Here is a 55,518-nt window from a genome sequence, read left to right as displayed (position 1 = left end):
TGCAAAGCGAAGTGGCGATGGCGTCGATCGGCGCTGGCGGCTGATGACTGCGTGACCGCTGCGTGCAGCAAAAATGAAGGGCCCGACTGCATCGGGCCCTTTTTTCATTCTTCCGCCAGCTGGTCTACGCCGCGCGGCGCTTTACAGGAACGGGTTGGGCATCGCACAGCGACGGCGGCAGTCCTTCCAGGACGGCTTGGGCATTGAGCGATTGGATCGGCACGCGGGCATCCCGGGGGATGCGGCCTTCGGCCTGCAGCAACTGATACCGCAGGCAGCATACGCGCAGGAACGAGGTGAAGTTGGCGGCCTCGCCGCGGTACTCGACCAGTTCGTCGTACAGGCGTTCGATCAGTTGCGTGACCCGCATGCCGTCGCGGCCGGCGATTTCTTCCAGCACCTGCCAGAACAGGTGCTCGAGCCGAAGGCTGGTCGCCACGCCGTGCAGGCGCAGCGATCGGGTTTCGCAGGCGTAGGAGTGCTCGGTGGCGCGGATGAAGATTTCACACATGGACGGCTCCTGGGCATCGGCGACACGCTGCCGGGAACGGCGCGCCTGCGAACGACTGTACGACGATTGCCGCGCCGGCCGCAATACGGCCCCCGACTCGGTGACGAGTTGTACCTTCCCGCGCTGATTGATGTACATCATGGTTTTAGCCGCCCAAGCGGCCGAGCATAGTGAAACTGATCAGACTTCGGAGGTAGTGATGAACAAGACCATGAAGGCAGCAGTCGCACGCGCGTTTGGCCAACCGCTGGTAATCGAGGAAGTCGCCGTGCCGCGCCCGGGTCCGGGCGAACTCCTGGTAAAGATCGAAGCCTGCGGTGTCTGTCACACGGACCTGCACGCCGTCGAAGGCGACTGGCCCGTCAAACCCAATCCCCCTTTCATTCCCGGCCACGAGGGCGTCGGCTACGTCGTCGCCGCGGGCGCCGGTGTCACGCACGTCAAGGAAGGCGACCGCGTCGGGATCCCGTGGCTGTATTCCGCCTGCGGCCATTGCGAGCACTGCCTGGGCGGCTGGGAAACCCTGTGCGAATCACAGCAGAACACGGGCTACTCCGTCAACGGCGGTTTCGCCGAGTACGCGCTGGCGGCAGCCGATTACGTGGGCCTGCTGCCCAAGAGCGTCGGCTTCGTCGATGTGGCCCCGGTGCTGTGTGCCGGCGTCACCGTGTACAAGGGTCTGAAAATGACGGACACCCGGCCTGGCAATTGGGTGGTCATTTCGGGGATTGGCGGCTTGGGCCACATGGCGGTGCAGTACGCCAAGGCAATGGGCCTGAACGTGGCCGCGGTGGACATCGACGACGCCAAGTTGGATTTCGCGCGCCGCCTGGGTGCGGAAGTCACCGTCAATGCGCTGACCACGGATCCGGCTGCTTACCTGAAGCGGGAGATCGGCGGTGCGCATGGCGCGCTGATCACCGCGGTGTCGCCCAAGGCGTTCGAGCAGGCGCTGGGCATGGTGCGCCGGGGTGGCACGATTTCGCTGAACGGACTGCCGCCGGGGGATTTCCCGCTGTCGATCTTCGACATGGTGCTTAACGGCGTGACCGTGCGCGGCTCCATCGTGGGTTCACGGCTGGATCTTCAGGAGTCGCTGCAGTTTGCCGAAGAGGGCAAGGTCCACGCCACCGTCGCCACCGAAAGCCTGGACAACATCAACAGCGTGTTCGACCGCATGAAGCAGGGCCAGATCGAAGGCCGCATCGTGCTCGACTTCGCCTGATACCTGCGCGCGCCCCAAAGCGCCCGCTGCGGCATGTGCCGCAGCGGGCGCTTTTTCGTGGCGGCGGCTCGGTACAATCCGGCCTACCCTGATCCCAGAGAGGCCGCATGTCCCCTCCTCCCACTGAGCGTCGCAGCAAGCCTGCCACCAGCCGCGCGCCTCGGCGCGGGTCTGGCCGGGTGACCATTGCGGACGTCGCGCGCGTGGCGGGCATGTCGATGCACACGGTGTCGCGGGTGCTGAACGCCCCCGAGAACGTACCTGAACGGACCGTCAAGCTCATCCACGACGCCATCGCCCAGACCGGGTACGTGCAGGACCTGGTTGCCGGCGGCCTGGCCAGCGGCCGCAGCCGTCTGGTGGCGGTGACGGTGCCCACGCTGGGCAGCCCGGTGTTTCTGGAGGCGCTGCAGACGCTCAGCCTGCACCTCAGCCGCCACGGCTATCAGATGATGCTGACCGAAAGCGGATACGACCCCGAACTGGAAGTGTCCGCCCTGCAAGCGATCCTGGGCCGGCGGCCCGACGGCGTGGTCATGATGCGCACAGTGCTGACCCCGACCGGCCGGACGCAGTTGCGTGCGGCGCGCATTCCGGTTGTGGAAGCCTGGGACTGGAATGACGATCCGGTCGACATGCTGATCGGCTTTTCGCACGAGGCGGCGGGCGCATGCGTGGCGCAGTTTCTATCTGAAACCGGAAGGCGGCGGCCCGTGGCCGTCATCGGGAATGACCCGCGTGCGGGACGCCGGTTGCAGGGCTTCACGGCGGCGGCGCGCGAGTTGCGTTTGATCGACGCGGACGCGGACACGCCGCATGTGCTGATCCCCGCCCCCGCCACGATGGGCGCGGGCCGCAGCGGGCTGGCCGAACTGCTGGCGCGCGAGCCCGATGCCGATGCCGTGGTGTGCAGCACCGACATGATTGCCATGGGCGTATTGCTGGAAGCCGCGGCCCTGGGCAGGCAGGTGCCGGGTGACCTGGCCGTCGTGGGATTCGGCGATCAGGCTTATGCGGCGGCCACCACCCCGCCGCTAACGACCGTGCGCATCGACGGCTCGCTGATCGGCGAGCAGGCCGCGCGCGCCATCATCGACCGCCTGGAGGGTCAAGCCAATGCGGGGTTGCGGGTCGATGTGGGATTCACGTTGATGCGGCGTCAGAGCGCCTGACGCTTTCCTGTCATGAACACGCTCAACCGCGCCTTGATCGGAGCGGAAACATCGCATTTCCTGGGGAATCTCCCTATCAAAAATATTAGCGCTAATAAAATATTAGCGCTAATATTTTCCGATATTCATACCAAGATCAGGAGACAACATGCTTGACCAAGCCCGTGGCGTTTACATCGTTGCGCAGACGCCCTTTCAGGAAAACGGCGCCATCGACCTGGAGAGCGTCGACTCGCTGACCGACTTCTATTTTTCACGCGGCGCCAATGGCCTGACCGTGCTGGGCGTTGCCGGCGAAGCCAACAAGCTCACGCCGGCGGAATCGCTGGCGGTGGCGTCGCGGTTCATCGCGCGCGCCAGGAACAAGCCGGTCGTGGTGGGCGTCAGCAACAGCAGCGTGGCCCAGATGGCCGAGCTGACCGGTCAGGTGATGGACGCGGGCGCGGCGGGCGTCATGATCGCGCCGCCAGGCGGGTTGCGCACCGAGCAGGAAGTGTTGTCCTACTTCGAGGCCGTGTTCGACCGGATCGGCGATGTGCCTACGGTGCTGCAGGACTTTCCGTTTTCGACAGGCACCTGGATGTCGGTGCCGGTGATCGGCCAGTTGATCGAGCGTCACCCGCAAATCCAGGCGGTCAAGGAAGAGGACCTGCCCAGCATCACCAAGATCACCAAGCTGCGCGCCCTGCCCGGCCGCCGCGTCGCCATCCTGACCGGCAACAACGCGATGTTCCTGCCACTGGAAATGGGCCGCGGCATTGATGGGCCGATGGCCGGGTTCTCGCATCCCGAGATGCTGTCGCAGGTCTATGCGCTGTACACGGCGGGCCGTGTCGACGAAGCCCACGCGGTGTTCGACCGCTACCTGCCGTTGCTGAGCTACGAGAACCAGAGCCAGTGGGGCGTCGCCGTCCGCAAGGAGATCATGAAGCGCCGCGGCGCGATCAAGCATGCGGGCATGCGCCGGCCGGGTCCGAAGCTGGACGCGACCGACCATGCCGAGATCGATCTGCTGCTTGAACGCCTGAAGCGCACGCTCGCCGAAGCGGGTTGACCGAATATCCCGAGCGCCGTGTTCCGGCGGCGATCGGGATGCACTGCAGTACCGAACATCAAAAACCATAAGCAAGGAGACAACATGTTCAAGAGCATCAAGCAGAGCATTGCGTACGCGTGCGCGGGTCTGGTCGCGCTGGCGGCGTCGGCGGGCGTGAGCGCGGCGGATAACTGGCCGACCAAACCCATCCGCATGGTCATCCCGTTTTCGGCGGGCGGAAACACCGACGTGGTGGCCCGGTTGATTGCACCGCACATCGAGAAAGCGGTGGGTCAGCCCGTCGTGGTGGAAAACCGTCCGGGCGCGGCGGGCAACATTGCCGCGGACTTCGTGGCGCGCGCCGATGCCGACGGCTACACGCTGTTGATGGGCACGGTGGGCACGCAGGCCATCAACTACGCCATCTACAAGGACATCCGGTTCAAGCCGGCGGATTTTGCGCCGATCACGCTGGTGGCGTCCGTGCCGAACGTGCTGGCCGTGACGGCCAGCCTGCCCGTGAAGTCGGTGCAGGAACTGATCGAGTACGGCAAGAAGAATCCGGGCAAGCTGAGCTTTGCGTCCAGCGGCGCGGGCAGCTCGATCCATCTGTCGGGCGAAATGTTCAAGAGCCGCACGGGTGTCGACATGGTGCACGTGCCGTACAAGGGCAGCGCCGCGGCCGTGACGGATCTGGTCGGCGGACAGGTGCATCTGATGTTCGACAACCTGCCGACCTCGCTGCCTTTCATCAAGAACGGCACGCTGCGCGCGTTGGCCGTGACCAGCGCGGAACGCAGCACCAATCTGCCCGACGTACCCACCATGGCCGAGGCCGGCGTGCCCAATTTCGAGGCGGGCTCGTGGTTTGGCGTGCTGGCCCCGGCAGGCACGCCGGCGCCCATCGTGAACCGCATCGATCAGGCCATCGAGAAGGCCATGGCCGACCCCGATATGCAGAAGCGCGTGATCGAGCTGGGCGCGGTGCCTACCGTCAAGGGTCCGGCGGAATTCAACGCCTTCATCGGCACCGAGATCGAGAAATGGAAAGCCGTGGTGCAAGCCGCCGGCGCTTCCGCCAACTGACGCGACGAACGAGCCGGCCATGCCTGACGAAGACATCAAAGCCTCTTTACGCGCCGCATTTCAGGGGCGCGTGCTGGACGACGCCGACGCCCTGGCGCCGCACCTGACCGACTACCGCAAGCGGTGGACGGGCCGCACCTTGGCGCTGGCGCAGCCCGACAGCACCGAGGACGTGGCCAAGCTGGTGAATTGGTGCCGGGAGCGCCGCGTCGCCATCTATCCGCAAGGGGGCAACACAGGCCTGGTCGGCGGCAGCGTGCCGGACGGCGGCGGTCACAGCATCGTGCTGTCGCTGGCCCGCATGAGCGCCATCCTGGACGTGGACCGCTACAACAACACGTTGACCGCGCAGGCGGGCGCCGTGCTGGCCAACGTGCAGGAGGCTGCTGCGCAGGCGGACCGGCTGTTTCCGTTGAGCCTGGGCGCGGAAGGAAGCTGCACGCTGGGCGGCAACCTGGCCACCAACGCCGGCGGGATTCAGGTGCTGCGCTATGGCAATGCGCGGGACCTGTGCCTGGGCCTGGAAGTGGTGACGCCCGACGGGCAGATCTGGAACGGACTGCGCGGGCTGCGCAAGGACAACACCGGGTACGACCTGAAGCAGCTTTTCATCGGCGCGGAGGGCACGCTGGGCATCATCACGGCCGCCACCGTCAAGCTGTATCCGCGCCCCGCCGCGCAGATGACGGCCTTTGCCGCCGTGCCGGACCCGCAGAGCGCGGTGCAACTGCTGTCGCTAGCGCAGTCGTACCTGTCGGCCAGCCTGACGGCCTTTGAACTGATCAGCGGTCCGGCCGTAGATCTGGTGCTGCAACACACGCCCGGCGCGCGCAGCCCCGTGCCCGCCAAGGCGCCGTATTACGTGTTGCTGGAATCCAGCGACGCCGAAAGCGCAGCCCATGCCACGGAGCGGTTCGAAGCGCTGATGGAAGCGGCCTTCGAGGCGGGCATCGTCACGGATGCGGCCATTGCGTCGACCCTGGCGCAGTCGGCCTCGTTCTGGCAGATCCGGCATCACCTGCCCGAAGCGCAATCCATCGACGGCGAGAACATCAAGCACGACATTTCGCTGCCGATCTCGCGCATCGGAGAATTCATCGACGCCGCGCAGACGGCGGTGCATGGCGTGTTGCCCAATGCCCGCATCTTCGTGTTCGGCCATGTGGGCGACGGCAACCTGCACTACAACGTGTCGACGCCGCCCGGCGCGGATGCGTCGGCTTACCAGGCCATGCGCAATTCGGAGAAGGCGGTTTCGGGCGCGGTGTATGACGTGGTGGCGCGCATGAACGGGTCGATCTCCGCCGAGCATGGCGTGGGACAGCTGCGGGTGGGTTCGATCGGCCGGTACAAGCCGGCCAACGAGATGGCGATGATGGCAAGCATCAAGCGCCTGTTCGATCCGCTGGGGTTGTTCAACCCGGGGCGGGTGATCGCCGCGGACTGACGTCGACGGTCACCGAAGCGCGCCCCTGTGGTGTCGCCTTCGCCTTGGCCTAGACCGATGCCGGGTCCACTTTATTCACGTCGATGGCATAACGGCTGATGACCTCACCGATCTTCTGGCGCGGGACGACGCCCTCGTCAGCCAGCGCCTTGACCGCTGCCAGCACGATGAAATGACGATCCACCTCGAAGAAGGTGCGCAGTGATTCGCGGGTGTCCGAGCGGCCGAACCCGTCCGTGCCGAGGGTGACGAACCGGCGGTCAGTGACGAAGGGACGGATCTGGTCGCCGATGATCTTCATGTAGTCGGTCGCCACGACGACGGGGCCGGCCCGGCCCTGCAAGCATTGCTGGACGTATGGAATACGCGGCTCGTCTTCGGAATGCAGCAGGTTCCAACGCTCGGCGGCCAGCCCGTCACGGCGCAATTCGGTCAGGCTGGTGGCGCTCCATACGTCACTGGAGATGCCGAAGTCCTGTTCCAGCAGCTCACTTGCGGCAATGACTTCGCGCAGGATCGAGCCGCTGCCCATCAGTTGCACATGCGGCCTGCTGACCGGCTTCGACACGGCGTCTTGTTGTTGACCGTCCCGCAGCAGGTAGAGTCCCTTGAGAATGCCGGCTTCACTGCCTTCGGGCAGCGCAGGATTCGGATAGTTCTCGTTGAGCAGGGTGATGTAGTAATAGATATCTTCCTGTTCCGCGTACATGCGCCGCAGGCCGTCCTGGATGATGACCGCCAGTTCGTACGCATAGGTCGGGTCATACGAAACGCAGTTCGGGATGACCGACGACAGCACATGGCTATGGCCGTCGTCGTGCTGCAGGCCTTCTCCCATCAGCGTCGTACGGCCCGACGTGGCGCCCAGCAGGAAGCCGCGTGTGCGCGCATCGGCGGCGGCCCAGGCCAGATCGCCGACACGCTGCAGGCCGAACATGGAATAGAAGATATAGAACGGGATGGCTGGCAGTCCATGATTGCTATAGGCCGTGCCCGCCGCGATCCAGGACGAAATCGCCCCGGACTCATTGATGCCTTCCTGCAGAATCTGACCGTCCTTGGCCTCCTTGTAGTAGCTCAACTGTCCCGCATCCTGCGGGGTATAAAGCTGCCCCAGGTATGAATGGATGCCGATCTGGCGGAACAGGCCTTCCATGCCGAAGGTGCGCGATTCGTCCGGCACGATAGGAATCACCAGCTTGCCCAGGTTGGGGTCCTTGAGCAGCGTGGTCAGGATGCGCACGAAAGACATGGTGGTCGAAACTCCACGCTCGCCGCTGTCTTTCAGTTGCGTGGCGAAGGCACTAAGCGGCGGCACCGCCAGCGGCGCAACCTTGCCGGAGCGCGACGGAACATAGCCGCCCAGCGCGGCCCGGCGTTGTGCAAACTAGCGGGCTTCTTCGCTGTCGGGCGCGGGTTTCAGGTAGGGCATGTCTTCGAGCTGGTCATCGGGCACCGGCAGCGAAAAGCGATCACGGAACGCACGCACGGCGTCCGCGCTCATCTTCTTTAACTGGTGGTTGATGTTCTGGCCTTCGCCAGCCTCGCCCATGCCGAATCCCTTGACGGTCTTGACCAGGACGACCGTGGGCCGGCCTTCCGTGCTGACGGCTTGCGCGTAGGCGGCATGCACCTTCTCCGGGTCATGGCCGCCGCGTGTCAGCGCCCAGATCTCGTCGTCCGACAAGTGCGCCACCAACGCCAGCAGCTCGGGATACTTGCCGAAGAAGTGTTCGCGCACATAGGCGCCGCTTTGCGACTTGAAGGTCTGATATTCGCCGTCCACGCATTCCATCATGCGTTGGCGCAGCAGCCCGCTCGTGTCGCGCTTGAGCAGATCGTCCCAACCGCTGCCCCACAGCACCTTGATGACGTTCCATCCTGCGGCCCTGAAGGTGCCTTCGAGTTCCTGCACGATCTTGCTGTTGCCCCGCACCGGGCCGTCCAGACGTTGCAGATTGCAGTTGACGACGAAGATCAGGTTGTCGAGGCGTTCGCGCCCTGCGACCGAGATAGCGGCCAGCGATTCCGGCTGGTCCATCTCGCCGTCACCCAGGAAAGCCCACACCTTGCGGCCCTGATGCTCCAGCAATCCGCTTTGCCGATGGTGTTGACGTAGGCGCTGGTGACGCGGCCATGCATATCACCGTGCCGGCTGGCGTCGAAGTCGGTAAGCCGGTCGATCAGGTAGTGAGCGCGCGAACGGCCTTCGACCGTCGTGACAACCTCCAGCGCTTCCAGCCACTCTCGAGTTTCCAGCGGGTCGACGTCGACCAGGGCGAGGGGGTGATTCATGGCGGTCCTCCAGGGAAAATGACGGGTTGAAGCGGGGCTGCGGCCGACCAGCCAGACGGGCGTGGCGCAGTCACCAACGTTCAATCCATGAATTGCAAATGCAATCGTATGGACCGCAATTCTAGTTCAGCTAGAATTGCAAATGCAACTAAAACTCGAAAGGAGCCTGCCATGGCGAAAGAGGGAGCGGATCTTTGGTTCTCGTTTGTGCGCGCCCATCGTTTGATGATCCGCGAGGTCGAGAGCCGTCTGGCAGCGGCCAAGCTTCCCGTCTATGCCTGGTACGACGTTCTTTGGGGACTGGAAAGCGGGCCAGGCGGCACACGGCGGATGCACGAACTGGCCGACGCGCTGGCGATCGAACGCTACAACCTCACTCGGCTGGTCGACCGCCTGGAGCAAGAGGGGCTGGTTCAGCGCGCACGCTCGGCCGAAGATGGCCGCGCCGCGTTCGCCACCATCACAAAGGAAGGCCGCGCGCTGCGCAAGAAAATGTGGAAGGTCTACGAAGGAACCGTTGCCGAAGTGTTTCTGAGCCAGTTCAGTGCCGAAGAGCAAGGCAAGTTTGCCGCGGCGCTGGACCAGGCCGCTGCCGTTGCCCGCGCGCAAGGCAACTGAAGCTGGCAGGCAAGTTGTTCAAGACATGCAGACGCCGCCCGCCGTCTTTGCGGCGTGGATGCGGGCGAGCAAAGACGCTGCGAACGCATGGCTGACCTCTGTTGATGGGCCTCTTGCACGACGCGGCATCGTGTCATACGATTGCATTTGCAACGATTGCAATTGCAATGCTATTCATCAATAAGGATAGACATGACACAGGCCGATCTCGCGTTCTACACCGCAGACACCCCCAACGGGCAGAAGGTCAGCATCTTTCTCAAAGAAGCCGGACTGACCTATGAGCAGTTCGATCTTGATCTTGAAAAGGGCGACCAGCATCAACCGGAGTTCCTCAAGATCAACCCGAACGGCAAGATTCCCGCCATCGTTGATCGAAAAGCCGGCCTGGCCGTCTTCGAGTCGGGCGCCATCCTTTCCTATCTGTCGTCGCAAACGGGGTGTCTGCAGCCCGAGACGCAGGCCGAAAGCGTTGCTGTGCAGCAGTGGCTGCATTTCCAGATTGGCGGCATAGGCCCGATGCTGGGGCAGCTGTGGTGGTTTCTGCATGCCTCGACAACGGGCAATGCCGAGGCGATACAGCGATACCGGAAGCAATCGCTTCGGCTTTATCAGGTCGTGGATACCCGCCTGAGCGAATCCGCCTTCATCGCCTCGGAAAACTACAGCATCGCCGATATCGCCGCATTCACCTGGCTGAGGACCTGGGACGAGTTGAACCTGGACATCAAGCCTTATCCGCGTGTCCAGCGCTGGCTGGATGTGATCGCTGCGCGGCCTGCGGTACAGGCGGGGCTTCTGGCGAACAAGCCGGCTTCCCGTGCTGCCCCCAACTGGTCTGCTTCCACCAAGGGCTGAGCCATGGCGTGGACTTATCTGTTCCTTGCCGCAGCCTTGGAGATAGTGATGGGTCTTTCGCTCAAACTGAATGCGGGTTGGACGAAACCGGGGCCAAGCATCATCGCCGTGATGGCGGGGTTGGGCAGCATCTACCTGCTGGCGCTGGCCTTGCGCGCACTGCCCATGGGAATGGCTTATGCCATCTGGACCGGCATTGGAACGATCGGGCTGGTGCTTGTCGGCGTGCTGGTGTTTCAGGATGAGATGAACTGGACCCGGGCCTGCTTCCTTGGCCTGGCGTTCATCGGAATCGTTGGACTGCGCTTCTCGGAGGCGGCGGCGTAAGAAATGAACGTCGACAGCTGAGCGCGGCGCCCGGGCGCCCCGCTCAGTGCGTGATCCCGGTCAGTGCGAGATCTTGGTGCCCAGCACCGCCAGGAACTGCGCCATCCAGGCCGGATGCGCGGGCCAGGCGGGCGCCGATACCAGGTTGCCATCCGTGTAGGCCTGGTCGACGGCGATCTCGGCGTAGGTGCCGCCCGCCAGCCGGACCTCGGGTGCGCAGGCGGGGTACGCCGAGCAGGTCCTGCCCTTCAGCACGTCGGCCGCAGCCAGGATCTGCGCGCCGTGGCAGACGGCGGCGATGGGCTTGTTGGCCTTGTCGAAATGCCGCACGATCTCCAGCACCTTTTCATTCAGGCGAAGGTACTCGGGCGCGCGCCCGCCGGGGATCACCAGGCCGTCGTAGGACGAGGGTTCGACGCGATCGAAGTCGTAGTTCAGCGTGAAGTTGTGGCCGCGCTTTTCGGTGTAGGTCTGCGCGCCTTCGAAATCATGGATCGACGTGGCCACCGTGTCGCCCGCCTTCTTGTCCGGGCACACCGCATGCACCGTGTGGCCGACGGTCAGCAGCGTCTGGAACGGCACCATGGTTTCGTAGTCTTCGGCGTAGTCGCCGACCAGCATCAACAGTCGTTTGCTCATGATTGTCTCCGTGGGATGAGGGTGGCGTCCGGTTGCTTGCCCGCGGATCGGGCTCCGGTTCTTGGTGTTCTTGCCCCATTGTGCCCGCCGCGCCAGCGGGCAAGGTGGTAGCGGGATACCACCGGGCTCCCTTTCTACTCCAGCGCCACCGTCACCGGCTTCGCGTCCAGCAGGTCCACCAGCACCTTCGGATCGATGCCCACCAGATAGCCGCGCCGCCCGCCGTTGATGTAGACCACGGGATACTCCAGCACGTCGGCTTCTACCCACACCGGCATCTTCTTGCGCGTGCCGAACGGCGACGTGCCGCCCACCTGATAACCGGAATGGCGCTGCGCAACCTCGGGCTTGCAGGGCTCGACCTTTTTCAGGCCGGCCTGGCGCGCCAGGTTCTTGGTGGAGACCTCGCGGTCGCCGTGCATGACCACGATCAGCGGCTTGGCCGATTCGTCCTCCATCACCAGCGTTTTCACGACGGCATGCGGGTCCAGACCGAGCTGGCGCGCGGCTTCGCCGGCGCCGCCGTGATCGACGTAGTCATACGTGTGTTCGGAATAGGCCACCTTGTGCTGCTTGAGGAATTGGGTGGCGGGCGTTTCGGAGACGTGGCGGGCTTTGCTCATTTTTGTGCCGGTGGGTAGGGAGATGGCGGCGGTCAGCCGCGTGGATGATGGGCCGCGTGCAGCGCCTTCAGGCGTTCGCGCGCCACATGGGTGTAGATCTGCGTGGTGGAAATGTCCGCGTGGCCCAGCAGCATCTGCACGACGCGCAGGTCGGCGCCATGGTTCAGCAGATGCGTGGCGAAGGCGTGGCGCAGCACATGGGGCGACAGGGGCGCATTGACACCGGCGAGCACAGCGTACTTCTTGACCAGTTGCCAGAACGCCTGCCGCGACATCGCCTCGGCGCGGCTGGTGATGAAAAGCGCATCGCTGACGCGGCCGGCGGCCAATTCGGGGCGTGCCGTGGCCAGGTACTGCGAAATCCAGTGCGCGGCTTCGGCGCCCAGCGGCACGAGGCGGTCCTTGCCGCCCTTGCCCAGGACCACGCGCACCACGCCTTCGTTCAGGCTGACGTCCAAAGCTCGCACGCCGACCAGCTCGGAAACACGCAGGCCCGTGGCGTACAGGGTCTCGAGCATGGCGCGGTCGCGCAGACCGCGCGGCTGGCTGACGTCGGGCGCGCGCAGCAGCGCGTCCACCTGTTGCTCGGACAGCGTCTTGGGCATGCGCGGCGGCTGCTTGGCGGCGACCAGCGTCAGGCAGGGATCGCGGTCCGCGCGGTGTTCTCGCAGCGCCCAGGCGTAGAAGCGGCGCAGCGCGGCCAGCCGGCGGTTGGCGGTGGTGGCGCGGGTTTCTTCGTGACGGAAGGCAAACCAGGCCTCGATATCGGCCTTCTGCGCATCGCGGATCGGCTTGGCCGGGCCGGCGGGCAGGATCTGGGCACGCGCCGGCTCGCCGTGCCGGTCGGCCAGTTCCCGGGCGTAGGCGTCGGGGTCTTCAAGCCAGCGGGCGAAACCGGTCAGGTCGCGCCGGTAGGCGGCCAGAGTGTTGGCGGACAGGCCGTCTTCGAGCCACACGGCGTCGATGAAGGCGTCGATATCGGCCTGGGAGGCAAGCGGCTGGCGGGCGGTGGACATGGCGGGATTCTACGGCGCGGCGCGGCCGGGCAGGCGCTCGCCCACGCCTGCGGCGGCGGACTTGAGCCAGGCCTCGAATACCTTCAGCGCATCGGACCGTTCGCTGCGTTGCGGATAGCCGAAGTAATACCCCTGGCTGACCGCCAGCGACTGCGGCACTGGCATGGCAAGCGCGCCCTGGTCCAGCGCGGGCTGCGCCAGAAAGCGCGGCATCAGCCCGACGCCAAGCCCGGCCTGCACTGCCGCCATCACCATGGTGAAGAGCTCGTAGCGCGGGCCGCCAGCCGCCTGCGGTCCATACAGGTATCCATTGGCCGTATACCACTGGCGCCAGGCGTCGGGCCGCGAGGCCAGATGCAGATGCGTCATCCCGGTCAGCGCGCCGCCGCCCTGCTCCGCCACGCGCGCCGCCAATTCGGGCGCGCAGACCGGCACCAGTTCGCGTTCCGGAAACAGCAGCCCACCCTGCGTGCCGGGCCAGAGTCCGTCCCCGTGATACAGCGCGCCGTCGAACGGCTGGTCCTTGAATTGAAACGGCAGGGTGCGCACGGACAAGCTGACGGTGATGTCGCCGTGCTCGCGTTGGAAGTCAGCCAGACGCGGGATCAGCCAGGTGGTGGCCAGCGTGGGCACGACGGCGATGTGGATGCTGCGCCCCATGCCGGTCCGGCTGACGAGACCAAAGGTGTCTTTTTCGATCTGATCAAGATGGTGACGGATCCGGCCGGCGTATTCGGCGCCATGATCAGTCAGCACGATGCGGCGGCGCACCCGCGTGAACAGTTGTACGCCCAGCCGCGCTTCCAGGCTGGCCACCTGTCGGTAGACGGCGCTGTGCGTCAGCGACAGTTCTTCGGCGGCGCGCGAAAAGCTGCCCAGCCGGGCCGAAGCCTCGAACGCCTGCAGGGCCGTCAGATTGGGGATGCCGTTTCTCATGGAAATACCGCCGGAAGTCCGGCCCGCCGCCGTGCGCCCGCATGCTGCGGCGCACCAGCCGCCACGTGCCGGGGGATCAACAGAATGTGCAATTTTATCAATTGCGTTGTGCGCCCAGGGAACATATGCTCGGGAGTTCTACCCTAGGCTAACCACGACACCACCATGCCCCAGCAAGATTCCCGCCTTGGCGGTCACATTCTGGTCGACCAACTGGTCGCCCATGGCGTCAAACATGTCTTTTGTGTCCCCGGCGAAAGCTATCTGGCGGTGCTGGACGGCCTGCACGACGCCGACATCAAGGTCACGGTGTGCCGTCAGGAAGGCGGCGCGGCCATGATGGCCGACGCGCACGGCAAACTGACCGGCGAGCCCGGCATCTGCATGGTGACGCGCGGTCCGGGCGCCTCCAATGCGCTGGCCGGCGTGCACATTTCCAAGCAGGACTCGTCGCCGATGATCCTGTTCGTGGGCCAGATCGAGCGCGGCATGCGCGAGCGCGAAGCCTTCCAGGAAATGGACTACCGCGCCGTATTTGGCACGCAGGCCAAGTGGGTGACCGAGATCGATCAGGTCGAACGCATTCCCGAACTGATCTCGCGCGCGTTCCACATCGCCACGTCCGGCCGCCCCGGCCCGGTGGTGATCGCGCTGCCGGAAGACATGCTGGTCGAGGCCGCCAAGGTGGCCGACGCGCCGCGATACGAAGTGATTGAATCCGCCCCCACCGCCGGCCAGCTGGCCGACCTGGAAAAACTGCTGGCCGATGCGAAGAACCCGGTCGCCATTCTGGGCGGCACGCGCTGGGACGCGCGCGCCGTGCAGGAATTTGCCGACTTCGCACAACGCCATGCGCTGCCGACCGCCGTGTCGTTCCGCCGCCAGATGCTGTTCCCGGCCGATCATCCGTGCTTCATCGGCGACGTGGGCCTGGGCATCAATCCCGCCCTGCTCAAGCGCGTGGCCGACGCCGACCTGATCCTGCTGGTGGGCGGCCGCATGTCGGAAAACCCCAGCCAGGCGTACACGCTGCTGGATATTCCGGTGCCCAAGCAAAAGCTGGTGCACGTGCATCCCGATGCCGCCGAGCTGGGCCGGGTGTACCGCCCTACCCTGGCCATCAACACATCGCCGTCCGCCTTTGCCGCGTCGCTGGCGGACCTGAAGGCGCCCGCCACTCCGGTCTGGGCCGACGGCACCAAGGCCATGCGCGAGTCGTACCTGAAATGGAGCGACCCCGAAACCGTCACCACGCCCGGCGCGCTGCAGTTGGGCCAAGTGATGGCGTACCTGGAAAAGACGTTGCCGGCCGATGCCATCATGACCAACGGCGCGGGCAACTACGCCACCTGGCTGCATCGCTTCCACCGCTTCACGCGCTTTGGCACTCAACTGGCCCCCACGTCCGGATCCATGGGCTACGGCCTGCCGGCGGCCGTGGGCGCCAAGCGCGTCTGGCCCGACAAGACCGTCGTGTGCTTTGCGGGCGACGGCTGCTTCCTGATGCATGGCCAGGAATTCGCCACGGCGGTGCAGTATGACCTGCCCATCGTCGTGATCCTGGTGGACAACGGGATGTACGGCACGATCCGTATGCACCAGGAAAAGCACTACCCGGGCCGCATTTCCGCGACCGAGCTCAAGAACCCCGATTTCGCCGACTACGCGCGCGCCTTTGGCGGCCACGGCGAACGCGTGGAAACCACCGAACAGTTCGGTCCGGCCTTTGAACGGGCATTGGCCAGCGGCAAGCCCGCGATCCTGCACTGCTTCATCGACCCGGAAACCATCAGCCCGTCCACGACCCTCGAGAAAATCCGCGAGGCGGCGCTGAAGGCCCAACACTGAACCCTGCACGGGCGGAATAGCCGGCAACCCCACCGGCGGCGCGCCGTGGCGCACCGCCGTGCAAACCCCAACTTGCCGCCCGAATTATTTTAAGTTTAAACTTTCCAGATTCCGATCACGGAAATCCATAGCGGAGACCCAGCATGTCCTCGAACCCCTCATTCCACTGGCAAGATCCTCTGTTGCTGGACCAGCAACTGACCGACGAAGAGCGTATGGTGCGCGATGCCGCCTACGCCTACTCGCAGGACAAGCTGGCTCCCCGCGTGCTCAACGCCTTCCGCAACGAGAAGACCGATCCCGAGATCTTCTCCGAAATGGGTGAACTGGGCCTCCTGGGCGCCACGATCCCCGTCGAGTACGGCGGCGCCGGCCTGAACTACGTCAGCTACGGCCTGATCGCCCGTGAAGTCGAACGCGTCGACTCCGGCTACCGCTCGATGATGAGCGTGCAGTCTTCGCTGGTAATGGTGCCGATCAACGAATTCGGCTCCGAAGAACAAAAGAAGAAGTACCTGCCCAAGCTGGCGCGCGGTGAATGGATCGGCTGCTTCGGCCTGACCGAACCCAACCACGGCTCCGACCCCAACGGCATGGAAACCCGCGCCGTCAAAACGGCCGACGGCTACAAGGTCAGCGGCAACAAGATGTGGATCACCAACTCGCCCATCGCGGACGTGTTCGTGGTGTGGGCCAAGTGCGTCGGCGGCGACTTCGACGGCAAGATCCGCGGCTTCATCCTTGAAAAGGGCATGAAGGGCCTGTCGGCCCCCACCATCCACGGCAAGGTCGGCCTGCGCGCGTCGATCACCGGCGAAATCGTCATGGACGAAGTGGAAGTGTCCGCCGACCAGATGATGCCCGGCGTGTCCGGCCTGAAGGGTCCGTTCACCTGCCTGAACTCCGCCCGCTACGGCATCGCCTGGGGCGCTGTCGGCGCCGCCGAGGCCTGCTGGCACACTGCCCGCCAGTACACCCTGGACCGCAAGCAGTTCGGCCGCCCCCTGGCCGCCAACCAGCTCATCCAGAAGAAGCTGGCTGACATGCAAACCGAAATCACGCTGGCCCTGCAAGGCTGCCTGCGCCTGGGCCGCATGAAGGACGAAGGCACCGCCGCCGTCGAGATCACCTCGATCATGAAGCGCAACTCGTGCGGCAAGGCGCTGGACATCGCCCGCCTGGCGCGCGACATGCTCGGCGGCAACGGCATCTCCGACGAGTTCGGCGTCGCCCGCCACCTGGTGAACCTGGAAGTGGTCAACACCTACGAAGGCACCCACGACGTGCACGCCCTGATCCTGGGCCGTGCGCAGACGGGCATCCAGGCGTTTTATTGATCGCCTGCCTGGTGTAGAGAACAAAGCCGCCTGCTGGGCGGGCTGACCCCCGAAAGTTGGACGAAATCCAGCTTCCGGGGGTTTTTTCATATCGAAGTACGGCCAGCGCTTCAAGCCGAGCGCAGCTAGCTCACTGAGTTGCAGGAACTCGAAGCGCGTCGGTCCGATAGGAGGCCGACCTCACGCGCTTCGCGCACTTTCCAAATTCTTCTGATTTTCGGCCGCTAGACGAAGTGTTGTTCTACGAGCACCGCCAATCTGCAAGGATGAAATATGCCAGGCCGCCCGATTGTTCGCGTAGGCGACACGACCACGCATGGGGGCACCGTGCTGGAGGGATTCTCTTTCTACAACGTCCTCGGTCGTGCCGCTGCTGGAATGGGGCATATGGTGTCCTGCCCGCGCTGCGCGGGCGTCTTTCCCATTGCCGAGGGTGTAACTACTTTCGCCATCGCCGATAGCTTTGTCGCAGTCGACGGCATGAAAACGGCCTGCGGCGCTGCGCTGATCGCGAGTCAAACTTCTGCGGTTGTGAGCGTCGGTCCGGGTGGCATTGCCAGAGCATCGATCGACGGCCGTGCATTTACGAAAAGCTCGCTGACAGATCAGGCTTTGCCTGAACAGAGACTTTCCAAAGAAGGCAAACGTGCCGACTGTGATCACCCAGACACGGCAATTGCGCTGGCCGAGTACATCGTCCGCGAGATGAAGACCAATCCATTTTCCATTCGTGGCCGGCAAATCCATGACGCCAACCATTACGACATCAGGGCGTACTACCAAGAACTGGAAAGCGCACCGTGGTATCTGAGGCTGTCAGCGCGGAAAACCTACATAGAGAGGAAAGCCGAACAGCAGCTTTCCGCGTACATGCTGTTTGCTGACATCATCGGCCCGAGTCGCCCCTGGGACCACAAGTCTACTTTGCGGCGCATGCTGGGACCCCGCCTCAATAAAGGTTGGCAGAGGTACGGCAATTTTGATTACTACTACGACTTCTGGTCCAACATCCATTATGGATATGTGGGCGTTGCACTCGGTTTTAATACTGCCGAACTCATCAATTCGGCGGGCATCGCGCAGGCGCTTTTGGATACCTATACAGCCTTGATGGAGTCGCGATGGCCGACCATGCAAAACCATCCTGAAAACGGACCCTGGCCTGCCAGTGCCGACGATGTTCCAGATCATATTTCGATCAAGCTGGGCTGCAATCTTTATGGCCAGACCAAACCCCACGAGCTAACGACTGCGACTCTCCTGCAAGTCGTTGAGGCGGTGCCGTTACCTTGGGGAAATGATGAGCATCACGCCAAAGAAATCCACAACTGCGATCGCAAAGGAACGTAATGCGTTGTTTACTCAGATTCTTCGGAAGCATCGTCGGATTTCTGGCTGTGCTTTGGAGTTGCATAGCGTTGTGGGGCACGTTCTCGCCGATCGTGCTGTTGCATTATTCCGAGCGGGCGACAGACCGGATCGGCGTTTTTTTCAACGACAACGACAACACCGCGAAATTCGGTATGAGCCCGGGCGAGACGTCAGTCCACCACACCGCAATGTTCCCGAAGCCCGATATGTGGCTGCTGCTGACATTTCCCAGCCAGAGCACTGACTCGCTGGAAATCACCAAGCCGTTCAAGCGAATCGACGTCTGCATCGGGCCGGGCGCAAGAATCGAGCGAACAGTGATTCGCCATGGTTTTCTTGATCGCTTTACCGAGCCGAGCCCCCCTTGCGAGCAGGCGGACAAGCGCTGAGTCGCGCATTGCATTCCATGAGGTCAGCGCCGCCCCTTGACTACGCCGAAGCCAGATCCAGCACACTCACAGGTTCTGACAACCCGCTTTGTCCGAATGCAATAAGCCATACGCCCGATCCCGCCTCGCCTGCGCATTGCCGTAAGCCCGACTAGGCGTACGCCTGTATACCTCTTACGCTTCACGGGTCCCTTTCCGAGGAGTCGCGCATGCAAGGCATCACCTCCCTGCGCCTGGCGGCAGTCATCGCCATGGCTTTCGTTGCCCACGGCGCTCAGGCCGCCACGACGCTCACCATGACCACCGAGTACCCGGCCACCTCCATGCCGGGTCAAGGCGTGTCCACGTTTGCCGAGCTGGTGCGCGCCAAGTCGGCGGGCAACGTCATCATCGACACGAGTTTCGACGCGGCCAAGGGCATCAAGTCCGGCGACATGATTGACGCGGTTCAAACGCGCAAGGTGGATGCGGGCGACGCCTTCGCCGGCGCGCTGGCCACGAAGTATCCGCTGTTCGGCGTGTCGTCCCTGCCCTTCCTGGCGGACTCGCTGTCCAAGGCGCGCAACCTCAACAAGGCCGCCCGTCCGGCGTACGAGAAGCTGCTGGCTGCGCATGGCCAGAAGCTGCTCTACACCACGCCGTGGCCGGCGTCGGGCATCTGGTCCAAGCAGAAGGTGGACAGCGTGGCGGCGCTGAAGCGCCTGACCATCCGCACCTATGACGCCACGTCGCAGGACGTCATGCAGCGCGCCGGCGCGCGCGCGGAGAACATCTCGTTTGCGGACGCCATGCCGCGCATCGCGTCGGGGGAGGTCAATGCGGTGCTGTCCTCCGGCGACGGTGGCGCGGGCCGCAAGTTGTGGGAGTATTTGCCCCACTTCGCCGAAATCAACTACGCCATGCCGATCTCGGTGGCGACGATGAATCTGAAGGCGTACGAGGCGCTGGATGCGCGGTCGCGCAAGGCGATTGACCAGGCGGCCGCGCAGACCGAGACCGAGCAGTGGAAACGCATCGAAGGCCGCCTGCAGCAGAACTACGCGAACATGCGCAAGAACGGCGTGGCCATCAACACCGCTGTGCCGCCCGCGGTGCGCAAGGCGTTGCAGGACGCATCCAAGGAATCGATCAACGCCTGGAAAGCGGCGGCCGGCCCGGAAGGGGCCGCCATTCTCAAGCAGGCGAGCAAACGGTAGACGAAAGCCGCGCCTAGTTGTTGCCGGACAGGTCGAACAGGCTGGTCGCGTCCATTTCCAGCACGCTTTCGTCGTGCTGGTTCACGACCGTCCACGCCCAGTTGATGATGCCCAGGTCCGGGCGCGAGGACGAGTGGCGCGCGCCTTGCACGCGCGCGTGCAGGTGCAGGGTGTCGCCAGGGCGGACCGGCGTGCGCCAGCGGACTTCGCCCAGGCCGGGCGAACCGAATGATTCGGAATCATGCAGGGCGGCGTCGACCGCCATGCGCATGGCCAGCGCGCAGGTGTGCCAGCCGCTGGCAATGAGGCCGCCCCACCGGCCTTCCGCGGCGCGCTGCGGATCAGTGTGAAACCACTGGGGATCGAATTGGCGGGCAAACGCCAGGATCTCCGCTTCCGTCACGGTGACCGGCCCGCCTTTGATCACCATGCCGTCCTTGAATTCCGCGAACTTCATGTTGTTTTTCCCCGTGCAAACGAAACGGCGCGCCCAGGCGCGCCGTTCGTCACGCAACTGTTGTTGTGGTCAGTAAGTCTCGAAGTGCAGCCGGCCTTCACGGCGCAGCGCTTCATGCAGGATAGACCAATCCTCGCCCGACTGCACCACCACTTCGCGCAACGCGTCCAGCACGCCGACCTCCATGCCCTTCAGGCCGCAGACGTAGATGCAGGTGTTGCGGTCCGCCAGCAAACCACGGACCTGCGCGGCGCGCTCGCGGATCAGATCCTGCACGTAGCGCTTGGGCTGGCCGGGTTCGCGCGAGAGCGCCAGGTTGATGTCGATGAAATCACGCGGCAGCTTCATCAACGGCCCGAAGTACGGCAGCTCGCGTTCGGTGCGCGCGCCGAAGAAAAGCATGAGCTTGCCGATGTCCGCCGTGCCGATCAGGCGGCGGCTGCGCTCCGTCATGGCGCGCATCGGCGCAGAACCCGTGCCCGTGCAGATCATGATGAGGTTGGCCTTCGGATGATTCGGCATCAGGAAGGTGTGGCCGAACGGGCCAATCACCTGCACCGTGTCGTTTTTCGCCAGGTCGCACAGGTAGTTTGAGCAAACGCCGTGCGCGGCCTCTCCGCCGTGATCCTGCGTGACGCGCTTTACCGTCAGCGACAGGTTGTTGTAGCCCGCGCGTTCGCCATCGCGCGGGCTGGCCAGCGAATACTGGCGCGCGTGATGCGGCCGGCCCATCGCGTCCACGCCCGGCGGCAGGATGCCGATCGACTGCCCTTCCAGCACCGGAAACGGCTGCTCGCCGAAGTCCAGCACGATGTGGTGGATGTCGCTTTCCGTGTCGGCGCCGGTGACGCGGTAGTTGCCCACCACCGTCGCGGTAATCGGCGTCTTGTGCGTGTAGAGATTCACATAGGGGTGCGCGGCGGACCACGGGGGGACGGCCGCGCCGGGCGTCACAAGCATCGCGGGCGGCGCTGCCGGTTCGGCCTGCGGGTCCGCGGCGGCCTGCTGCGCGGCATCGTCCGCACCGGCAGCATCCAGCGGCAAGGACTTTTCCTGCGGCAGCTCTTCCCAGCCAAACTGGTCCTGCACGGAATAAGCTTCGGCGCGCACCACCAGCCGCCAGTTGTCGATCGAACCCGTCGGGCACGGCGGCACGCAGGCCATGCAGCCGTTGCAGATCTCCGGATCCACCACGTAGTTGTTCGAATCGTGCGTGATCGCATCGACCGGACAGGTCTCTTCGCAGGTATTGCAGCGGATGCAGATCTCGGGATCGATCAGATGCTGCTTCAGGACTTCCACCGGTAATGGGGCGTTCATCGCCGTCCTCCCAAACGCGCGGGCACGGGGCCCGCGCGGCCATCAGTTGAAACGCACGTACTCGAAATTCACCGGCTGGCGGTTGACGCCCATGACGGGCGGCGCGATCCAGTTGGCGAATTTGCCCGGTTCCGTGACCCGGCCCATCAGCGACGCAACGAACGCGCGATCTTCCGGTGTGGGCAGCCACTTGTGCTGGTTGGCCTGCCATTGCGATTCGGACACGATCTCGCCTTCGGGCGACATGCGGATGCCGGCCAGCGTGCCGATCTGGCGGTTGAACGCCTTGTGCGGCACCTGCAGGCGAAAGGCCAGGCCGCTCTTTTCGATGACCTTGTTCCAGCGGCCAATGCCGGCGACCGAGTCGCGGATGAAGTCATCGCGCAGCACTTCGTTCAGCGCGTTCAGCATCGGCACCTCGATCTCCGTCAGCTTGCCGTTGCTGACGTTCAGCACGCGGTACGTGTCGTTCTTGAGCTGATGGTCGTCGTTGCGCTTGGTCTCTTCGTAGCGGCCCTTCAGGCCCGATCCGTAGAAGATGGCGGCGTTGGACGACTGGTCCGCACCGAAGAGGTCAATGGTGACGCTGTAGTGGAAGTTCAGGTAGCGCTGGATGGTGGGCAGGTCGATCACGCCGGCCGCGCGCACGGCTTGCGGATCGTCGGTCTTCAGTTCCTTCATCACTTCGCAGGTGCGCTGGATGACGCGCGAGATGCCGGACTCGCCGACGAACATGTGGTGCGCTTCCTCGGTCAGCATGAACTTGGTCGTGCGGGCCAGCGGATCGAAGCTGGATTCGGCCAGCGCGCACAACTGGAACTTGCCGTCGCGGTCGGTGAAGTACGTGAACATGTAGAACGCCAGCCAGTCGGGCGTCTTCTCGTTGAAGGCGCCCAGGATGCGCGGGTTGTCGGAATCGCCCGAGCTGCGCTGCAGCAGCGCATCGGCTTCCTCGCGTCCGTCGCGTCCAAAGTAACGGTGCAGCAGGTACACCATCGCCCACAGATGCCGCCCTTCTTCGACGTTGATCTGGAACAGGTTGCGCAGGTCGTACTGCGACGGCGCGGTCAGGCCCAGATGGCGCTGCTGCTCGATCGACGCCGGTTCCGTGTCGCCCTGCGTGACGATGATGCGGCGCAGGTTGGCGCGGTGTTCGCCCGGCACGTCCTGCCACACGTCGCGGCCGATGTTCTCGCCGAAATGGATCTTGCGCTGGCCGTCCTGCGGCGCCAGGAAGATGCCCCAGCGATAATCCGGCATGCGCACATGGTTGAAGTGCGCCCAGCCGTCGGGCTCGACGCTGACCGCCGTGCGCAGATAGACGTCGAAACCATGCGAGCCATCAGGCCCCATGTCCTGCCACCATTGCAGGTAATTGGGCTGCCAGTGCTCCAGCGCACGCTGCAACGCACGGTCGCCGGACAGGTTGACGTTGTTGGGAATCTTGTCGGTGTAGTTGATGCCGGACATGTCTCTCTCCTGATTCTTGGAATGGGGCGCCAGCCGCGCGGCGCTTGGGTCTCGGGACCAACGGGCCGGCGCGCATGACGCCTGGCCGGCAGTTGGCCGAACGCTTGCCGCCTAGACGCGGTTCCAGTCGAATGCCGCCTGCTCGCCCTTGCCGTACAGCTTGAGCGCACCCTTGTCGCCCGCCGCGTTGGGGCGGTTGAAGATCCAGTTCTGCCAGGCGGTCAACCGGCCGAAGATGCGGGTTTCCATGGTTTCCTGCCCGCCGAAACGCAAGTTGGCTTCCAGGCCGGTCAACGCATCGGGCGACAGCGCGCGGCGCTCTTCCAGCGCCAGCCGCACTTCGTCGTCCCAGTCGATGCTGTCGGGCGCGTAGGTGATGAGGCCCAGCTCCAGCGCGGCGGATGCCGGCAGGCTGCGGCCGGCCTGCGCGCGCACCGCTTCCAGCGGCTGCGTCTCGCCGTAAAAGCGCCGTTGCAAGCGGCTCTGGCCGTTAACCATGGGGTACGCGCCAAAATTGCGCTCACCCACCACGATCTGCGGCGGCGGGGCGTCGATGGCTTCGTCGTCCTCAACGTCCAGCATGTAGCTGCGGTCCGCGGCCAACACCAGTTCCAGCAGCGTGCCCGCAAAGCAGGAACCCGGTTCGATCAGCGCGAACAGGCTGCGCGACGTCACGTCCAGCCGCGCCAGCGTGCGGCGCAGCATGCCGGCAGTCTCGCGCACGAACCAGTGGTCGGCGTGCCGTTCCAGCGCCGCGTCGGCCGCAAGCACCGCCTCGGCGTCGCCCTCGGTCTTCAGGATCCAGGTGCCGATGTCCAGCTCGTTGGTGCGCATCGACAGGATGGCGTCATCCAGTTCGCGCGCCATCTGCAGCGGCCACCAGGCGGCGCCCGCGGCAACGATGTCCTGCAATTCCGTTTCGACGCGGCCTTGCGGCGCGCGAACCGTCCACGTCGCCTGACGCTTTTCGCGGTCAAGTTGCACGTCGACGTAGCGATAGGACAGGCTGGTCTCGGTCTCGGTGCGTTGCAGCGGCGTCAGCGACACGCCCTGCTCGCCGGCCGGGCGGTGGCTGTCTTGCGCCAGCGCCAGGGCGCGGGCGCGGACTTCTTCCTCGAAGCGGGCTGGCTTGACCACGTCGTCCACCAGCCGCCAGTCTTTGGCGCGTTGCCCGCGCACGCCCTCGACCAGCGTGCAGAAGATGTCGGCATGATCGTGCCGCACGCGGCGCTTGTCCGTGACGCGGGTCAGGCCGCCCGTGCCGGGCAGCACGCCCAGCAGCGGCACTTCGGGCAGGGCCACGGACGACGAACGGTCGTCGATCAGCAGGATTTCGTCGCAGGCCAGCGCCAGTTCGTACCCGCCGCCCGCGCACGCGCCGTTCAGCGCGGCAATGAACTTCAAGCCGCCGTGGCGGCTGGAGTCTTCAATGCCGTTACGGGTTTCGTTGGTGAACTTGCAGAAGTTCACCTTCCAGGCGTGGGTGGACAAGCCCAACATGAAGATGTTGGCGCCGGAACAGAAGATCCGGTCCTTCATGCTGGTGACGACCACGCTGCGCACTTCGGGGTGTTCGAAACGAATGCGCTGCAGGGCGTCATGCAGTTCGATGTCGACGCCCAGGTCGTACGAATTGAGCTTGAGCTTGTAGCCGGGGCGCAGGCCGCCGTCTTCGGCGACATCCATGGCCAGTGTCGCGACCGCACCGTCGAAGGCCAGGCGCCAATGCCGGTACTGGGCGGGATCGGTTCGAAAGTCGACCCGGCTGATGGGGCTGCTCATAGTGTGTCTCCTCATACGCCCTGTGCTCGGACAGGAAAAATACTGCACCACATGAATTATTATGCAGATTAGTGCAGGCGTTTTGGAGCGTCAAGCGGAATATGCAGAAAAGTGCAGGTCCCGAAGGACTGGAGGCGGAAAGCAAAAAGCCGCCCTCGAAGGGGCGGCCTTATCGCACATCAACCGGGCGAGCGGGCGGTGCAGCGCTATAGCGGCAGCCCGCAAGCCTTGCGCACCTGCGTACGCAGACCGGCAAAGCTTTCGGGCACTTCCAGATTGCTGGTCACCCAGGTCAGATCGGCCTTGGCATAGAACGCTTCGCGTCCGGCCAGGATGCGCTTCAAGTCAGCCATCGCTTCGATGTTGCCCGACATCGGGCGGAAGTCGCCCTGCGCCATGACGCGGCTCATGTGCTCTTCGGGCGTGGCGCGCAGCCAGACCGTATAGCAATGCGTCAGCAGCAGGTTCAAGGTTGCAGGTTCGGACACCAGACCGCCAGGCGTCGCCAGCACCATTTCCGGGTAGATCTGCACGGCCTCTTCCAGCGCGCGCCGTTCGTAGCGGCGATAGGCGTTGGGACCGTAGAGGTTGTGGATCTCCAGGATGCCGCAACCGGCCACCCGCTCGATCTCGCGGTTCAGTTCCACGAAGGGGTAGCCAAGATCGTCGGCCAGCATCTGGCCCAGCGTCGACTTGCCGGCACCGCGCAGGCCGATGAGCGCCACGCGCTGCGTACGGTTTGGGCGCTGGGCTCCGGCGCCCACGCCAAACAATTGCGTCAGCGCCTCGCGCGCACGCTGCAGATCGGATTCGGTGCGCCCGCTGAGCAACTCCCGGATCAGCAGCCAATCGGGCGATTCCGTGGTCACGTCGCCGACCAGTTCGGCCAGCGCGCAATTGAAGGCGCGCGCAATCTGCAGCAGCACCAGGATCGACGCATTGCCGACGCCGTGCTCCAGATTGGCCAGGTGGCGTTCGGACACGCCGGTCGCCTGGGACAGCCCCTTGCGCGTCATGCCGCGGATGGCGCGCAGGCGGCGCACGCGCTCGCCCAGGGCGATCAGAAAGGGCTCGCGCCGGGGTTCGATGGGCGCCGTGTCTAGCGCTTGATTCATGGTTCGACTGACTCCGCAAAAACCCTGATTACCGCTCTTTTATGCACTATAGTGCTTGACCCACATCAACGGAAGCACTATTTTTCCATCCAACGAGTCCACAGCCGATCCGGTGCAAAAAAACAGCAGTCCAACAGGACTGCCGAGCGCCGACAGTGTAAAGGAGCCGCCTGGTGAGTACGCCTGACCAATTCCATGCCCTGATGCGCGACGTGACGCGTCTGACGGCCGGCCAGCCGCTGGATGCAGCGCTGCAGGCCCGGCTCAATGACGCGGCCGGTCCGGACAGCGCGCTGTTCCAGGACATCTTTGCCACCTGTACGCAGGGCGTGGCCGACGGCTGGATGTGCAACCGCGAAGGCGGCGGCATCAAGTACGGCCGGGTCATCAAGCCCGCCGATGACCTGGGCGGCTGCTCGGTGGACGTCGTCGACATGAACGATCTTGCCGGCCCGCACCACGCGCATCCCAATGGCGAGATCGACATGATCATGCCGCTGACCGAAGACGCCCGCTTTGATGGCCACGGGGCCGGCTGGCTGGTCTATGGCCCGGGGTCAGCGCACCGCCCCACCGTGACGCAGGGCCGCGCCCTGGTGCTGTATCTGCTGCCCGGCGGGGCCATCGAATTCACGCGCCCCGGCTGACAGCCGGTCCGGACACCCGCCCTGCCGCCAACAACAACCACAGGCACGGCGTCCGCCCACCAGGACATCAGGAGACAACCGTGAACACCTGCCCCGCCGAACTGAATTTTGCCAGTCACCTTGCCGCGCTGAACGCGCCGCGCGCCGCCAAGCTGGCCTACATCGACGACACCCGCCAGCTCACGTACGGAGATCTGGCCGAGCGCGTGGCCCGCATGGCCGGTGCACTGCGCAATCTGGGCCTGCGCCGCGAGGAACGCATCCTGTTGCTGATGCAGGACACGGCCGACTGGCCGGTGGTGTTTCTGGGCGCGCTGCACGCCGGCGTGGTGCCGGTGGCCGTGAACACGCTGCTCACCGCCGACGACTACGCCTACATCATTGCGCACAGCCGCGTTCGGGCCGTGTTCGTGTCGGGCGCATTGCTGCCGGTGCTGCAATCGGCGCTGGCCCAGGCCCCGGCGGATATCGAACACCTGGTCGTTTCGCAGCCGGGCGCAAACCTGCCGGACGGCGCCCACGAATTCGAATCCCTGCTGGCGGCCGCCCCGCTCGCGCCCGCCGCGCGGACGCTGTCCGACGAGATTGCGTTCTGGCTGTACTCGTCCGGGTCCACGGGCAAGCCCAAGGGCGTGGTGCACACGCACGGCAATCTCTGGCACACGGCCGAACTCTATGCCAAGCCCGTGCTCGGCATCCGCGAAGACGACGTGGTGTTCTCGGCTGCGAAGCTGTTCTTCGCGTACGGCCTGGGCAATGGCCTGACGTTTCCGCTGTCGGTGGGCGCCACCGTCGTGCTGATGGCCGAGCGCCCCACGCCGCAGGCCGTGTTCCAGCGTCTGGTCCGGCACCGCCCCACGGTGTTCTATGGCGTGCCGACGCTGTACGCCAGCATGCTGGCCTCGCCAGACCTGCCCGCCCGCGAGCAGGTGGCCATGCGCGTCTGCACATCCGCGGGCGAAGCCCTGCCGCGCGACATCGGCGAGCGCTTCACGCGCCATTTCGGTTGTGAAATCCTGGACGGCATCGGCTCGACCGAGATGCTGCACATCTTCATTTCGAACCGCGCGGGCCAGTTGCGCTACGGCACCACGGGCAAGCCCGTGCCCGGCTACGAGGTGCAATTGCGCGACGACAATGGCGCGCCGGTCGCGCCGGGCGCCATCGGCGATCTCTACATCAAGGGCCCGAGCGCCGCGCTGATGTACTGGAACAACCGCGACAAGACGCGCCAGTGCTTTCTGGGCGACTGGCTGAAAAGCGGCGACAAGTACGTGTGCGATCCAGACGGCTACTACACCTATGCCGGCCGCAGCGACGACATGATCAAGGTCAGCGGCCAGTACGTGTCGCCGGTGGAGGTCGAGAACATCCTGATCCAGCACGAGGCGGTGCTGGAAGCCGCAGTGATCGGCGTGCCGGATCACGACGGCCTGGTCAAGACGAAGGCCTACGTGGTGCTGCGCGCCGGCTTCGAACCTGACGCGCAGACGGGCGCCGCCTTGCAGCACTATGTGAAGCAACATCTGGCGCCGTTCAAGTACCCGCGCCAGATCGATTTCCTGGAAGAACTGCCCAAGACCGCCACCGGCAAGATCCAGCGGTTCCGCTTGCGCGCGCTGGAAGAGGCCGCGCTATGACCACCGCCACCGGGGCTGCCCCGGTCTTTGCCACCCTCCACGCGCGCGGCCGCGACATGCGGCTGGAATGCGCGTGGATCGCGCCGGAACGCGCCGATGCGCCGCTTATCGTGTTCCTGCACGAGGGGCTGGGATCGGTGTCGATGTGGAAGGATTTTCCGCAACGCGTCTGCGAGGCGGCCGGCTGCCGCGGCCTGGTGTATTCGCGCTACGGCTATGGCCAGTCCACCGCGCGCCCGCTGCGCGAAGCCTGGCCCGTAGACTTCATGCATCGCGAGGCGCACGAGGTGCTGCCCGCCCTGCTTGAAGTTTTTGGCGTGAACGCGCACCACGACAAGCCCGTGTTGTTCGGCCATAGCGACGGCGGCTCGATCGCATTGCTGTACGCCGCGCGGTATCCGGATAAGGTCGCCGGCGTGGTCGCGGCCGCGCCCCACATCTTTGTCGAGGACATCTCGGTGGCCAGCATCGCGCAGGCGCGGCAGGCCTATCTGGAATCGGACCTGCGTGCGCGGCTGGGGCGTCATCACCAGGACGTGGACTCGGCATTCTGGGGCTGGAACGACATCTGGCTGAAGCCCGAATTCCGTGCATGGAACATCGAAGACGACTTGAACCGTATCACCTGTCCCGTGCTGGCCATTCAGGGCATGGACGACGAATACGGCACGCTGGAGCAGGTGCGCGGCATCCGCCGGCGCGCGCCGCAGACCGAATTGCTGGAGATACCGGCGTGCGGGCATTCGCCGCACCGGGATCAACCCGCGACCGTTGTCCAGGCCGTCGCACGCTTTGTGGGCGCGCTGGAGAAACCCGGTTGACCCAGGCCGCGCGATCGGCCCGGCGTTAGCCCATAACAAGCACGGAGACAAACCATGAACCACGTCCTGACCCGGGCTGCGCTCGCCGCCGCCCTGACGATCGCCGCAAGCGGCGCGCATGCCGACGATAAGCTCAAGGTCGGCTTCATGCTGCCCTACAGCGGCACCTTCGCCGCGCTGGGCAACGCCATCGAGAACGGCTTCAAGCTCTACGTCGCCGAGCAAGGCGGCAAGTTGGGCGGGCGCGAGATCGAATACTTCAAGGTGGACGACGAATCCAATCCGGCCAAGGCTGCGGAGAACGCCAACCGCCTCATCAAGCGCGACCAGGTGGACGTGCTGATCGGCACGGTGCATTCGGGCGTGGCGATGGCGCTGGCCAAGGCGGCCAAGGACGCCGACACGACGCTGATCGTGACCAACGCCGGGGCAAATGCGATCACCGGCCCGCTGTGCGGCCCCGGCATCTTCCGCACCTCGTTCACCAACTGGCAACCGGCCTATGCGATGGGACCGGTGGCCTATGCCAAGGGCCACAAGACCGCCGTGACCATCACGTGGAAATACGCGGCGGGCGACGAGGCCATCGGCGGCTTCAAGGAAGGCTTCGAGAAGGCCGGCGGCAAGGTCGTGCGCGAACTGAGCCTGCCGTTTCCCAACGTGGAATTCCAATCCCTGTTGACGGAGATTGCCGCGCTCAAGCCGGACATGGTCTTCACCTTCTTTGCGGGCGGCGGCGCGGTGAAGTTCGTGCAGGACTATCACGCCGCCGGCCTGGACAAGACGATTCCGCTGTACGGCTCGGGCTTCCTGACGGACGGCACGCTGCAGGCGCAGGGCGCGTCCGCGCAGGGGCTGCTGACCACCCTGCACTACGCCGACGGGCTGAACACGCCGCGCGACAACGCGTTCCGCGCCGACTATTCCAAGGCGTACAAGATGCAGCCGGACGTCTATGCGGTGCAAGGCTATGACGCCGCGCAGCTTATGCAGTCGGGCCTCGCGGCCGTGAAGGGCGATTTCTCGAAGAAGGAAGCCTTCCGCAGCGCCATGCGCACGGCAACCGTGGACAGCCCGCGCGGCTCGTTCACGCTGTCCAAGGCGGGCAACCCGGTGCAGGACATCTACCTGCGCCGCGTCGATGGCCTGGAGAACAAGGTCGTCGAAGTCGCGGTTCAGAAGCTGGCCGACCCCGCGCGGGGCTGCAAGCTGTAACGCCACGCACCGCGTCCGCCACAGGGAGGCCCCATGGACATCAGCATCCTGCTCATTCAGAGCCTGAACGCATTCCAGTACGGCTTGCTGCTGTTCCTGGTGGCCAGCGGACTCACGCTGATCTTCGGGATCATGGGCATCATCAATCTGGCCCACGGCAGTTTCTACATGATCGGCGCGTACATGGCGTTTGCGCTGGGTCCGGTGGTGGACCGCTGGCTGGGCGGCGGCTTTCTCACGACGCTGGCGGTCTGCGTGCTGGCCGCCGCCGTACTGGGCTACCTGCTGGAAGCCGCGTTCTTCAGCTACCTGTACAAGCGCAACCACTTGCAGCAGGTGCTGATGACCTACGGCCTGATCCTGGTGTTCGAGGAGCTGCGCAGCATTCTTGTCGGCAACGACGTGCACGGGGTGCCGCTGCCATCGTGGCTGCAGGGCAGCATTGCGCTGGGCGACGTGATGACATATCCCGTCTACCGGCTCTTCATCTCGGCTGTGGGCATTGCGGTGGCGCTGCTGCTGTACTGGGTCATCTCGCGCACCCGGCTGGGCATGATGCTGCGTGCCGGGGCCAGCAACCGCGAGATGATCAGCTCGCTGGGCATCGACATCAACAAGCTGTACCGCGTGGTGTTCGCGGCCGGCGTGGCGCTGGCGGCGCTGGCCGGCAGCATTGCCGCGCCCGTGTCGTCGGTCTATCCCGGCATGGGCAACGGGGTGCTCATCATCTGCTTCGTGGTGGTGGTGATCGGCGGCATCGGGTCGATCCGCGGCGCCTTCCTGGCCGCGATGTTGGTGGGCTTTGCCGAGACCTTCGGCCAGGTGCTGTTCCCTTCCGCGGCGGGCGTGCTGGTCTATCTGCTGATGGCCTTCATCCTGCTATGCAAGCCCGAAGGGCTGTTCAAACAGGGCTAGGTCCTGTCGACATCAAAAGGACCCTCTCGCATGCGCACGCCTCTGCTCAACCGACTTCTACCCTTCGCCGCGCTGCTGGCGCTGGCCGCCTTTTCGTTCAGCGGCAGTGATTACTACACCGGCCTTGCGGTGAAGATCATGATCTACGCGATCTTCGCGCTGAGCCTGCAACTGCTGGTCGGCGGCGCCGGGCTGGTCAGCCTGGGACACGCCGCGTTCTTCGGCATCGGCGCGTACGTGGCGGCGCTGCTGTCGCCAGAGTCGGAAGCGGCCGGGCTGTGGTGGCTGCTGCCAGCCGCCCTGCTCGCAGCCGCCGCCTATGCGCTGGTCACCGGCGCGCTCGCGCTGCGCACGCGCGGCGTGTACTTCATCATGGTCACGCTGGCCTTCTCGCAGATGGCCTACTACGTCTTCCACGACACCAAGATCGGCGGCGGCAGCGACGGCATCTATCTGTACTTCCGGCCCGAACTCTCGCTGGGCGGCTGGATGCCGTTCGATTTAAGCAATGGCAGCACGTTCTACTTCTTCGTCCTGGCGTGCCTGGCGCTGGCGTGGGGGTTTCTGGCGCTGCTGCGGCGCTCGCCCTTCGGCGCGGCGCTGGCCGGCATTCGCATCAACGAACAGCGCATGCGCGCGGCGGGCTATTCGACCTATCCGTACAAGCTGGCCGCGTACGTCATCGGCGCCACGTTGGCGGCGCTGGCGGGCTTTCTGTTCGCGTTGAAGGACGGCTTCGTCACGCCCGAACTGCTGGCGTGGGAACAGTCCGGCTTGGTGCTGCTGATGGTCATCCTGGGCGGCATGGGCAGTCTGGGCGGCGCGGTGCTGGGCACGGTGACGATGGTGCTGCTGCAGGAGCTGTTCCAGTCGCAGGAGTTGTTTGGCGACTACGCGCGCCACTGGCATCTGCCGCTGGGCATCGCGATCATTGCGCTGGTGGCGTTGCTGCCGAACGGGCTGGCAGGATTGCCGGCGCAATGGCGCGAGCGCCGGCAGGCGCGCTTGGCGGATGCTGGAAAGGGCGCAGGCAAGGACACCCGAATCGACAACCGAAGCGACATCCGAAGCGCCCCCAGCCGAGACGCCATCACGCCGTCACGCGCGCCCTCCAAAACGCCCGCACCCCGCCTGCCGATTCAGGGAGAACGCCATGTCTGATGTCCTGCTCGCCGCCACCGCGGTCACGCGCCGCTTCGGTGGTCTCACGGCGGTCAACGGCGTGTCGCTGCAATTGCAGCGCGGCCAGGTGCACGCCGTCATCGGCACCAATGGCGCGGGCAAGTCCACGCTCATCAACATTCTGTCGGGCGAACTGGCGGCCAGCAGCGGGCAGGTCACGCTGGCGGGCCGCGACATCACCGCGTGGCCGCAGCCCGAACGCGCACGCGCCGGGCTGGGCCGCAGCTACCAGCGATCTACGATCTTTCCGGAACTGAGCGTGTTCGAGAACTGCCGGCTTGCGGCGCAGGCCAGCCGGCAGCGGTTCTGGCACTGGTGGCGCGACGCCGCGAGCTGCCGCCGCAGCGCCGGCCTGGCCGGCGAGGCGCTGGACCGCACGGGCCTGACGGGCGACGCGATGCAACCCGCCGGTCTGCTGGCCCACGGCCGCAAACGCCAGCTGGAGATCGCGATGTGCCTGGCGGGCGAACCGCAGGTGCTGCTGCTGGACGAACCGCTGGCGGGCATGGGCCCCGAAGAAACCGACCGCATTCTCGACCTGCTGCAAACGCTGAAGGCCGGCCACGCGATCCTGCTGGTCGAACACGACATGGACGCGGTATTCCGCATCGCCGAAACCATCACCGTGATGGTCAACGGCAGCGCGATCGCCAGCGGCGCGCCCGCGCAGATCCGCGCCAATCCCGAGGTGCGCACCGCCTACCTGGGCGAAGACCGACAAGGAGCGCATTGATGCACACGCTGATCGAAGCCGGCGGCCTGCACGTCTACTACGGCGCCAGCCATGTGCTGCGGGGCGTGGACATGCACATCGCACCGGGCGAATCCGTGGGTCTGGTGGGCCGCAACGGCATGGGCAAGACCACGCTCATCCGCAGCCTGATGGGCCACGTAAAGAGCGCGCAAGGCAACGTGCGGGTGCGGGGCAGCGATTGCACGCATGCGCAGCCGCACGCGATTGCGCGCATGGGTGTGGCCTACGTGCCCGAGGGGCGCGGCATCTTTCCCAACCTGAACGTGCGCGAGAACCTGCAGGTCGCCGCAAGGCCGGGCAAGCGCGCCGGCCAGGACTGGACGTATGCGCGCGTGCTGGATACGTTTCCGCGCCTACGAGAGCGCCTGGGTCACGGCGGCCAGCAGTTGTCGGGCGGCGAGCAGCAGATGCTGGCCATCGGCCGGGCGTTGATGACCAATCCCGACCTCTTGATCCTGGACGAGGCCACCGAAGGCCTTGCGCCGCTGATCGTGGCAGAGATCTGGCGCATCATCCGCGACATCCGCGCGACCGGCATGTCCACGCTGATCGTGGACCGCAACTACCGCGCGGTGCTGGAACACACCGATCGGTGTCTGGTCATGGAGAAGGGATTGATCGTGCAGGATGGCGATAGCGCGTCGCTGGCCAGGCAGCCGGAGCAGTTGACGCGCTATCTGGGGGTGTAGCAGCGGAGCGCGTGCGAAGTCTGTTCGCCAAGCGCCCGCGCTAATGCGGCAATCGTCAGATCACCGCTTCAATCAGGAAGGGGCCGCGGCGCTTTAGCCCCTCGGCCAGCGCGCGCGCAAAGCCTTCGACCGTATCCACGCTGACCGCTTCAACGCCCATGCCGCGCGCCAGATGCGTCCATTCCAGATGCGGATCCTGCAGGTCCAGCATGCGGCGCGCGTTGCGGCCCGGTTCCTGCACGCCCACGTTCTTCATCTCGCCGTGCAGCGTGGCGTAGGAACGGTTGGCCAGAATGATCGTCAGGCAATCCAGGTTTTCGCGCGCCTGCGTCCACAAGGCCTGCAAGGTGTACATGCCGCTGCCGTCTGCCTGCAGGGTCACGACCTTGCGGTCGGGGCAGGCCACTGCCGCGCCCGTCGCCATCGGCAGGCCGATGCCGATGGCGCCGCCGGTCAGCATCAGCCAGTCGTGCGGTGCGCTGTTGACGCTGTAGAGCGGAAATTCGCGGCCCTGCGTGATGGACTCGTCGCAGACGATGGCCTGCTCGGGCAGGTGGTGCGCGACCAGGATGTTGACCGCGGCGCCGGTCAGCTTGCCGGACGCAGGCACTTCGTAGCTGGGCGCGGGCGCCACCAGCCGCGGCGCGTCGGCGGCGATGCCCAGTTCGTCGGCCAGCCATTCCAGCGCGTGCGGCAGGTCCTGGTCGGCGGTGGCCAGCACGAGCTGGTTGCTGTCCTGCGGGGCCAGCAGGCTGGGCTTGCCGGGGTAGGCAAAAAAACCGACCGGCGACTTTGCGCCCGCCAGCACCAGATGCTTCGCATCCTTCAGCTTGGCCACGGCCAGGTCGATCGGATACGGCAGACGGTCCACCGGGGTGCGCGAGCCGCCGCGTTCGATACGGCGGTTCGACGTCTCCGACACCAGGCGCACGCCCGTGGCCCGCGCGATGCGGCCGGCGGCATTCAGGGCGCGCTCGCGCAGCGCGGCGCCGCCCAGCATCAGCACGGTGACTTCACCCGAACGGATGGCGGCGGCGGCGGCGCGCACGGCCTCAGCCGTGGTCTGCGCCAGCGGCTCGTCCTTGGCCACGATGGGCGCGGGCGCGTTGTCGGGCAGTTCGGTCCAGGCCGTGTCGGCGGGCAGGATCAGGGTAGCGATGTTGCCCGGCGAACGGCGCGCCACGGCCACGGCCTCGGCGGCATCCGCGGACAGGGCCGATGCCGTCATCGTGCGCTTGACCCAGTGCGACATCGGCCGCGCCACGCCTTCGACGTCGCTGGTCAACGGCGCGTCGTACTGGACGTGATAGGTGGCGTGGTCGCCCACGATGTTGACCATGGGGGTGCGGGCGCGCTTGGCGTTGTGCAGGTTTGCAAGGCCATTGCCCAGGCCCGGGCCCAGGTGCAGCAGCGTGGCTGCCGGCTTGTCGGCCATGCGCGCATAGCCGTCGGCCGCGCCCGTCACCACGCCTTCGAACAGGCCCAGCACGCAGCGCATCTTGGGCTTGCGATCCAGCGCCGCCACAAAGTGCATCTCGGATGTGCCCGGATTTGCAAAGCAAACGTCCACATCATTGGCAAGCAAGGTGTCGCAGAGGCTGTCGGCGCCGTTCATCGTTGTTTCCCTGGTAGTTATCAATGGCAATGGCGGGTGGCAAGGCCAGCCGCGCAACGGACATCATAGGGAGCCTGGCGGATTCGCGATAGTGCCATTTCCGCTTGCGCGCATGGAACCATTCCAGGCGGGATTCCGTTTGGCGGAACAAACCCGGGCGGCGTCCGCCGCTTTCCCGGCCGGCGCAATGTCCACATACGGGCCGCGCCCGGAAACGGCAAGGCCTCCCGAAGGAGGCCTTGCGCGATCACATCGGACGGGTTTGTCCGTCCGCTATGGGTGATTACCCATCAACGGATCGGCCACGGATACATCGCGCCGCCCTGGTTCCACAGCGCGTTCGTGCCGCGTTGCAGGCCCAGCTTGCTGTCCTTGCCCACATTGCGCTCGAACACCTCGCTGTAGTTGCCGACCGCCTTGATGGCGTTGTAGGCCCACTTCTCATCCAGCCCCATGTTCTTGCCGGCGCCCGGCGTCACGCCCAGGATGCGCAGCACGTTGGGGTTCTTGCTCTTGAGCATTTCATCCACGTTCTTCTGCGTGATGCCGTATTCCTCGGCTTCCAGCAGCGCGAACAGCGTCCAGCGCACGATGCCCAGCCAGTTCTCGTCGCCCTGGCGCACCATGGGGCCCAGCGGCTCCTTGGAGAAGCGTTCCGGCAGGATCTCGTAGTCGTTGGGATTGGCGACCTGCGTGGCGCGCACGGCGGCCAGTTGCGAGGCGTCGTCGGTGAAGGCGTCGCAGCGGCCGGATTCAAAGGCGCGCACGACTTCGGTCACCTTGTCGATCACGACCGGCTTGAACTCGATGTTGTTGGCGCGGAACCAGTCGGCCAGGTTCAGTTCGGTGGTGGTGCCCGGCTGCACGCAGACCGTGGCGCCGTTCAGTTCCTTGGCGCTCTTGACGCCCAGCTTCTTGCTCACCAGGATGCCCTGGCCGTCATAGAAACTGGCGGCAACTGCAGACAGGCCCAGCGACGTGTCGCGCGTCTGGGTCAGCGTCACGGTGCGCAGCAGCACGTCGACCTCGCCCGATTGCAGCGCGGTGAAGCGTTGCTGGGTGGACAGCGCGGTGCCCTTGAATTTCGAGGCATCGCCAAACACCGCCGCCGCAACCGCGCGACAGATGTCCACGTCCATGCCTTCCCATTCGCCCTTGCTGTTCGTCGCGGAGAATCCGGAGACGCCGTCCGTCAGGCCGCATTGCACGAATCCCTTCTTTTTCACCGCGTCCAGCGTGGGACCGGCCATCGCCGCCTGGGACGCGCAGGCCAGGGCAATCGCGCCGGCCGCAACCATCAATTTCCGCTTCATGTTCTGCTTCTCCTGAGATAGATGACCGCCCTGGGCTCGTAGCCGGGGACAGTTGCAAACCGGTCCTGCCTTACTGGACCGGCCGCCAGATTAAGGCATGTCCACAGCGTGAACAACGCGCCGATCCCTAGTGAAAACCCGTAAAAATGGCGCGCCGGTGAACACGAACCCCTTGTCCGGTGATCGAACTTTTTTGACGGGGACATGCGCCGTCGTGCCGATTTCCCCGTGCCATACTTTTTTTGCGTCTTTGTCCGATAGCCGGCAAAGCCGCAGACCCTTAAAAGCCGTCGCGTCACATAAAAACCCGGACGCGCAGCGGCAATCGGCCGATTCATGGAGGAGACAAGTCCATGGCACATGCATGCAAGTCGCAGCCTCATCACCCGGCGGCCACTGACCGCCGCCGCGTTATCAAACACGTGCTGTTCGCCGCGCTGGCGGCGGCCGGCCTGGCCACCGGCACCGCCCACGCGGCCGATAACTGGCCCAGCAAGCCGATCAAGATCATCGTGCCGTACACGCCGGGCGGTTCCACGGACATCGTGACGCGCATCGTGATGGAAAAACTGGGACCGCGGCTGAACCAGACCATCGTTGTCGAGAATCGCCCTGGCGCAAACAGCAGCCTGGGGTCGGCGCTAGCCGCCAAGGCGGAACCCGACGGCTATACGTTCCTGTCGATGCTGCCGGCCTACATCATCAACTTCCATCTCTACAAGCTGGGTTACACGCCCGCGGACCTGACGCCCGTTGTGCAGATGGCGGACCTGCCGCTGTTCCTGTTCGTGGCGAACGAGCTTCCCGTCAAGACCGTGGCGGAGCTGGTCGCGTATGCCCGCAAGAATCCGGACAAGCTCACCTACGCGTCCAGCGGCAACGGCTCCAGCGCGCATCTGACCGGCGCCGACTTTGCGCTGCAGAACAAGATCACGATGACGCACGTGGCGTACAAGGGCAGCGCGCCGATCCTGACCGACATCCTGGGCAACCGCGTGAGCATGGTGTTCGATCCCGTGCTGGTGCCGATGCAATACGTGAAGCAGAACCGCCTGAAGGCGCTGGCGTTTACGGGCAAGGAACGCTGGCCCACGGAACCGGACATTCCCACCATGGAAGAAGCCGGTATGCCGGGCTTTGTCACCGGCTCATGGGCCGGCCTGATGGCGCCGGCCAACACGCCCAAGCCGATCATCGAACGCATGGCGCGCGAGATCAGCGAGATCGTCAAGGAGCCGGACGTGCGCCAGAAGTTCGTGGATGCGGGCTTTCTGCCGGTGGGCGGCACGCCGGCGGAGTTTGCCGAATTGATGAAGAAGGACTCGGCACGCTACGCCGAGATCATCAAGCAGGCCAACATCACCGTGAACTGAGCGGGGCCGGGCGCCGCGGCGTCCGCCTCATCGGAGCCCTCCCATGATCGACAAGTTCATCGACACGCCGCAAGCCGCCGTTGCGGATGTGCATGACGGCGCCATCGTGCTCATCAGCGGGTTCGGCGGCGCCGGCATGCCCACCGAACTGATCCACGCCCTCATCGACCAGGGCGCGCGCGAACTCACCGTGGTCAGCAACAACGCCGGCAACCGCGAGACGGGCTTGGCCGCGCTGGTCAAGGCCGGACGCGTGCGCAAGGTGATCTGCTCGTTTCCGAAGGCCTCGCACTCGTGGGTCTTCGACGAGCTCTACCGGCAAGGCCGCATCGAACTCGAATGCGTGCCGCAAGGCACCATCGCCGAACGCTTGCGCGCGGCCGGCGCGGGACTGGGCGGCTTCTTCACGCCCACCGCCTACGGCACCGAGCTTGCGCGCGGCAAGGAGACCCGCATCATCAACGGCCGCGGCCACGTGTTCGAGGAGCCGCTGCATGGCGACTTTGCGCTGGTCAAGGCCGACCGCGGCGACCGCTGGGGCAACCTGACCTACAACATGAGCGCGCGCAACTTCGGCCCCATCATGTGCATGGCCGCCAAGACGACCATCGTGCAGGTGCGCGCCAAGGCTGAATTGGGCGAACTGCCGCCCGAGGCCGTCGTGACGCCGGGCATCTTCGTCAAGCGCGTGACCGAAGTGCCCAACGCCGCCTTTTCCAGTTGACGCCATTCCGCTTGAAGGAGTCCGCATGTTTCATCCCCTGACCCGCGAAGCCATGGCGCGCCGCCTGGCCTTGGACATTCCCGACGGCAGCTACGTGAACCTTGGCATCGGCATGCCGGTGCTGGTGGCCGCCCATCTACCCGAGGGCCGAGAGATCGTGCTGCACAGCGAGAACGGCATCCTCGGCATGGGGCCGCCCCCGGCCGAGGCCGACATCAACCTGGACCTCATCAACGCCGGCAAGCAACCGGTGACCCTGCTGACCGGCGGCTCGTATTTCCATCACGCGGACTCGTTCGCGATGATGCGCGGCGGCCATCTGGACATTTGCGTGATGGGGGGCATGCAGGTTGCGGCCAACGGCGATCTGGCGAACTGGTCGCTGAACAAGCCCGGCGAAGCGCCGGCCGTCGGCGGCGCGATGGATCTGGCCGTGGGCGCGCGCAGCGTGTTCATCATGATGGAGCACAACAGCAAGAACGGTGATCCCAAGATCGTCGAACGCTGCACCTATCCGCTGACCGGCGCGGGCGTGGTGGACCGCATCTACACGGACCTCGCGGTCATCGACGTCACGCCGGACGGCCTGGTGGTCCGGGATATGATCGACGGCATGACGCTGACCGAACTGCAGACGCGCACCGGCGCGCCCCTGCGCGCAGCCTGATGCTGCCCAACCTGCCCGCTCCCGGCTACGCCGCGCCGCCCACGGCCGAAGACCATCCGGACCAGTTGCGCGGCGATCCGGACTATATGCTGACGCTGGCGCGCGGCCTGCACGTCATCCGCGCCTTCGGCACGCGCCGCCATCCGCAGACCGCGGCCGAACTGAGCCGGCGCGCCGGCCTGCCGCGCGCCGTCGTGCAACGCTGCCTGCACACGCTGATCCTCTTGGGCATGGCCGAGCAGCACGGCAGGCTTTACGTGCTGACGCCACGCATCCTGGGGCTGGGCTACGCGTACTTTTCGTCCACGCCGTTCGTTTCGCTGGCGCAGCCGGTGCTGGAAGAATTGAGCGCGACCGTGAACGAGACCTGCGCGCTCGCCATCATGGAAGGCCATGAAATGCTTTACCTCGCGCGGTCCGAGGTGAACCGCCTGCTGGCCACGTCGATGGGGTTGGGAAGCCGCCTGCCCGCGTATTGCACGTCCATCGGACGCGTGCTGCTGGCGGAACTGCCGGAGCCTGCGCTGGCGCGGTATTTCGCGGCGACCGACCTGCAGCCCTATACCGAGTTCACGCTGACCACCGAGGCAAAGTTGCGCGCGGAACTGGCGCGCATCCGCGAGCAGGGCTATGCGGTCGTCGACCAGGAACTGGAATTGAACGTGCGCGCGATCTCGGTGGCCGTGCGATCGGCCAGCGGCAAGGCCTGCGGGGCTGTGAATGTCAGCGTGAAGGCGGCGCGCGTGCCGCTCAGCCGCCTGCAGGAAGACTTCCTGCCGCCCTTGCGGCAGGCCGTGGAACGGATCGGGGAATTCCTGGCCGCGTGAGCGCCCGGCAGGTTACAGGCCGGTGGTGTCCAGCGTGAAGGCCGCGGCGGCGCGGCCGATGCGGTCGTTGACCGCGTGCCAGTCATCGGTGGCGGGCGGCGCCTGCACGATGATGCGCGCATAGCCCTGACCATCCAGATCGCGCAGCAGGCCGTACAGCGCCTGCGCATAGCGCGCCGGGTCCGCGGATACCGGTTGCCACTGCACGCGGGGATCGGCTGCGGCGGGTTGCGGGCCGTAGGCCACCAGCACCACGCGGCCTTCGGGCAGATTGCGTCCGGCCAGCACATCGTTCATGCGGGCCTCGTTGGCCAGTTCCAGCGGCGTGCGCGGCGCGTAATGGGCCTTCAACGTGCCGGACGCGCGCGGCGCCGCGGCGTCGGGCGCAAAGACCTGCACGCCCAGCACGGCTTCGATCTGCGCGGCGCTGATGTGGCCGGGCCGCAGCAGCACGGGCCCCGCGCCGCGAGCCAGGCGCGACAGGTCGAGAATGGTGGATTCGATGCCAACGTCCGACGCGCCGCCTTCCAGCACGGGCATGCCGGCCGCGACTTCGTCGGGGAACTCGTTACGGACGTGCTCGGCGCGGGTGGGCGACACCTGGCCGAACTTGTTGGCCGATGGCGCCGCCACACCGCCCTGCCCGTTCGGCTTGCCGGCCGCAAACGCCGCCAGCAGCGCCTGCGCCACCGGATGCGACGGACAACGGATGCCGATGCTGTCCTGCCCGCCGCTCACCGTGTCGACGATGTGCGGCGCGCGCTTCAGGATCAAGGTCAGCGGACCCGGCCAGAACGCGTCGATGAGCAGTTGCGCTTCGGGCGGCACGTGCGCCGCCCAATACGCCACGTCGCCCTGCGGCGCGATATGCACGATGACGGGATGGTTCGAGGGCCGGCCCTTGGCCGCGTAGATCTTGGCGACGGCCTGCGGGTTTTCAGCGTCCGCGCCCAGGCCGTAGACGGTCTCGGTCGGAAAGGCGGCCAGTTGGCCGTCCAGCATGCGCTGGGCGGCGTGGGCGATTTCCGCGGCGCTGGCGGAGACGGACGAAGATGAGGACATCGGTTTGCCGCTTACTCGGGCGCCTGCATGCCCAGCGCGGCGGCCACGCGGGCGGCGTCGTCGCGGGCCTGCTGCAAGGTGGCCGCCACGATCGTGATGTGGCCCATCTTGCGGCCACGGCGCGCCTCGCGCTTGCCGTACAGGTGCAGCTTGGCCGAGGGCACGGCCAGCGCCGCCGCCCAATCGGGCTCGCGTTGGGCGTCACCCGTGGCGTCGGCGTACCAGATGTCGCCCAGGATGTTCAGCATGACGGCGGGCGCCAGCAGGTCGGTGCCGCCCAGCGGCAGGCCGGCCATGGCGCGCGCCTGCTGCTCGAACTGGCTGGTGACGCAGGCGTCGATCGTGTAGTGGCCGCTGTTGTGCGGACGCGGCGCGATCTCGTTGACGATCAGACTGCCGTCCTTGAGCACAAAGAATTCCACGCACAGCACGCCGTGATAGCCCAGCCCCTGCGCGATGGCCTGCGCGGCTTCGGTGGCGCGGGCCTGGCGTTCGGCGTGGGCCGCGTCCTGCTGCACGGGCGCCGCGGTGGACACGGCGAGGATGCCGTCGACATGCACGTTGCGCGCCACGGGAAACACCACGCTGGCACCATCAAAGCCGCGCGCCAGCACGACCGAGATTTCGTAGTCCAGCGGCATCAGCGCTTCCAGCACGCAAGCGACACCGCCGAATTCGGCGAAGGCGGCGATGGCTTCTTCGCGGGTGTTGATGCGGGCCTGGCCCTTGCCGTCGTATCCCAGGCGCGCCACCTTGAGGATGCCGGGGAACAGCGCGTCCGATGCGGCGTTCAGATCGGCTTCGCTGCGGATGGCAGCGTGCGGCGCGACCGGGATGCCTTGCGCGGCGATGAAGGTCTTTTCAGCGATGCGGTCCTGCACGATGGCCACGGCGTCACCAGCCGGGCTGACGCGGCACTGGGTCGCCAACGCGCGCAGGCTGTCGGCGGGCACGTTTTCGAATTCGGTGGTGACGGCCTGGCACGTCTGCGCCAGGCGGGCCAGACCGGCCTCGTCGTCATAGGCGGCCTGGATGTGCAGGTCGGCCACCATGCCGGCCGGACATTCCGCGGCCGGGTCCAGCACCGCGACCTTGTAGCCCAGGCTTTGCGCCGCGTGACAGAACATGCGGCCCAGTTGGCCGCCGCCCAGCATGCCCAGCCAGCCGCCGGGCGCGATGAGGAAAGGAGTCGATTGAGTCATTCGCATCAGGCCTCGGGCGGAACCTTCATGTCGCGCGCGACCTGCGTCTGGCGGGCGCGGAACGCCACCAGCTTTGCGTGCAGGCCGGCATCGGTGCCCGCCAGCGTGGCGATCACGTGCAGCGCGGCGTTGGCGGCGCCGGCTTCGCCGATGGCAAAGGTGGCCACCGGCACGCCCTTGGGCATCTGCACGATGGACAGCAGCGAGTCTTCGCCGCGCAGGTATTTGGAGGGGACCGGCACGCCGAACACCGGCACTTCGGTCAGGGCAGCCATCATGCCCGGCAGATGCGCCGCGCCGCCGGCGCCGGCGATGATGCCGCGCAGGCCGCGCTGGTGCGCCGCGGCGCCGTACTCGGCCATGTCCTGCGGCATGCGGTGCGCGGAGATGACGCGCGCCTCGTAGGCCACGCCGAAATCCTCCAGCATCGTCACCGCGTGCTTCATGACCTCCCAATCGCTGGAAGATCCCATAATCACGCCCACCACGGGGGAGGCTTGCGCCGCTGCGGAAGTCTGGTCTGTCATAACCGGTGTCTAGTAGTTGAGACACGGCGCACGCGCCGCGAAATGTCGGGGGACCGCGGGACCGGCCCGCGAAACCCGCTATTTTACCCGGCGCTGCAGACTGCTACGGCAACGTGGCGCTTTTCAGCCAAAGGTAGCTGACCGGATCGTCGGGGCACGGTCCGAAACCGCACTGCAGCGTGGTGCTGCCGGCGTTGGCCAGGGCGACGATGAAAAACAGGGCCATGACCACCATGCCCAGCGCCGAAACGGGCTTCTTGAGCATGCTGTCGCCCCACTTGCGGTCCACGCACAGCATGACGACGCAGAACACGATGATCGCCGTGAAGGCGACGAACGCCCAGGTATAGAAGTGCACGCCCAGAAACGGCGTGCCGTAGCCCGCGTCGCCCGGTGCAATGTGCAGCAGCACCTGGCGCCCCGCGGCCAGCATGCCGGCCAGCGCGCCGGCAATGCTCATCGCATAGTGCATCGGCGACGGGCCCAATCGCATGTTCAAGAGAAAGCCGACCCCGGCAAGAATCAGCGCCACGCGCTGCAGCAGGCATAGCGGGCACGGCAATTCGTCGTAGGCGAATTGCCAGGCGAAGGCCATGCAGAGGATGCCGGTGACCCCGAGCAGCGCCAGGGCATTGAGGATGCGCGAGCCGCGCGCCGGATTGCTGGAAAAGATCATTGCCGCCGCTTTACAGAGACAACGCCAGCGGACTGGTCATGTGGTACTTGCACCAGGCGGCAAAGATGGCCAGCGTCAGCAGCCAGAACGTTACGCACGGACGGCGCCGGCCCACGAGTCCAAACCACACTGCCAGCGTCCCAGTCACAAAGGGCAGCATCATCACCATGCGGCGCTCCTTTTCTCGGAAATCCCGTATCAAGCAGCGGACGAGTATAGCGTAACAATCCGAAATAATTTCGCGCTGAAAATGCGGGTTTGCCCGTGGGGTGCGTCAGCCTGCGGCGCCACGTCAAGACCTGCCGGCGAAAAAAAACCGCTCGGACGACGAGCGGCTTTTTTGGTGTGGACGCGATCAGGCGATCAGGCGGTCCAGCGCTTCGCGGTACTTCGCGGCCGTTTTTTCCAGCACTTCCTGCGGCAGGCGCGGCGCGGGCGGGGTCTTGTCCCACGTTTGCGTCTCGAGCCAGTCGCGCACGAACTGCTTGTCGAACGACGGGGGGCTGATGCCGACGCGGTAGCCGTCGGCGGGCCAGAAGCGCGACGAATCGGGCGTCAGCACTTCGTCCATCAGGTGCAGCGTGCCGTTGTCGTCCAGGCCGAACTCGAACTTGGTGTCGGCGATGATGATGCCCTTGGTGGCGGCAAAGGCGGCGGCTTCGGCGTACAGCTTGAGCGTCACGTCGCGGATGCGCTCGGCCATTTCCTGGCCGACTTCCTTGACCACGTGCGCGAAGTCCACGTTCTCGTCGTGCATGCCGAACTCGGCCTTGGCGGCGGGCGTGAAGATGGGCTCGGGCAGCTTGCTGGCCTGTTGCAGGCCGGCCGGCAGCTTGATGCCGCAAACCGCGCCGGTCGCCTGATAGTCCTTCCAGCCCGACCCGATCAGGTAGCCGCGGGCAACCGCTTCCACCAGGATGGGCTTCAAACGCTTGACCACCACGGCGCGGCCGCGCACCTGATCCACTTCGTCGGGCGCCACCACGTCTTCGGGCTTCACGCCGGTCGAGTGGTTGGGCAGGATGTGCGACAGCTTCTGCAACCAGAATTCGGTCAGTTCGGTCAGCACCTGTCCCTTGCCGGGAATGGGGTCGTCAAGGATCACGTCAAATGCGGAGATGCGATCCGACGCGACGATCAGCAACTTGTCGTCGCCGACCGCGTACATATCGCGCACCTTGCCGCGTCCCAGCAGCGGCAGGGACTTGATGCTGGATTCATGCAAAGCAGAAGTCACGGGAATGGCCTATGGCAAAAATGAACATTCCCGCCGCGGGCGGACGCCAGGGCGGGAAGGGAAACGAAATCGGGCACCAGGCGGAGGCGGCGCCGGACGGCAGCTTCCGCAAAGCGCATAGGTTACTGCAAATAAGTTCGTCTTGCCGCCGCTCCGGGCGCGGGGTAGGCTTTCTTTCCCATCCATGATTCGCGCCGGCCGCCCCGAGCGTCACGGCGCAACACCGCCCGGAGACAAAGCCGTATGCAGGATGCTTCCCCCAAACGCATGCCCCACGCCGACGCGCAGGTCCACATGACAGGCGGCTGCCAGTGCGGCGCCATCCGCTACGCCCTCACCGACGAGCCCATCACCGCCGCCACCTGTCACTGCCGCGACTGCCAGTACTCCAGCGGCGGCGCGCCGGCCCACGCCCTGATCTTTCCCGCGGGCGCCGTCACGCTGCTGCGCGGACAACCCAAGGAACACCGCTACCAGGGCGACTCCGGCCACACCGTCATGCGCAGCTTCTGTGCGGCGTGTGGCACGCCGCTGTTCGGCAATTCGGAAGGCATGGGCTACGAAGTCGTGCGCGCAGGGTCGCTGGATGACCCCGAAGCGTTTCATTCCAAGGCAAGCCTGTGGACGGACTCGGCGCCGTCGTGGCATCACGTGGACCGGACGGTGCCGAGCTTCGGGAAGAATTCGCCGGCGTAGGACGCGCGTCCGTCATGGCCGCAAAAACAAAAAGAGCTGGCCCGCGAGGACCAGCTCTTTTTCTGCCTGCGCCGCCTTCACAAGAAGGCGGCATGGGCGAGGACCTTATTGCACCACTTGCGACAGCTTGCCCGACGCGTACTGCGCGGCGATTTCGGTCAGCGGCAGCGGCTTGATCTTGCTGGCGTTGCCGGCGGTGCCGAATTCCGTGTAGCGAGCGACACAGATCGCCTTGGCGGCGGCGCGGGCGGGCTTAAGGTATTCGCGCGGGTCGAACTTTTCGGGGTTCTCGGCGAAGAAGCGGCGGATCGCGCCGGTCATGGCCAGACGGATATCGGTGTCGATATTGATCTTGCGCACGCCGTACTTGATGGCTTCCTGGATTTCCTCGACGGGCACGCCGTAGGTTTCCTTCATGTTGCCGCCGAATTCACGGATCTCGGCCAGCAGTTCCTGCGGCACGCTGGAGCTGCCGTGCATCACCAGGTGGGTGTTGGGCAGGCGGGCGTGGATTTCCTTGATGCGGGAGATCGACAGGATGTCGCCGGTGGGCTTGCGCGTGAACTTGTAGGCGCCGTGGCTGGTGCCGATGGCGATTGCCAGGGCGTCCAGTTGCGTGCGGCGCACGAAGTCTGCGGCTTGTTCCGGGTCGGTCAGCAGCTGATCCATGGTCAGCTTGCCGTCGGCGCCGTGGCCGTCTTCCTTGTCGCCTTCCATGGTTTCCAGGGAACCCAGGCAGCCGAGTTCGCCTTCCACGGTCACGCCCAGCTTGTGCGCGATGTCCACGACCTTCTTGGTGACTTCGACGTTGTAGTCGTAGTCGGCGATGGTCTTGCCGTCTTCTTTCAGCGAGCCGTCCATCATGACGCTGGAGAAGCCCAGGTCGATGGCGCCCTGGCAGATCTTGGGCGATTGGCCGTGATCCTGGTGCATGACCACGGGGATGTGCGGGTAGGATTCAACGGCGGCTTGGATCAGGTACTTCAGGAAGCCTTCGCCCGCGTATTTGCGCGCGCCGGCCGAGGCCTGCATGATCACCGGGCTGTCGGTCTCCGCCGCGGCTTCCATGATGGCCTGGACCTGTTCCAGGTTGTTGACGTTGAAAGCCGGAATGCCGTAGCCGTGCTCGGCGGCGTGGTCGAGCAACTGGCGCATGGAGACTAGGGCCATGAGTGGTCCTCCTTAGGTACTGTCTATTGAGAGATGGTTGAAGCCTTGCTGAATGGCGTGATTTTACGGGGGAATCGAAGAAAGGTCTTGCAACGGCCGGTATCCTATCCATTCAGGTGAAACCGGACGCCCTAGCCCGGCTGATATCCGCCTTGCGGCCCAGCCCATGCGGCCCACGGCCGCGGCGCCCTTGCCCTGCTTTCCCCCGCTTGTGACCTAGGGCCTGCCCGCGTGCGGCACATCCACCCGGGTCATCAGGATGCGGGCCTGCGGCTTGGCGCGCCGATTGGCTTCCACAAAATCCGGCGCGGCGGCCATGAAAAGCGTCTTGCCGTCCGGTCCGCCCAGCGCGGCCGCGAAGATGCCGAATTCGCCGGTGTCGATCTGCTCGAGAATCCGTCCGCCACGCTCGACGCGCACGATGCGCTTGCCGATGGCGTCGCCCACCCACAACGCGCCCTCTTCGTCCAACGCGCCGCCGTCCGGCGCAATCTTGGACGCCGCGATCACGGCGGTCAGGTCGTCGGTTTCTGGTAGCTCGCCGAAGTTGGCCCAGTCGCGGCGCGGCCCCAGCACGCCGTTGGGCTCGATGTCGAACTCAGAAATGCGGTTGGCGAAGGTCTCGTTGACGATCAGGGTCTTGCCGTCGGGCGTGATGAACGAGCCGTTGGGAAAGCACAGACCGTCCGCCACCACCTGCGCCACACCGTCCGGATCCACGCGCACCAGCGTCGTCGTGCGCACGGGTTCGCCCGCCATGATGTCGAATCCGAAATTGCCCACGTAGGCGCGGCCCTGCGCGTCCACCACCATGTCATTGATATGGCCGCCTGTCAGCGCGGAGAGGTCGGCGTGCACGGACAGGGTGCCGTCCGTCTCGCGGCGCAGCAGTTTGCGGTCTTTCATGGACGAGATCAGCAGGCGACCGTCCGGCAGCCAACCCAGCCCCGACGGTTGCTGCGGGACCAGACAGACGCGGTCCACCGCCCCCTGGAGCGTCACGGTGATGACCTGCCCGGTATAGAAGTCCGAGGCCCACAGGCGGTTTTCGTGCCAGCGCAGCCCTTCCAGATAGGTGTAGCCGGAAGCCAGTACGGACAATTCGCGATTCGGCATTGCTTTGTCTCCTTTGTCGCCCCGCGCGGGGCTGGTTCCCAGGTGGCGCCCGGCCTTCCTGACGAGGCCGGAAGGGGCATTCTGGCACGGCCGATCCGTCCCCGAACTGACAACTCGCTGTCAGGTTCGCGGCGTTAACATCGCGCCCCAAGGGTTAACCCGAGCAGCACCCGGGCCCTGGCATGTCCGTCACCGGACCGCCCGCCCCCGCCTCATGCCGGCGGACCCGGCCCTTGGCCAAACGGCGGCTCCCCGTATTCCGTTTTGAACATGAACACTAAGAAGCTGACGCGTTATATCGGCATCGCCATGGTGCTGGGCATCGTGGTGGGCTATGTCTGCAACAAGTTCGCGCAGACCCCCGAAGAGGCGAAGCAGATCGCCTCGTACTTCAGCCTGATCACCGACATCTTCCTGCGCATGATCAAGATGATCATCGCGCCGCTCGTGTTCGCCACCCTGGTGACCGGTCTGGCCAGCATGAGCGACGCCAGCGCGGTGGGCCGCATCGGCATGCGCGCCATGATCTGGTTCATCGCCGCCTCGGCGATTTCTCTGCTGCTGGGCCTGGCGCTGGTCAACATCTTCCAGCCCGGCGCGCACATGAACCTGGCGATTCCGGACGCGGGCGTGACTTCGGGCCTGAAGACGGGCGATTTCACGCTGAAGGCGTTCATCGCGCACGTGTTCCCCAAGAGCATTGCCGAAGCGATGGCCAACAACGAGATCCTGCAGATCCTGGTGTTCTCGCTGTTCTTCGGCGCGGCGCTGTCGTTCATCCGCGGCAAGGGCCACAACACGATCTACAACATGATCGATGAACTGGCCAAGATCATGTTCCGCGTGACCGACTATGTGATGCGCTTTGCGCCGCTGGGCGTGTTTGCCGCCATGGCCGCCGCCATCACGACCGAAGGCCTGGGCGTGCTGGTCAGTTACGGCAAGCTGATTGGCGAGTTCTACCTGGGTCTGGCGCTGCTGTGGGCCATTCTGTTCGGCGTCGGCTACCTGTTCCTGGGCAAGTCCACGTTCCGCCTGGGCGGGCTCATCAAGGAACCTACCTTGCTGGCGTTCTCGACCGCGAGCAGCGAATCGGCCTATCCGAAGACGATCGAGGCGCTGTCGCGGTTTGGCGTGTCCAAGCGCATCTCGGGCTTCGTGCTGCCGCTGGGCTATTCGTTCAACCTGGACGGCTCGATGATGTATCAGTCGTTCGCGGTGCTGTTCATCGCGCAGGCCTACAACATCGAGATGAGCTTCACGCAGCAACTGACCCTGCTGCTGGTGCTGATGGTGACCAGCAAGGGCATGGCTGGCGTGGCGCGCGCCTCGCTGGTCGTGGTGGCCGCGACGCTGCCGATGTTCCATCTGCCGGAAGCCGGCCTGCTGCTCATCATGGGCATCGACCAGTTCTTCGACATGGGCCGCACCGCCACGAACGTGGTCGGCAATAGCCTGGCCACGGCCGTGATCGCCAAGCTGGAAGGCAAGGAAGAAGGCAGCGAAGAAGGCAACGATGATGCCGCGTCCGCGCAGGCTTCGAACGAGGCGCCGCCCAGCCGGCCCGCCAGCCAGAACGCATAAGCAAAACGGGCCGCAATGGCCCGTTTTACATGGGAGGCGTCCGCTTGACCGGCGCGGGCGGCCGGGCGCAACATAAAGGCCCATTTCGACCACGTACCGGCGCGGCGCGCATGGGCGCCGCGTCTGGCCCGCACACCATGAATCTTCTGTCTACCCGGGCGGCCGCGGCCGCCGCGCTTGCCGCCGGCCTTTTTTCGGCGGTACCCGCCGCGCATGGCTGGACCCGCATTTCGTGCGACCTTGCCGGCACCGTCGCCACGTTTCCCACCACCTTCCGCCAATTCCGCACCGACGGCACGGAACTGACACAGGTGCTGTTCAAGCTGAAGGTGAAGGCTGCCGACATACCGGACGGCGAACGGGCGGACACCGACTGCGCCGAATTCGTGAACAAGGACGTCGACGTGGTGCTGGAGAACGTGGCCGCGCGCAACATTATGCGCGGCAAGCCCTTGAAGGTGCGCTACAAGTACGACGAATCGCTGGGGCAGACGCTGGCGACCAAATACGAACTGGCGCGCTGAGCCTGCCCCCGGTGTCCTGACCGCGGTATCAGTCGCGCGGTATCAGTCATTAACCGAGCAGGACACGGGCGCGCCGTCTTCGAATTCCACGTCGTAGGTGTGCACCGGATCCCAGGGCAGCGTGAACCACAGTTCGTAGCCATCGCCGTCTTCGTCGAACAGCCACAACGCGCGCAGCACGGCTTTTTCGGCCATGGCTTCGGCGGTTTCTTCGGCCAGGAGCTGGTCGTCTTCGATGCCCAGCTTTTTGTAGTGCTCGTACGAATAGTTGTCGAGGAGGAACTCGGCCGCGGCAAGAATCTGTTCGTCCAGGTTGTCAATGATGGCCTTGACCACCTTGGAGGCGCCGGCAAGGGGCTCTTCGCCGTCGGTCTGGATCATGACGTGAATGGGGGGCCGACCCTCTCCGGCGGGGACGTTTTCCGCCGCCCACAGATCGGGTTCTTCGAGGTCCTGGGTGAAATTGAATCGTGCCATCGGGGGCTCCGTAAATTGAAACGGCAAGCCGGAAAAGGCAGCGGCTTGCCCTAGGCCGTGAGACCTTTCAGCCATTTAACCAGATGCCGGCTCCTGCGTCTGTGGCGGGAAGCGACGTTTTTGCGCCTAGGACATGCGCACGTCTTGCCAGACCGGCGCGGGGCAAGGCGTGGACCGCCCCTGGCGTTATCTGCCCTCGACTCCCGCCTGCGCAGGCGCCGCCGCATTCGCGCACAGGTCCAGCAGAATGTCGGAAAACTGCGATTCCGCCGTCAGCGCCTGTTCCCGCTTGCGCCGGATCAGGTTGATCGGCGACAGCTCCCAGCCGAAATCCCATGGCACCATGCCCAACCTGCCGCGCTGGCACAGTTCGCGCGCGATGTCCTCGGGCACCACCGAGATTGACGACTCGTTCAGCGACAGGATGCCCTCGATCACGTCCATGGAGTAGGCCTCCAGCACCGGCGACGGCGGTTGCAGCCCGGCGCGGATGAAGTGCTCGACGATCAATTGCCGCGTCGGCGTGTTGGCCGCCGGCAGCACCCAGTCCAAGGCCGCGACGGCAGCCCAGTCCGGCTTGCGCCGCGCCAGCCGCTGGGCCAGCCTGCCATGCGCTATAAGACGGGGCCGCTGGCGATACAGCACGCGATGCATCAGGTCTTCGTGCATCACCGTGGACGTGGCGCGGCTGATGATGCAGTCCAGCTCGTGCTGGCGCAGCATCGGCACCAGGTGGTCCGTCGTGGTGCGGTGCAGGCTCAGCGTCACGCCGTGGCGCTGATGCAGGCGGCTGATGGCAGCGGTCAGCAAGGCGCTGGACACGTACGGCACCACCCCCACGTGCAGATGCGCCGACCGCCCGGCATGCAGCGCCTCGACCTCCCGCTCCCACAGATCCAGGTCACTGAGCATGTGCCGCGCGCGCACCAGCGCCAGATTGCCCAGCGCGGTGGGCTGCAGGCCGCTGCCGGTGCGCAAGAACAGCGGCGCGCCAAAGATGTCCTCCATTTCGGCGAGCGCCTTGGTGACCGCAGGTTGACTGATGCCGGTCTGCGCGGCGACCCGCGTCAGCGATTTATGGCGGTCGATGTTCACCAGCAGCGTCAGATGACGATGCTTGAGACGATTGGCAAGACGAACGGTGTCCGGGCTCATTGCGGCTTCTTCAATAACCATTTGGTTATGCAATTATGCCCACAAAGATAAAACCAGTTATTTCAGGACCCTATACTGCTTGCATCCTTTTCTGCCACCCGCCCGATGAATCCGTCCTTCACCACCCGACCTGAAATACGCGGCACATTCGGCGTGGTGTCGTCCACGCACTGGCTGGCGTCGCAAGTGGCCATGAGCGTGCTGGAACGGGGCGGCAATGCCTACGACGCCGCCGTGGCCGGCGGTTTTGTGCTGCAGATTGTCGAACCGCACTTGAACGGGCCGGGCGGCGAAGTCCCCATCCTGTTCTGGAGCGAGCGCGAGCAACGCATGCGCGCGCTGTGCGGACAGGGCCCGGCGCCCGCGCTGGCGACGCCGGCGTACTTTCGCAAGATGGGGCTGGACCTGGTGCCGGGGATCGGCCTGCTGCCCGCGACGGTGCCCGGCGCGTTCGGCGCCTGGCTGACGCTGCTGCGCGACTACGGCACGTGGGAGCTGGCCGACGTGCTGCAGCCGGCCATCGGCTATGCGCGCGACGGCTTTCCGCTGGTGCCGCGGATCTCGCAGGCGATTCTGGCGGTGCAGGCGCTGTTCCGCGACGAATGGAAAAGCTCGGGCGACGTCTGGCTGCCGGGCGGCCGGGTGCCCGCCCCCGACGCGCTGTTCCGCACGCCCGCCATCGCGGCCACCTACACCCGCATCCTGGACGAAGCGCACGCCGCCAGCACCGACCGGCGCGGCCGCATCGACGCCGCGCTCGACGTCTGGTATCGCGGTTTCGTGGCCGACGCCATCGACAGCTTCTATACGAACGAGGCCGTGCTCGACACCACGGGGCAGCGCAATCCCGGGCTGCTGCGCAAATCGGATCTGGCCGACTGGCGCGCCACGTACGACGAACCGCTGACCACGCAATATGGCCGCTACACGGTGGCCAAATGCGGCGTGTGGTCGCAAGGGCCGGTGCACCTGCAACAGCTCGCGCTGCTGCGCCATCTGGACGTCGACAAACTGGACCCGCTGTCGCCGCAGTTCGTGCACCGCGTCGCCGAGGCCGCCAAGCTGGCATTCGCCGACCGCACCGCCTGGTATGGCGATCCCGATCACGTCCAGGTGCCGCTCGCGGCTCTGCTCAGCGACGACTATGCGCGAGCGCGCGCCGCCGGCATCGGCGAACGCGCCTCGGCCACGCTGCAGCCCGGCAGTCCCGGCGGACTTGCGCCGCGCCTGCCCGACCTGGATGCCGCGATCCGCACGCTGGCCGCGTCGGACACGCGCTACGGCGTGGGCGAACCGACCTTTGCCGCGTTGCCGCCCGTCTCGGAGTGGGCGACGCGCGAGCTGTTCGTGGGCGACACCTGCCAGATCGACGTCATCGACCGCGACGGCAACATGGTGGCCGCCACACCATCGGGCGGCTGGCTGTCGTCCAGCCCCGTCGTGCCCGAGCTGGGCTTTTCGCTGACGACCCGTCTGCAGATGACCTGGCTGGACGACGGCGTGCCGGGCCAGTTGCAGCCGGGCAAGCGTCCCTGCACCACGCTGTCGCCCGGCCTGGCGCTGCGCGACGGGCTGCCGTACATGGCGTTCGGCACGCCCGGCGGCGACCAGCAGGACCAATGGACCGTCGCATTCTTTCTGCGCCATGCCATGGGCATGAACCTGCAGGCGGCCATTGACGCGCCGTCCTGGCACATTGACCACTTTCCCGGCTCGTTCTGGCCGCGTTCGCAGACGCTGAACCGGCTGACGGTGGAATCGCGCATGCCCGCCGCCACGCTGGACGCGCTGCGCGCCGCCGGCCATGACGTCAAGGTCGGCCCGGACTGGTCCGAAGGCCGCATCAGCGCCTGCACGCGCGAGCCGGCCGCGGGCGGACAGATGCTGCTGCGGGCGGCGGCCAATCCCCGCGGAATGCAGGGATACGCCGTCGGCCGCTGAATCGATTTTCATACGACCGGCTCTCAGAAGCCGGACACAACGCAAGGGGTAAACACCATGACACTGCACTTCAAACGACTGCTGCGCACGTTCGCGCTGGGCCTGGCGATGGCCGCGCCCGCCCTCTCGCACGCCGCCTGGCCCGAAAAGCCCATCACGCTGGTCGTGCCGTGGGCCGCCGGCGGCTCCACCGACATCCTGGCGCGCGTGCTGTCCGAAGGCCTGACGCAATCGCTGGGCCAGCCGGTCATTGTCGAGAACCGCTCGGGCGCATCGGGCAATATCGGCACCGCCTTCGTCGCGCGCGCCAAGCCAGACGGCTACACGCTGCTGGTGGGCTCGATGAGCACGCACACGATGAATCAGGCGCTTTATTCCAACATGCCGTTCGACGGCGTGAAGGACTTCACGCCCATCGCCGAGCTGGCCCTTGTGACCAACACGATGGTGGTGCATCCGTCGGTGCCGGCATCCAACCTGAAGGAATTCATCGCGTACGCGAAGGCCAATCCCGACACCGTGGCGTATGCCTCGGCGGGCCAGGGCTCGACCAACCACCTGAGCGCGGTGCTCTTCGAAAAGGCCGCCGGCGTGAAGATGATGCACATCCCCTATCGCGGCGGTGCGCCTGCGGTGCTGGATACGGTGGCAGGCCGCACGCAGGTGCTGTTCAGCGCCGGCACGCAGACGCTGCCGCACGTGCAGTCGGGCAAGCTCAAGCTGCTGGCCGTCACCGAGGAACAACGCTCGCCGCTGCTGCCCGACGTGCCCACCGTGGCCGAAACGCTGCCGGGGTATGAGCTCGCGGTCTGGTACGGCGCGTTCGGTCCGGCCGGCATGCCGCCGGAACTGGCTGCCAGGCTGAACCGCGAGATCAACGTGATCCTCAAGCGGCCCGACGTCATCAAGAAGATGGGCGACATGGGCGTGCTGCTGACCGAAACCACGCCCGAGCAGTTCGGCCAGATCCTGGCGCGCGATGCCGACAAGTACGGCAAGCTGATCAAAGAACTGGGAATCACGGCGGAATGACGGACGCATCTCCCAGCCCGGCGCTGGCCGGCGTGCAGGCCATCGCCCGCGCCTACGCGGACGGCCAGCCGGCCGCCGCCTTCCAGGCAATCGACGACTATGCGCGCCTGCACCTGGCGCACGCGTTGTGCACCGTGAATCGCTACGATGCCGACGCCATGCGCGTGGTGCGCCTGTACAGTTCGAACCCGCAGGCGTACCCTCCGGGCGGCAGCAAGGACAAGACCGGCACGGCATGGGGCCGGCACGTGTTGCTGGAACAGCGGGTGTTCGTGGGCGAGGGAGAGGCGGCCATCCGCGAATTCTTCAACGACCACGATGCGATCCGCAGTCTGGGACTGCAATCGGTCATCAACGTGCCGGTCGCGTATGACGGCGTGTGCCTGGGCACGGTCAACTTCCTGATGCCACGCCCGGCGGTGTCGGACGACGACATTCACGCGGCGCGCGTGGCGGGTCTGCTGGCGCTGCCCGCGTTCCAGGCGCTGCAGCGGGCGGCGTAAAGGGGGTGGCGCGGATGCCGTGAGCGTTACGGTATCTGCCGCCGACGCCCGCCGTCGGAAACTTCCGCTGCGGGAACGCCCGCCTCGGAAACGCCCGCCTCGGAAACGCCCGCCACGGGAATCGCCCGCCGCGGGAAACGCCCGCCCCGGGAAAGGCCCG

At 65.6% G+C, this 55,518-nt stretch carries 54 protein-coding genes and 1 pseudogene (1 of these 55 cut by a window edge); 32 read left to right on the top strand and 23 right to left on the bottom strand.

Annotated elements, in window-relative coordinates; genetic code table 11:
- On the top strand, positions 1-44 hold the 3' end of the coding sequence (gene pbpG / locus B3098_RS17685) for a D-alanyl-D-alanine endopeptidase (protein ID WP_254594368.1). It extends 1,159 nt beyond the left edge of the window; 44 of the gene's 1,203 nt are visible here — the last part of the coding sequence; its start codon lies off the left edge, out of view; the stop codon is at positions 42-44.
- An 80-nt stretch (positions 45-124) separates the two neighbouring features.
- On the opposite strand, the gene B3098_RS17680 is transcribed toward pbpG, so the two are convergent.
- Positions 125-511 (bottom strand): ribbon-helix-helix domain-containing protein, encoded by a 387-nt coding sequence (locus B3098_RS17680; RefSeq protein ID WP_286898076.1) that lies wholly within the window; start codon positions 509-511, stop codon positions 125-127.
- Between the two features lie 199 nt (positions 512-710).
- Between B3098_RS17680 and adhP the strand changes: the two genes are divergently transcribed.
- The 5 genes from adhP to B3098_RS17655 all read left to right on the top strand — a co-directional run bounded on the left by adhP (position 711) and on the right by B3098_RS17655 (position 6,477).
- Positions 711-1,736: an alcohol dehydrogenase AdhP gene (gene adhP / locus B3098_RS17675; protein WP_175125911.1), complete on the top strand. Its 1,026-nt coding sequence runs from the start codon at positions 711-713 to the stop codon at positions 1,734-1,736.
- 107 nt (positions 1,737-1,843) lie between these two features.
- Positions 1,844-2,908, top strand: a complete 1,065-nt coding sequence (locus B3098_RS17670) for a LacI family DNA-binding transcriptional regulator (RefSeq protein WP_286898074.1) — start codon at positions 1,844-1,846, stop codon at positions 2,906-2,908.
- A 148-nt stretch (positions 2,909-3,056) separates the two neighbouring features.
- Positions 3,057-3,962, top strand: a complete 906-nt coding sequence (locus B3098_RS17665) for a dihydrodipicolinate synthase family protein (protein WP_286898072.1) — start codon at positions 3,057-3,059, stop codon at positions 3,960-3,962.
- An 84-nt stretch (positions 3,963-4,046) separates the two neighbouring features.
- Positions 4,047-5,030, top strand: a complete 984-nt coding sequence (locus tag B3098_RS17660; RefSeq protein WP_286898071.1) for a Bug family tripartite tricarboxylate transporter substrate binding protein — start codon at positions 4,047-4,049, stop codon at positions 5,028-5,030.
- 19 nt (positions 5,031-5,049) lie between these two features.
- Positions 5,050-6,477 carry an FAD-binding oxidoreductase gene (locus B3098_RS17655; protein WP_286898070.1) on the top strand — a complete coding sequence of 476 codons (1,428 nt, stop codon included), beginning with the start codon at positions 5,050-5,052 and terminating at the stop codon, positions 6,475-6,477.
- A 49-nt stretch (positions 6,478-6,526) separates the two neighbouring features.
- Here B3098_RS17655 and aceE read toward each other — a convergent pair.
- Positions 6,527-8,772, bottom strand: a pseudogene (gene aceE / locus B3098_RS17650) (pyruvate dehydrogenase (acetyl-transferring), homodimeric type).
- Between the two features lie 171 nt (positions 8,773-8,943).
- On the opposite strand from aceE, the gene B3098_RS17645 reads away from it, so the two are divergent.
- The 3 genes from B3098_RS17645 (at position 8,944) to B3098_RS17635 (ending at position 10,575) form a co-directional block, all read left to right on the top strand.
- The gene (locus tag B3098_RS17645; RefSeq protein WP_286898068.1) at positions 8,944-9,390 is read left to right on the top strand and encodes a MarR family winged helix-turn-helix transcriptional regulator; all 447 of its coding nucleotides are present in this window, start codon (positions 8,944-8,946) and stop codon (positions 9,388-9,390) included.
- A 192-nt stretch (positions 9,391-9,582) separates the two neighbouring features.
- Positions 9,583-10,248, top strand: a complete 666-nt coding sequence (locus B3098_RS17640; RefSeq protein ID WP_286898066.1) for a glutathione S-transferase family protein — start codon at positions 9,583-9,585, stop codon at positions 10,246-10,248.
- Positions 10,249-10,251: 3 nt separating this feature from the next.
- Complete coding sequence (locus B3098_RS17635) at positions 10,252-10,575, top strand: DMT family transporter (protein WP_175125903.1); 324 nt, start codon at positions 10,252-10,254, stop codon at positions 10,573-10,575.
- Positions 10,576-10,635: 60 nt separating this feature from the next.
- Here B3098_RS17635 and B3098_RS17630 read toward each other — a convergent pair whose 3' ends face one another.
- From B3098_RS17630 to B3098_RS17615, 4 genes are all read right to left on the bottom strand, one after another.
- Positions 10,636-11,214, bottom strand: a complete 579-nt coding sequence (locus tag B3098_RS17630; protein ID WP_286898064.1) for a DJ-1/PfpI family protein — start codon at positions 11,212-11,214, stop codon at positions 10,636-10,638.
- Positions 11,215-11,348: 134 nt separating this feature from the next.
- Positions 11,349-11,837 carry a Cys-tRNA(Pro) deacylase gene (gene ybaK / locus B3098_RS17625; RefSeq protein ID WP_286898062.1) on the bottom strand — a complete coding sequence of 163 codons (489 nt, stop codon included), beginning with the start codon at positions 11,835-11,837 and terminating at the stop codon, positions 11,349-11,351.
- Between the two features lie 32 nt (positions 11,838-11,869).
- A complete protein-coding gene (xerD, locus tag B3098_RS17620) occupies positions 11,870-12,853 on the bottom strand; it encodes a site-specific tyrosine recombinase XerD (RefSeq protein WP_279972370.1) in 984 nt (327 codons plus the stop codon).
- A 9-nt stretch (positions 12,854-12,862) separates the two neighbouring features.
- Positions 12,863-13,789, bottom strand: coding sequence for a LysR substrate-binding domain-containing protein (locus B3098_RS17615; protein WP_175125899.1), 927 nt, complete (start codon positions 13,787-13,789; stop codon positions 12,863-12,865).
- A gap of 165 nt (positions 13,790-13,954) precedes the next feature.
- Here B3098_RS17615 and B3098_RS17610 point away from each other — a divergent pair, with 165 nt between their 5' ends.
- The 5 genes from B3098_RS17610 (at position 13,955) to B3098_RS17590 (ending at position 19,930) form a co-directional block, all read left to right on the top strand.
- The gene (locus B3098_RS17610) at positions 13,955-15,637 is read left to right on the top strand and encodes a thiamine pyrophosphate-binding protein (protein ID WP_175125898.1); all 1,683 of its coding nucleotides are present in this window, start codon (positions 13,955-13,957) and stop codon (positions 15,635-15,637) included.
- 143 nt (positions 15,638-15,780) lie between these two features.
- A complete protein-coding gene (locus B3098_RS17605) occupies positions 15,781-16,974 on the top strand; it encodes an acyl-CoA dehydrogenase (RefSeq protein ID WP_286898059.1) in 1,194 nt (397 codons plus the stop codon).
- Positions 16,975-17,247: 273 nt separating this feature from the next.
- Positions 17,248-18,324 (top strand): PAAR domain-containing protein, encoded by a 1,077-nt coding sequence (locus tag B3098_RS17600; RefSeq protein WP_286898057.1) that lies wholly within the window; start codon positions 17,248-17,250, stop codon positions 18,322-18,324.
- Positions 18,324-18,734 (top strand): hypothetical protein, encoded by a 411-nt coding sequence (locus tag B3098_RS17595; protein ID WP_286898055.1) that lies wholly within the window; start codon positions 18,324-18,326, stop codon positions 18,732-18,734. The genes B3098_RS17600 and B3098_RS17595 overlap by 1 nt, the downstream gene beginning before the upstream one ends.
- A gap of 209 nt (positions 18,735-18,943) precedes the next feature.
- A complete protein-coding gene (locus B3098_RS17590) occupies positions 18,944-19,930 on the top strand; it encodes a TRAP transporter substrate-binding protein (protein WP_286898054.1) in 987 nt (328 codons plus the stop codon).
- A 13-nt stretch (positions 19,931-19,943) separates the two neighbouring features.
- On the opposite strand, the gene B3098_RS17585 is transcribed toward B3098_RS17590, so the two are convergent.
- The 5 genes from B3098_RS17585 to B3098_RS17565 form a co-directional block, all read right to left on the bottom strand.
- Positions 19,944-20,387: a MaoC family dehydratase gene (locus B3098_RS17585; RefSeq protein ID WP_175125896.1), complete on the bottom strand. Its 444-nt coding sequence runs from the start codon at positions 20,385-20,387 to the stop codon at positions 19,944-19,946.
- Between the two features lie 69 nt (positions 20,388-20,456).
- Positions 20,457-21,707, bottom strand: a complete 1,251-nt coding sequence (gene boxA / locus B3098_RS17580) for a benzoyl-CoA 2,3-epoxidase subunit BoxA (RefSeq protein ID WP_279972366.1) — start codon at positions 21,705-21,707, stop codon at positions 20,457-20,459.
- 42 nt (positions 21,708-21,749) lie between these two features.
- On the bottom strand, positions 21,750-23,177 hold the full coding sequence (gene boxB, locus B3098_RS17575; RefSeq protein WP_279972364.1) for a benzoyl-CoA 2,3-epoxidase subunit BoxB: 1,428 nt from the start codon (positions 23,175-23,177) through the stop codon (positions 21,750-21,752).
- A gap of 111 nt (positions 23,178-23,288) precedes the next feature.
- The gene (gene boxC / locus B3098_RS17570; RefSeq protein ID WP_286898050.1) at positions 23,289-24,959 is read right to left on the bottom strand and encodes a 2,3-epoxybenzoyl-CoA dihydrolase; all 1,671 of its coding nucleotides are present in this window, start codon (positions 24,957-24,959) and stop codon (positions 23,289-23,291) included.
- A gap of 206 nt (positions 24,960-25,165) precedes the next feature.
- On the bottom strand, positions 25,166-26,074 hold the full coding sequence (locus B3098_RS17565) for a helix-turn-helix transcriptional regulator (protein ID WP_286898048.1): 909 nt from the start codon (positions 26,072-26,074) through the stop codon (positions 25,166-25,168).
- A 173-nt stretch (positions 26,075-26,247) separates the two neighbouring features.
- Between B3098_RS17565 and B3098_RS17560 the strand changes: the two genes are divergently transcribed.
- The 8 genes from B3098_RS17560 to B3098_RS17525 all read left to right on the top strand — a co-directional run bounded on the left by B3098_RS17560 (position 26,248) and on the right by B3098_RS17525 (position 33,937).
- Entirely contained in the window at positions 26,248-26,721 is a 474-nt protein-coding gene (locus tag B3098_RS17560; RefSeq protein ID WP_286898047.1) for a DUF4863 family protein, read from the top strand.
- An 80-nt stretch (positions 26,722-26,801) separates the two neighbouring features.
- Positions 26,802-28,361 carry a benzoate-CoA ligase family protein gene (locus B3098_RS17555; RefSeq protein WP_286898045.1) on the top strand — a complete coding sequence of 520 codons (1,560 nt, stop codon included), beginning with the start codon at positions 26,802-26,804 and terminating at the stop codon, positions 28,359-28,361.
- Positions 28,358-29,182, top strand: coding sequence for an alpha/beta fold hydrolase (locus tag B3098_RS17550; RefSeq protein ID WP_286898044.1), 825 nt, complete (start codon positions 28,358-28,360; stop codon positions 29,180-29,182). The genes B3098_RS17555 and B3098_RS17550 overlap by 4 nt, the downstream gene beginning before the upstream one ends.
- A gap of 54 nt (positions 29,183-29,236) precedes the next feature.
- Positions 29,237-30,397: an ABC transporter substrate-binding protein gene (locus B3098_RS17545; protein WP_286898042.1), complete on the top strand. Its 1,161-nt coding sequence runs from the start codon at positions 29,237-29,239 to the stop codon at positions 30,395-30,397.
- 33 nt (positions 30,398-30,430) lie between these two features.
- The gene (locus B3098_RS17540; protein WP_175138223.1) at positions 30,431-31,312 is read left to right on the top strand and encodes a branched-chain amino acid ABC transporter permease; all 882 of its coding nucleotides are present in this window, start codon (positions 30,431-30,433) and stop codon (positions 31,310-31,312) included.
- Positions 31,313-31,342: 30 nt separating this feature from the next.
- Positions 31,343-32,473 carry a branched-chain amino acid ABC transporter permease gene (locus B3098_RS17535; RefSeq protein WP_286898039.1) on the top strand — a complete coding sequence of 377 codons (1,131 nt, stop codon included), beginning with the start codon at positions 31,343-31,345 and terminating at the stop codon, positions 32,471-32,473.
- Complete coding sequence (locus B3098_RS17530; RefSeq protein WP_286898037.1) at positions 32,466-33,227, top strand: ABC transporter ATP-binding protein; 762 nt, start codon at positions 32,466-32,468, stop codon at positions 33,225-33,227. Before B3098_RS17535 ends, B3098_RS17530 begins: the two co-directional genes overlap by 8 nt.
- Positions 33,227-33,937, top strand: coding sequence for an ABC transporter ATP-binding protein (locus B3098_RS17525; protein ID WP_175125886.1), 711 nt, complete (start codon positions 33,227-33,229; stop codon positions 33,935-33,937). Before B3098_RS17530 ends, B3098_RS17525 begins: the two co-directional genes overlap by 1 nt.
- A 55-nt stretch (positions 33,938-33,992) precedes the next feature.
- Here the strand turns inward: B3098_RS17525 and B3098_RS17520 are convergent, their stop codons facing one another.
- Together B3098_RS17520 and B3098_RS17515 are read right to left on the bottom strand one after the other, a co-directional pair.
- Complete coding sequence (locus B3098_RS17520) at positions 33,993-35,552, bottom strand: acetolactate synthase large subunit (RefSeq protein WP_286898036.1); 1,560 nt, start codon at positions 35,550-35,552, stop codon at positions 33,993-33,995.
- A gap of 290 nt (positions 35,553-35,842) precedes the next feature.
- On the bottom strand, positions 35,843-36,865 hold the full coding sequence (locus tag B3098_RS17515) for an amino acid ABC transporter substrate-binding protein (RefSeq protein WP_063953202.1): 1,023 nt from the start codon (positions 36,863-36,865) through the stop codon (positions 35,843-35,845).
- Between the two features lie 353 nt (positions 36,866-37,218).
- Between B3098_RS17515 and B3098_RS17510 the strand changes: the two genes are divergently transcribed.
- From B3098_RS17510 to B3098_RS17495, 4 genes are read left to right on the top strand one after another with little or no spacing between them, the layout of a single operon-like run.
- Entirely contained in the window at positions 37,219-38,238 is a 1,020-nt protein-coding gene (locus tag B3098_RS17510) for a Bug family tripartite tricarboxylate transporter substrate binding protein (protein ID WP_286898033.1), read from the top strand.
- Between the two features lie 43 nt (positions 38,239-38,281).
- Positions 38,282-38,962 (top strand): 3-oxoacid CoA-transferase subunit A, encoded by a 681-nt coding sequence (locus B3098_RS17505; RefSeq protein WP_191575983.1) that lies wholly within the window; start codon positions 38,282-38,284, stop codon positions 38,960-38,962.
- 25 nt (positions 38,963-38,987) lie between these two features.
- Positions 38,988-39,629 carry a 3-oxoacid CoA-transferase subunit B gene (locus B3098_RS17500; protein WP_175125880.1) on the top strand — a complete coding sequence of 214 codons (642 nt, stop codon included), beginning with the start codon at positions 38,988-38,990 and terminating at the stop codon, positions 39,627-39,629.
- Entirely contained in the window at positions 39,629-40,456 is an 828-nt protein-coding gene (locus tag B3098_RS17495) for an IclR family transcriptional regulator domain-containing protein (protein WP_175186259.1), read from the top strand. Before B3098_RS17500 ends, B3098_RS17495 begins: the two co-directional genes overlap by 1 nt.
- Before the next feature lie 12 nt (positions 40,457-40,468).
- Here B3098_RS17495 and B3098_RS17490 read toward each other — a convergent pair whose 3' ends face one another.
- The 6 genes from B3098_RS17490 to B3098_RS17465 all read right to left on the bottom strand — a co-directional run bounded on the left by B3098_RS17490 (position 40,469) and on the right by B3098_RS17465 (position 45,160).
- Positions 40,469-41,518: an L-threonylcarbamoyladenylate synthase gene (locus tag B3098_RS17490; protein WP_286898031.1), complete on the bottom strand. Its 1,050-nt coding sequence runs from the start codon at positions 41,516-41,518 to the stop codon at positions 40,469-40,471.
- Positions 41,519-41,529: 11 nt separating this feature from the next.
- A complete protein-coding gene (locus B3098_RS17485) occupies positions 41,530-42,720 on the bottom strand; it encodes a 5-(carboxyamino)imidazole ribonucleotide synthase (RefSeq protein WP_175186257.1) in 1,191 nt (396 codons plus the stop codon).
- A gap of 5 nt (positions 42,721-42,725) precedes the next feature.
- Positions 42,726-43,247, bottom strand: coding sequence for a 5-(carboxyamino)imidazole ribonucleotide mutase (gene purE / locus B3098_RS17480; protein ID WP_175125876.1), 522 nt, complete (start codon positions 43,245-43,247; stop codon positions 42,726-42,728).
- Between the two features lie 103 nt (positions 43,248-43,350).
- Positions 43,351-43,923 carry a disulfide bond formation protein B gene (locus tag B3098_RS17475; protein ID WP_286898029.1) on the bottom strand — a complete coding sequence of 191 codons (573 nt, stop codon included), beginning with the start codon at positions 43,921-43,923 and terminating at the stop codon, positions 43,351-43,353.
- A 10-nt stretch (positions 43,924-43,933) separates the two neighbouring features.
- A complete protein-coding gene (locus B3098_RS17470; protein ID WP_175138208.1) occupies positions 43,934-44,092 on the bottom strand; it encodes a DUF5993 family protein in 159 nt (52 codons plus the stop codon).
- Between the two features lie 186 nt (positions 44,093-44,278).
- Positions 44,279-45,160 carry a phosphoribosylaminoimidazolesuccinocarboxamide synthase gene (locus tag B3098_RS17465; protein ID WP_175125873.1) on the bottom strand — a complete coding sequence of 294 codons (882 nt, stop codon included), beginning with the start codon at positions 45,158-45,160 and terminating at the stop codon, positions 44,279-44,281.
- A 243-nt stretch (positions 45,161-45,403) separates the two neighbouring features.
- Here B3098_RS17465 and B3098_RS17460 point away from each other — a divergent pair, with 243 nt between their 5' ends.
- Positions 45,404-45,856 carry a GFA family protein gene (locus B3098_RS17460; RefSeq protein WP_279972333.1) on the top strand — a complete coding sequence of 151 codons (453 nt, stop codon included), beginning with the start codon at positions 45,404-45,406 and terminating at the stop codon, positions 45,854-45,856.
- 105 nt (positions 45,857-45,961) lie between these two features.
- Here the strand turns inward: B3098_RS17460 and fba are convergent, their stop codons facing one another.
- Together fba and B3098_RS17450 are read right to left on the bottom strand one after the other, a co-directional pair.
- Entirely contained in the window at positions 45,962-47,026 is a 1,065-nt protein-coding gene (gene fba, locus B3098_RS17455) for a class II fructose-bisphosphate aldolase (protein ID WP_056326713.1), read from the bottom strand.
- A 216-nt stretch (positions 47,027-47,242) separates the two neighbouring features.
- Complete coding sequence (locus tag B3098_RS17450; RefSeq protein ID WP_279972330.1) at positions 47,243-48,142, bottom strand: SMP-30/gluconolactonase/LRE family protein; 900 nt, start codon at positions 48,140-48,142, stop codon at positions 47,243-47,245.
- A 270-nt stretch (positions 48,143-48,412) separates the two neighbouring features.
- Between B3098_RS17450 and B3098_RS17445 the strand changes: the two genes are divergently transcribed.
- Together B3098_RS17445 and B3098_RS17440 are read left to right on the top strand one after the other, a co-directional pair.
- Complete coding sequence (locus B3098_RS17445; RefSeq protein ID WP_279972329.1) at positions 48,413-49,726, top strand: dicarboxylate/amino acid:cation symporter; 1,314 nt, start codon at positions 48,413-48,415, stop codon at positions 49,724-49,726.
- A 137-nt stretch (positions 49,727-49,863) separates the two neighbouring features.
- Entirely contained in the window at positions 49,864-50,250 is a 387-nt protein-coding gene (locus tag B3098_RS17440) for a hypothetical protein (protein WP_286898023.1), read from the top strand.
- Positions 50,251-50,292: 42 nt separating this feature from the next.
- Here B3098_RS17440 and B3098_RS17435 read toward each other — a convergent pair whose 3' ends face one another.
- Both B3098_RS17435 and B3098_RS17430 read right to left on the bottom strand, forming a co-directional pair.
- On the bottom strand, positions 50,293-50,727 hold the full coding sequence (locus B3098_RS17435) for a hypothetical protein (RefSeq protein WP_175125868.1): 435 nt from the start codon (positions 50,725-50,727) through the stop codon (positions 50,293-50,295).
- A gap of 186 nt (positions 50,728-50,913) precedes the next feature.
- On the bottom strand, positions 50,914-51,882 hold the full coding sequence (locus tag B3098_RS17430) for a LysR family transcriptional regulator (RefSeq protein WP_286898021.1): 969 nt from the start codon (positions 51,880-51,882) through the stop codon (positions 50,914-50,916).
- Between the two features lie 105 nt (positions 51,883-51,987).
- On the opposite strand from B3098_RS17430, the gene B3098_RS17425 reads away from it, so the two are divergent.
- The 3 genes from B3098_RS17425 to B3098_RS17415 are packed head-to-tail and all read left to right on the top strand — an operon-like array spanning position 51,988 to position 55,358.
- On the top strand, positions 51,988-53,823 hold the full coding sequence (locus tag B3098_RS17425; RefSeq protein WP_286898020.1) for a gamma-glutamyltransferase family protein: 1,836 nt from the start codon (positions 51,988-51,990) through the stop codon (positions 53,821-53,823).
- A 57-nt stretch (positions 53,824-53,880) separates the two neighbouring features.
- Positions 53,881-54,855, top strand: a complete 975-nt coding sequence (locus tag B3098_RS17420) for a Bug family tripartite tricarboxylate transporter substrate binding protein (protein ID WP_175125865.1) — start codon at positions 53,881-53,883, stop codon at positions 54,853-54,855.
- Positions 54,852-55,358 (top strand): GAF domain-containing protein, encoded by a 507-nt coding sequence (locus tag B3098_RS17415; RefSeq protein WP_286898019.1) that lies wholly within the window; start codon positions 54,852-54,854, stop codon positions 55,356-55,358. The genes B3098_RS17420 and B3098_RS17415 overlap by 4 nt, the downstream gene beginning before the upstream one ends.
- Positions 55,359-55,518: the final 160 nt, after the last annotated feature.

This window comes from Achromobacter sp. UBA2119, from assembly GCF_002331005.1.
Classification (GTDB): domain Bacteria; phylum Pseudomonadota; class Gammaproteobacteria; order Burkholderiales; family Burkholderiaceae_B; genus Achromobacter; species Achromobacter animicus.
Note: the sequence above shows the minus strand (reverse complement) of the source record. Positions and strands in the feature narration are given on the sequence as shown.

What these genes read in the sequence shown, in the direction of transcription:
- B3098_RS17590 (WP_286898054.1), top strand. Translation starts at nt 18,944, where the DNA reads ATGCAAGGCATCACCTCCCTGCGCCTGGCGGCAGTCATCGCCATGGCT.
- B3098_RS17415 (WP_286898019.1), top strand. Translation starts at nt 54,852, where the DNA reads ATGACGGACGCATCTCCCAGCCCGGCGCTGGCCGGCGTGCAGGCCATC.
- B3098_RS17585 (WP_175125896.1), bottom strand. Translation starts at nt 20,387, where the DNA reads ATGAAGTTCGCGGAATTCAAGGACGGCATGGTGATCAAAGGCGGGCCG.
- B3098_RS17520 (WP_286898036.1), bottom strand. Translation starts at nt 35,552, where the DNA reads ATGAACGGCGCCGACAGCCTCTGCGACACCTTGCTTGCCAATGATGTG.
- B3098_RS17595 (WP_286898055.1), top strand. Translation starts at nt 18,324, where the DNA reads ATGCGTTGTTTACTCAGATTCTTCGGAAGCATCGTCGGATTTCTGGCT.
- adhP (WP_175125911.1), top strand. Translation starts at nt 711, where the DNA reads ATGAACAAGACCATGAAGGCAGCAGTCGCACGCGCGTTTGGCCAACCG.
- B3098_RS17515 (WP_063953202.1), bottom strand. Translation starts at nt 36,865, where the DNA reads ATGAAGCGGAAATTGATGGTTGCGGCCGGCGCGATTGCCCTGGCCTGC.
- B3098_RS17425 (WP_286898020.1), top strand. Translation starts at nt 51,988, where the DNA reads ATGAATCCGTCCTTCACCACCCGACCTGAAATACGCGGCACATTCGGC.
- B3098_RS17435 (WP_175125868.1), bottom strand. Translation starts at nt 50,727, where the DNA reads ATGGCACGATTCAATTTCACCCAGGACCTCGAAGAACCCGATCTGTGG.
- B3098_RS17525 (WP_175125886.1), top strand. Translation starts at nt 33,227, where the DNA reads ATGCACACGCTGATCGAAGCCGGCGGCCTGCACGTCTACTACGGCGCC.
- B3098_RS17485 (WP_175186257.1), bottom strand. Translation starts at nt 42,720, where the DNA reads ATGACTCAATCGACTCCTTTCCTCATCGCGCCCGGCGGCTGGCTGGGC.
- ybaK (WP_286898062.1), bottom strand. Translation starts at nt 11,837, where the DNA reads ATGAGCAAAGCCCGCCACGTCTCCGAAACGCCCGCCACCCAATTCCTC.
- B3098_RS17430 (WP_286898021.1), bottom strand. Translation starts at nt 51,882, where the DNA reads ATGAGCCCGGACACCGTTCGTCTTGCCAATCGTCTCAAGCATCGTCAT.
- B3098_RS17565 (WP_286898048.1), bottom strand. Translation starts at nt 26,074, where the DNA reads ATGAATCAAGCGCTAGACACGGCGCCCATCGAACCCCGGCGCGAGCCC.
- xerD (WP_279972370.1), bottom strand. Translation starts at nt 12,853, where the DNA reads ATGTCCACCGCCCGCCAGCCGCTTGCCTCCCAGGCCGATATCGACGCC.
- B3098_RS17540 (WP_175138223.1), top strand. Translation starts at nt 30,431, where the DNA reads ATGGACATCAGCATCCTGCTCATTCAGAGCCTGAACGCATTCCAGTAC.
- B3098_RS17420 (WP_175125865.1), top strand. Translation starts at nt 53,881, where the DNA reads ATGACACTGCACTTCAAACGACTGCTGCGCACGTTCGCGCTGGGCCTG.
- B3098_RS17460 (WP_279972333.1), top strand. Translation starts at nt 45,404, where the DNA reads ATGCAGGATGCTTCCCCCAAACGCATGCCCCACGCCGACGCGCAGGTC.
- B3098_RS17510 (WP_286898033.1), top strand. Translation starts at nt 37,219, where the DNA reads ATGGCACATGCATGCAAGTCGCAGCCTCATCACCCGGCGGCCACTGAC.
- B3098_RS17635 (WP_175125903.1), top strand. Translation starts at nt 10,252, where the DNA reads ATGGCGTGGACTTATCTGTTCCTTGCCGCAGCCTTGGAGATAGTGATG.
- boxB (WP_279972364.1), bottom strand. Translation starts at nt 23,177, where the DNA reads ATGTCCGGCATCAACTACACCGACAAGATTCCCAACAACGTCAACCTG.
- B3098_RS17500 (WP_175125880.1), top strand. Translation starts at nt 38,988, where the DNA reads ATGTTTCATCCCCTGACCCGCGAAGCCATGGCGCGCCGCCTGGCCTTG.
- B3098_RS17440 (WP_286898023.1), top strand. Translation starts at nt 49,864, where the DNA reads ATGAATCTTCTGTCTACCCGGGCGGCCGCGGCCGCCGCGCTTGCCGCC.
- B3098_RS17530 (WP_286898037.1), top strand. Translation starts at nt 32,466, where the DNA reads ATGTCTGATGTCCTGCTCGCCGCCACCGCGGTCACGCGCCGCTTCGGT.
- B3098_RS17505 (WP_191575983.1), top strand. Translation starts at nt 38,282, where the DNA reads ATGATCGACAAGTTCATCGACACGCCGCAAGCCGCCGTTGCGGATGTG.
- purE (WP_175125876.1), bottom strand. Translation starts at nt 43,247, where the DNA reads ATGACAGACCAGACTTCCGCAGCGGCGCAAGCCTCCCCCGTGGTGGGC.
- B3098_RS17630 (WP_286898064.1), bottom strand. Translation starts at nt 11,214, where the DNA reads ATGAGCAAACGACTGTTGATGCTGGTCGGCGACTACGCCGAAGACTAC.
- B3098_RS17615 (WP_175125899.1), bottom strand. Translation starts at nt 13,789, where the DNA reads ATGAGAAACGGCATCCCCAATCTGACGGCCCTGCAGGCGTTCGAGGCT.
- fba (WP_056326713.1), bottom strand. Translation starts at nt 47,026, where the DNA reads ATGGCCCTAGTCTCCATGCGCCAGTTGCTCGACCACGCCGCCGAGCAC.
- B3098_RS17655 (WP_286898070.1), top strand. Translation starts at nt 5,050, where the DNA reads ATGCCTGACGAAGACATCAAAGCCTCTTTACGCGCCGCATTTCAGGGG.
- B3098_RS17600 (WP_286898057.1), top strand. Translation starts at nt 17,248, where the DNA reads ATGCCAGGCCGCCCGATTGTTCGCGTAGGCGACACGACCACGCATGGG.
- B3098_RS17490 (WP_286898031.1), bottom strand. Translation starts at nt 41,518, where the DNA reads ATGTCCTCATCTTCGTCCGTCTCCGCCAGCGCCGCGGAAATCGCCCAC.
- B3098_RS17610 (WP_175125898.1), top strand. Translation starts at nt 13,955, where the DNA reads ATGCCCCAGCAAGATTCCCGCCTTGGCGGTCACATTCTGGTCGACCAA.
- B3098_RS17645 (WP_286898068.1), top strand. Translation starts at nt 8,944, where the DNA reads ATGGCGAAAGAGGGAGCGGATCTTTGGTTCTCGTTTGTGCGCGCCCAT.
- boxC (WP_286898050.1), bottom strand. Translation starts at nt 24,959, where the DNA reads ATGAGCAGCCCCATCAGCCGGGTCGACTTTCGAACCGATCCCGCCCAG.
- B3098_RS17495 (WP_175186259.1), top strand. Translation starts at nt 39,629, where the DNA reads ATGCTGCCCAACCTGCCCGCTCCCGGCTACGCCGCGCCGCCCACGGCC.
- B3098_RS17445 (WP_279972329.1), top strand. Translation starts at nt 48,413, where the DNA reads ATGAACACTAAGAAGCTGACGCGTTATATCGGCATCGCCATGGTGCTG.
- B3098_RS17545 (WP_286898042.1), top strand. Translation starts at nt 29,237, where the DNA reads ATGAACCACGTCCTGACCCGGGCTGCGCTCGCCGCCGCCCTGACGATC.
- B3098_RS17550 (WP_286898044.1), top strand. Translation starts at nt 28,358, where the DNA reads ATGACCACCGCCACCGGGGCTGCCCCGGTCTTTGCCACCCTCCACGCG.
- B3098_RS17535 (WP_286898039.1), top strand. Translation starts at nt 31,343, where the DNA reads ATGCGCACGCCTCTGCTCAACCGACTTCTACCCTTCGCCGCGCTGCTG.
- B3098_RS17605 (WP_286898059.1), top strand. Translation starts at nt 15,781, where the DNA reads ATGTCCTCGAACCCCTCATTCCACTGGCAAGATCCTCTGTTGCTGGAC.
- boxA (WP_279972366.1), bottom strand. Translation starts at nt 21,707, where the DNA reads ATGAACGCCCCATTACCGGTGGAAGTCCTGAAGCAGCATCTGATCGAT.
- B3098_RS17670 (WP_286898074.1), top strand. Translation starts at nt 1,844, where the DNA reads ATGTCCCCTCCTCCCACTGAGCGTCGCAGCAAGCCTGCCACCAGCCGC.
- B3098_RS17665 (WP_286898072.1), top strand. Translation starts at nt 3,057, where the DNA reads ATGCTTGACCAAGCCCGTGGCGTTTACATCGTTGCGCAGACGCCCTTT.
- B3098_RS17475 (WP_286898029.1), bottom strand. Translation starts at nt 43,923, where the DNA reads ATGATCTTTTCCAGCAATCCGGCGCGCGGCTCGCGCATCCTCAATGCC.
- B3098_RS17640 (WP_286898066.1), top strand. Translation starts at nt 9,583, where the DNA reads ATGACACAGGCCGATCTCGCGTTCTACACCGCAGACACCCCCAACGGG.
- B3098_RS17680 (WP_286898076.1), bottom strand. Translation starts at nt 511, where the DNA reads ATGTGTGAAATCTTCATCCGCGCCACCGAGCACTCCTACGCCTGCGAA.
- B3098_RS17450 (WP_279972330.1), bottom strand. Translation starts at nt 48,142, where the DNA reads ATGCCGAATCGCGAATTGTCCGTACTGGCTTCCGGCTACACCTATCTG.
- B3098_RS17660 (WP_286898071.1), top strand. Translation starts at nt 4,047, where the DNA reads ATGTTCAAGAGCATCAAGCAGAGCATTGCGTACGCGTGCGCGGGTCTG.
- B3098_RS17470 (WP_175138208.1), bottom strand. Translation starts at nt 44,092, where the DNA reads ATGGTGATGATGCTGCCCTTTGTGACTGGGACGCTGGCAGTGTGGTTT.